This window comes from Pseudomonas sp. F007 (assembly GCF_057814275.1).
In genome coordinates, this window is record NZ_JBVATA010000003.1 from 518,793 (window position 1) to 576,345 (window position 57,553).

Consider the following 57,553-nt stretch of genomic DNA (forward strand, 5'->3'; position numbering starts at 1 on the left):
CCACCGTCAGCCGCGGAAAGATTTCCCGGCCCTGGGGCACATAGGCAATCCCCGCCTGCACGCGCTGGTGCGGCTTGAAACCGGTGATGGCCTTGCCCTCCCAGTTCACCGCGCCTTCTTTGGCCGGCAACAGGCCCATCAGGCATTTGAGCAGGGTGGTCTTGCCCACGCCATTACGCCCGAGCAGGCAGGTGACTTCGCCGACCTTCACCTCAAAGCTCAGGCCGCGCAGGATGTGGCTACCGCCGTAGTATTGGTGCAGTTTTTCGATTTGCAGCATTCTCAAAACTCTCCTCAAGTCCCTTGTGGGAGCTGGCTTGCCAGCGATGGCGGTGTGTCATTCGATAAAGATGTCAGATGTGCCGGCCTCATCGCTGGCAAGCCAGCTCCTACAGGTTTTATGTATGCAGGGCTACCGACCCAAATAAACCTCAATCACCCGCTCATCATCCTGCACCTGCGCCAGCGAGCCCTCGGCCAGCACGCTGCCCTGGTGCAACACGGTGACGTGGTCGGCAATCGAGCCGACGAAGCCCATGTCGTGCTCCACAACCATCAGCGAATGCTTGCCGGCCAGGCGTTTGAACAGTTCGGCGGTGAACTCGGTCTCGGCGTCGGTCATGCCGGCCACCGGTTCGTCGAGCAGCAGCAGTTGCGGGTCTTGCATCAGCAGCATGCCGATTTCCAGGAACTGCTTCTGGCCGTGGGACAACAGGCCTGCCTGGCGCTGAGCCGACGCCGTCAGGCGGATGGTGTCGAGCACTTCGTCGATGCGATCTTTCTGTTCGCCACTGAGCCGCGCCCGCAGGCTGGCCCACACCGACTTGTCGGTCTTTTGCGCCAACTCGAGATTCTCGAACACGCTCAGGGCTTCGAACACCGTCGGCTTCTGGAACTTGCGACCTATCCCGGCCTGCGCGATTTGCACTTCACTCATCTGGGTCAGGTCCAGGGTTTCACCGAACCAGGCCTTGCCGTGAGTGGGCCGGGTCTTGCCGGTGATCACATCCATCAAGGTGGTCTTGCCTGCGCCGTTGGGGCCGATGATGCAGCGCAACTCACCGACGCCGATGTACAGGTTGAGACTGTTCAGAGCCTTGAAACCATCGAAGCTGACGCTGATGTCCTCCAGCGTGAGAATGGTGCCGTGGCGGGTGTTCAAGCCCTTTTCGGCGCGTTGGCCGAGGCCGATGGCATCGCGGCTGCTGCCGGCATCCTTGTTCGGTTCGAGGATCGGTTCGAGCATGAACTCGGCGGTCGCGGTGACTCTCATTGCTCACCTCTTTTTTTCATCAGGCCAATCACGCCTTTGGGCAGGTACAGGGTCACCACGATGAACAGGGCGCCAAGGAAGAACAGCCAGTATTCGGGGAAGGCCACGGTGAACCAGCTCTTCATGCCGTTCACCACGCCGGCGCCCAGCAGCGGGCCGATCAGCGTGCCGCGACCGCCCAGGGCGACCCACACCGCCGCTTCGATGGAGTTGGTCGGCGACATTTCACTGGGGTTGATGATGCCCACCTGCGGCACATACAGCGCCCCGGCCAGGCCACACAACACCGCGCTCAGCACCCAGACGAACAGCTTGAAGCCGCGAGGGTCATAGCCGCAGAACATCAGGCGGTTTTCCGCATCGCGCAGCGCGGTGAGCACCCGGCCGAACTTGCTGCGGGCCAGGCGCCAACCGATGAACAGGCTGCCCACCAGCAACAGCACCGTGGCGAGAAACAGCACGGCGCGGGTGCCGGGTTCGGTGATGCCGAAACCGAGGATGCTGCGGAAGTTGGTGAAGCCGTTGTTGCCGCCAAACCCGGTCTCGTTGCGGAAGAACAGGAGCATGCCGGCGAAGGTCAGGGCCTGGGTCATGATCGAGAAATACACGCCCTTGATCCGCGAGCGGAAGGCGAAGAAGCCGAACACCAGGGCCAGCAGCCCCGGCGCCAACACCACCAGGCACAGGGCCCAGAGAAAGCTGCTGGTGCCGGTCCAGTACCAGGGCAGCTCGGTCCAGGACAGGAAGGTCATGAACGCCGGCAAGCCATCGCCGGCGGCCTGGCGCATCAGGTACATGCCCATGGCGTAGCCGCCGAGGGCGAAGAACAGGCCGTGGCCGAGGGACAGCAGACCGGCATAGCCCCAGACCAGGTCGAGGGCCAGGGCGACAATCGCGTAGCAGAGAATCTTGCCGACCAGGGTCAGGGTGTAGGCCGAGATATGCAGCGCGTTGTCGGCCGGCAACAGCGACAGCAGCGGCAGGCTCAGCAGCAGGGCGAGCACCACGATGCCCACGGCAATCGTCAGCCGCGGTCCGGCTTTTTGCGTGGCGGTAATGAGCAGGGGCTGGTTCATCAGTCGATTACCCGTCCTTTGAGTGCGAAGAGGCCTTGCGGGCGTTTCTGGATGAACAGAATGATCAGCGCCAGGATCAGGATCTTGCCCAGCACCGCACCGATCTGCGGCTCGAGGATTTTGTTGGCGATCCCCAGGCCAAAGGCGGCGAACACGCTACCGGCCAGTTGACCGACGCCACCGAGCACCACCACCAGGAACGAATCGATGATGTAGCTCTGGCCGAGGTCCGGGCCGACGTTGCCGATCTGGCTCAGCGCCACGCCACCGAGGCCGGCGATCCCCGAACCGAGGCCGAAGGCGAGCATGTCCACGCGTCCGGTGGGCACGCCGCAGCAAGCGGCCATGTTGCGGTTCTGCGTCACCGCCCGCACGTTCAGGCCGAGACGGGTCTTGTTCAGCAGCAACCAGGTCAGCACCACCACGAACAGGGCAAAGCCGATAATCACGATGCGGTTGTACGGCAACACCAGGTTGGGCAGCACCTGCACTCCACCCGACAGCCAGGCCGGGTTGGCCACCTCGACGTTCTGCGCGCCGAACAGCAGGCGCACCAGCTGGATCAGCATCAGGCTGATGCCCCAGGTGGCGAGCAGGGTTTCCAATGGTCGGCCGTAGAGATGGCGAATCACCGTGCGTTCCAGGGCCATGCCGATCCCGGCCGTCACGCAGAAGGCCACTGGCAGAGCGAGCAGGGGATAGAACTCGATGGCGTTGGGGGCGAAGCGTTGCAGCAACAACTGCACCACGTAGGTGGAGTAGGCACCGAGCATCAGCATCTCGCCGTGGGCCATGTTGATCACCCCCAGCAAGCCGAAGGTGATTGCCAGGCCGAGGGCCGCCAGCAGCAGGATCGAACCCAGGGACATGCCGCTGAAGGCCTGGCCGAGCAACTCGCCGACCAGCAGCTTGCGCTTGACCTGGCCGAGGCTGGTCTGCGCGGCGGTGAGCACCCCGGCATCGCTTTCCACACCCGGCTCCAGCAGACCTTCGAGGCGCGTGCGGGCCAGTGGGTCGCCGGTTTCACCGAGCAGGCGCACGGCAGCCAGGCGCACCGCGGGGTCAGTGTTGACCAGTTGCAGGTTGGCCAGCGCCAGGCTGAGGGCGGCGTGAACGCCTTCGTCCTGTTCGGCGGCAAGGCGTTGATCGAGGAATTTCAGCTGCGCCGGCTTGGCGCTTTTCTGCAGTTGCTGCGCAGCGCCCAGACGCCGGTGCGCGTCCGCCGCGAGCAGTTGATGACTGGCCAGGGCGGTGTCGATCAGACCCCGCAGGCGATTGTTCAGGCGCAGGGTTTTCGGCTGGCCGTCGATGTTCAGCTCGCCGCGTTGCAGGCCTTCGAGCAGTTCGATGCGCGCCGGGTCGGGCTGTGCGGCCCAGGCTTCAAGCAGCTTGGCTTGCTGCACGGGATTGGCGGCGGCGAAGTCTTCGGCGTCGCCGGCGTGGGCGGCCATCGGCAACCATAGTGCGATGGCGAGGATGAAGCGGTAGAGGGCAGTGGGCATCTCAAATGTCCTGGTCATGCGCGGACCTTGTAGGAGCCGGCTTGCCGGCGAAAGGGACCTGACATTCACCATCAAGTCGCCTGCCAGGCCCTCATCGCGAGCAGGCTCGCTCCTACAGGGTGGTATGTCGGCCTGAGGGGCCGACACCCAGTGGCTTCAGTTACTCTTCACCGCATAATCCGGCTTCTTGTCGTTGCCAGCGATGAACGGGCTCCACGGCTCGGCGCGTACCGGGCCTTCGGTCTGCCAGACCACGTTGAACTGCCCATCGGCCTGGATCTCGCCGATCATCACCGGTTTGTGCAGGTGGTGGTTGGTCTTGTCCATGGTCAGGGTGTAGCCCGACGGGGCGGCGAAGGTCTGGCCGGCGAGGGCTTCGCGAACCTTGTCGACATCGGTGGACTTGGCTTTCTCTGCAGCCTGCGCCCACATGTGGATGCCAACATAGGTCGCTTCCATCGGGTCGTTGGTCACCGCTTTATCGGCGCCCGGCAAGTTGTGTTTCTTGGCGTAGGCTTTCCAGTCGGCGACGAACTTCTGGTTCACCGGGTTATCCACCGATTCGAAGTAGTTCCACGCCGCGAGGTTGCCCACCAGCGGCTTGGTGTCGATGCCGCGCAGTTCTTCTTCGCCCACCGAGAACGCCACCACCGGCACGTCGGTGGCCTTCAGGCCCTGGTTGGCCAGCTCTTTATAGAACGGCACGTTGGAGTCGCCATTGACCGTGGAAATGACCGCGGTTTTGCCGCCGGCCGAGAACTTCTTGATGCTGGCAACGATGGTCTGGTAATCGCTGTGACCGAACGGGGTGTAGACCTCTTCGATGTCTTTGTCGGCGACCCCTTTGCTGTGCAGGAAGGCGCGCAGGATTTTGTTGGTGGTGCGCGGGTAGACGTAGTCGGTGCCCAGCAGGAAGTAGCGTTTGGCACTGCCGCCTTCCTCGCTCATCAGGTATTCCACCGCCGGAATTGCTTGCTGGTTCGGCGCGGCACCGGTGTAGAACACGTTCGGCGACATCTCTTCGCCTTCGTACTGCACCGGGTAGAACAGCAGGCCGTTGAGTTCTTCGAACACCGGCAACACCGATTTACGCGACACCGAGGTCCAGCAACCGAAGACCACGGCGACCTTGTCCTGCGTCAGCAACTGCCGGCCCTTTTCGGCGAACAGCGGCCAGTTGGAGGCCGGGTCGACCACCACCGGTTCGAGCATCTTGCCGTTGACCCCACCCTTGGCATTGATCTCGTCGATGGTCATCAAGGCCATGTCCTTGAGCGAGGTTTCGGAGATCGCCATGGTCCCGGACAACGAGTGCAGGATGCCAACCTTGATGGTCTCGGCGGCCTGGACAGTCCAGGTCATGCCCATCGCGGCAATCGATGCCGATAGTGTGAAAGCCTTGAGCAAGCTGCGACGCTTCATTGTGCGATCTCCATGAACATTTTGAATTTTTCTGGGTTGGCAGATGCGGACTACTGAAGGGGCTTTAGCAAGGGTTGTGCCCGGTCGCGAAAAGGCCGGGAAATGTCGCTTTGAAGCGAGAGGGAGGGCGCGCGGCGCACCGAGATGGGGCTTTCGCGGGGCCGAGTGCGCGGGTGTGCGCGGCATTGGTGCTTGGCGGTTGTGGCGCACGCAGAGGACCACGATCAAAGTCGCCAGCGCCTTGATCGTGGCCGGCAGGATTATTGTTTGATGCAGGTCTCCATGCCATGGCCGCCGCCTTCATACTCCGGGCCGTAATAGAACTTGCTGAAGGAAACCTTGCCGTCGGCTGCGGTTTCGATCGTGGCAATGCCCACGCCGTAGTCTTTCAGCGCGGGGTCGGTGTGAGCGAAGTACATCGCCAGGGCATTGTCCTTGCCCACGGCGAAGCCGTTGTAGAGCGAGTTGTCGGTCAGGGTCAGGGTGAATTTATAGGCGCCATGTTCGCCCGTGCTTTGTGCAGGATCGAGCTGCATATCGACGCGACCTTCGAACGGGCCGATATGACTGTCCATACCCGTGCATTGATACTGGCCCGAATAGTCCGTGCCGGTGAACGGCGGTTGGGCGGCGAGGGCGGGTAGCGAAACAAACGCGAGCGCGGCTGCGATCTTCTTTATCAAGTTGACCTCTTTATATTTCTGTAGGAAAGATGGGAGTCAATAAGTCGGAAGTTGCCATGTCCTCAGCGTTAGATTAATTAACGTCGAGTACATGGCTCGCAGAGTATGGAGTTGGACTTCAGAGGCGCGCAGAGCAAACTCGCGACAGGATTTTTCAGCGCAATACATGCTGACAAGTTGCATGGCCGGGCTTTTCCAGGCACCGGCCATTGCAGAGCTTTTCGCTGACTCAGGTCGATGAGGAAACCGACGCGATACGGCGGTTGACCCGTGCCTGTAGCAGTCGATCCAACACCCATACCACCACCAGCGAAGCCCCCACCAGCGGGAAGGCCACGGCCAGTGCGAGCATGATGAACACGCCGGTTTTCCAGGTGGGCAGGTCATGCCGCAGCGGCGGTACGCCGACCTTGCCTTGCGGGCGGCGCTTCCACCAGATCACCACGCCACTGACGGCGCTGAGCAGGATCATCAGGCAAATCAGCAACACAATGAGTTGATTGGCCAGGCCGAACATCTTGCCTTCATGCAGCATCACGCCCATTTCCGTGGCACGGGCCACCGGGCCGTAATGTTCCCAGCGCACGTCGGCGAGCACCTTGCCGCTGTATTGGTCGATGTGCAGGGTGGCGTCGTTGCGCGGATCGTCGGCGAACACGGCGATGGTGAATACGCCGCTGGCTGTGGTCGGGAAGGTGATGCTGTAACCCGGCTCGACCTGGCGCTGCACGGCAATCTCCTGCACGTCCTGCAGGCTGACGGTGGGGGCCGCCGGTGCGCTGCTGGCGCTGTTGTGGGCCATGTGCTCGGCATGATCGCCGGACATCGGCATCGGCGTGTTTTCCACCGCCCAGGGCACGGTCTGGCGAGCGGCGGTATTGAGGTCGCGGGCTTGCTCATCGGAGGTCGGCACGTTGTCCCACATCGCGGCGGGGAATTTGTTCCAGACCTCGGAATAGGTCTTGCCCCAGAAGCCGGTCCAGGTCATGCCGCTGAGCAGCATCACCAGCAACAGCGCAGCGCCCCAGAACCCGGTGACGGCATGCAGGTCACGCCACAACACTCGGCCACGACTGCTCAGGCGCGGCCACAGAATGCCCGCGCCGCCCTTGCCTCGTGGCCACCAGAGGTAGACGCCGGAAACCACCAGCACCACGCCCCAGCCAGCGGCCATCTCCACCAGCCGGTCACCGACGGTGCCAATCATCAGCTCGCCATGAATCGCCCGAGCGATGGCTTGCAGGTTGTACTTGGCATCCTGATCGCCAAGGATTTCGCCTCGGTACGGATCGACGAACACGTTGAGTTCGCTGTCGGCGGTCTTGACCACGAATTGCGCGCTGCGCTCGGCGTCGACGGCAGGCAGGTACTGGGTGACCTGACCTTTCGGGTAAGCCGCTTGCACCCGGCTGAGCAGGTCGTCGGCGCTGAGGCTGTGATGGCCGGCCGGTACATTCATCAGGTTGCCGTACATCAGTGGATCGAGTTGCGGCTTGAACAGATAGAGGGTGCCGGTCAACGCCAGCATCACCATGAAAGGGGCAACGAACAGCCCGGCATAAAAATGCCAGCGCCAGGCCAGGTTGTAGAAGGACACTTTAGGTTGGCTCATCATTAGCACTCCGCTCGGCTATGCATCTTTTATGTTGTTGTGTCGGTTCGCGAGTTACCCGGCGCCTGCGAACGGCAATGTCCGCAGGTGCCGGCGAAGCCTTTAGAAGCTCATATCCACCTTGGTCCAGAAGGTGCGCCCTGGTTCATTGATCGCTTGTGGATCGCTGGCCGGGTAGCCGAACCCGGCATTCCCGGCCAGGTTCAGATGTTCGGCGTAGTCCTTGCCGAACAGATTGTCGATACCGCTGCTGACCTTCCAATGCGGGTCGATGCGGTAAGCGCCATTGAGGGAGAACACCGCGAAGCCCGGACTCTTGTCGTAGTCCTTGCCCACCACGTTGCCCTTGTTCTGATCGATACGGTTTTGCGCCGCGACTACCCGCCACAAGGCGCCGGCACTCCAGGTGTCCTGGCTGTAGGTCAGGCCGAAGCGCGCGTCCAGCGGCGGCATCTGTGGCAGTGCGGTGTCGTGGGTGGTGTCCTTGCCCCAGGCGTAGGCCAGGGTGGCGTCGGCTTTCCAGTTGGACGTCAGGTTGTAGGCCGCGCCGAGCTCACCGCCCATGATTCGCGCATTGATGTTTTCGGCGCGCGAGCGGGTGCCCATGGCGGTCGGGGTGTAGTCGAACAGGATGTAGTCGTGCACCGTGCCGGCGTAGGCCGAGACCCAGGCTTCGAGGTCGCGGCTCTTGTATTGCAGGCCGATATCCAGTTGCGTGGTTTTCTCTGGCTTGATCGAGTCGAACGCATTCAACGAGCCCACCGGCCCGGAGTTCGGCGAGAACAGCTCCCAGTAATCCGGGAAGCGCTCGGCATGGCCGAGACCGGCGTAGAGCGTGGTCGGGCTGTCTGCCAGATCGTGCTCGTAGCGGATGAAACCGCTGGGCAGCGTGTCGGCGCGGGTGTCGTCGGCGGTCGGGTTGGGCATGCTCATCATCCCGGAGCCGATGCGTTGGCGGAAATCCTTGGCCGAGGCGCGGTCCAGGCGCGCGCCGCTGATCAGTCGATCACGCTCGGCGGCGTACCAGGTCAGTTCGCCGAATACCCCGTAGTTATGGAAGTCGGCGTCCTTGGTGTAGGGCAGGTCCTTGTAGGTGTCGATGCCCATGGCGCTGCGCTGGCGATGTTCGTTGGTCTGCGCATCGAGCCCGCTGATCAATTGCAGGTCGGCCCAGCGCCAGGTGGCCTTGATGCGGGCGCCGAGGGTGCGGCGGTCGACGTTGGAGGCCATGGGACCGGCCATCATCCCGGTGCCGGACGGTGTGCGCAGGCTGTAATTGTCCATCACGTGGTCGGCGTAGTTGTAGTAGACCTGCGCCTCGATTTGCTCGAGCACGTCGCTGATGTTCGACTGCTTGAAACGCAGGCCCAGGCTTTCGCGCTTGAACTGCGAACCGTCCATGCCGCGTCCGGCATAACGTGCTTCGCCGTCGCCCTTGCCGGCGGTCAATTCGAGCAGGGTGTCGGCGTTCGGTGTCCAGCCCAGCGCCACGTCACCGTTCCACTTGTCGTAGCGCGACGGCACGGTGTCGTTGTTGCCGTCCTTGTAGTCGTCGGCGTGTGCGGTGTTGCCGATCACCCGCACGTAGCCCTGGGGACCGCCGGCGGCGGCATCCACGACCTTGTCGAAGCGCCCGCTGGAACCGCCCAGCACGCTGGCGTTGATCCGGCTTCCGAGTTCGCCGAACTGTTCCGGTTCACGGTCGAACAGGATGGTGCCGGCCGAGGCGCCAGGGCCCCAGAGCACGGTTTGCGGGCCCTTGATCACGGTCAGGGTGTCGTAGGTTTCCGGCGAGATGTACGAGGTCGGTGCATCCATCCGCCCGGGGCAGGCGCCCAGCAGCATGCTGCCATTGGTCAGGATGTTCAGCCGCGATCCGAACATGCCGCGCAGCACTGGGTCGCCATTGGTGCCGCCATTGCGCACCAGGGCAAAGCCGGGAATGGTTTTCAGGTAGTCGCCGCCGTCGCTGGCCGGCACTGGTTGGCGCGGGTCCTTGGGGTTGGTGACGACGGTCAGTGGCGAGCTCGGGGCGATGCCGGTGATCACCGTCGGGCTCAGCTCTTCACTGTGCTGGGCATGTTCGGCCGCGGTTTCGGCGGCATGGGCCATGGGCGCCAGCAGCACGCCGCAGAACACCGCGAGGGCGTGTTTGAGGCGAATGCGTGCAGCATCCGGCTTGAGGGAAAGCTGAGCGTCGCTCAGCCGTGAGTCAGCAGAAAACCTGGACATTGAAGGTTCCATCAGTCAGTCGTAAACACACGACCCGCAGCCCGTGGCGTTGATGCGCAACAGGTGGCCGTGTCAGTGGTGGTGTGGGTGTCTACGTGACGATGGGCGGGGCGCGGGTGCGAGCGCCGGGGAATACCGTTTGCCGGGCATGGCCCTGGCGCGGCGAGAGGCTGAGGAAGGCGTGGACCAGCGGCGTGTCGAAGAGCGCCAGCGCCTGGCTGCCCGGCAGGGCGGGGCAATTGAAGAGCAGGCTGCAGTAGCCGCACTTTTCCCAGATGGCGTGGTGTTCAGCTTGCGGCGGGCAGTGTTCGGCAGCGGCTTGGGTGTCGTGTCCGGCATGGGCATCGGACGGCATGTCCATGTCCGCGTGCATGTCCATCGACATGCTCATGGACATCGGCGCGCGCTGATCCATCGGCATCGACTGAGAAATCAGCGGACCGATAAAGATCATCAGCATGGCGAACAGGCTGACCCAACTACCGCGCGCGACCGTCATCGAGGTCTGGCGTGGCGGGGTGCGCCGGTGGCCGGGTGAGCGCCGCATGTTCACGGACAGTTCAGCCTGTGGTTACTGAGCGTGCGGGTGGGCGTCGTTGCCGGCGGGCGGTTGCTTTTGCACCGCAACCTCTACGGTCACATCGCCTGAATGCTTGAAGTGTAGTGTCAGCGGGAAGCGCTTGCCATCCGTCAGCAGGCTGCGATCTTTGAGCTCCAGGAGCATCACGTGGTAGGCCATGGGGGCGAAGGTAACGCTGCCCTCGGCAGGGATTTGCACGCTTTGGACCTGCTGCATTTTCATCAGGTCCTTGGTCATCACGTGTTCGTGCAACTGGGCCAGGCCGGCAATCGGCGAGCTGACGCTTTCCAGTTGATCGGCGCTTTTACCGTTGTTGTGAATGACGAAATACGCCGCCACGGTGGGGGCATTGGGCGGCAGTTCTTGCGACCACGGGTGGGCGATCTCGAGTTCGCCGAGTTTGTACTCGTGGGCATTGGCAAAACAGGCAGGCAGCAGCAGGGCGGCGAGCAGCAGGGCTTGCTTCACCAGGGATGGTTTCAACATGGCAGTTCTCCTGAACGATTAAAACGCAGTGTGGGTGCGAATCGAATCAGGCGATGGGCGAGGCGCGGGGGTTGAGGCTGGGCCATTGCTGGCGGGGCGTCGGTGAATCGAGGGTCGGTGCCGGCAGGCTTCGGTTGGATTCGAAGTGGGCAAAGTACAGCTGCGGTGAATGGCCGGGCAACGCCACCAGCGGTGCGGAGCCGGAGCAGCACCAGCAGTGCTGCATGTTGGAGTGCTGCTCGCTCGACGGTGCTTTCTGCTCGAGGTTGCCGAGGGAAATCGCGACCATCCGCGTACCCGTGGACGAGCAGAAACTGCCCCACAACAATTGCTCGGTCGGTGACTGACTGCTGGCCTTGGCCATCGCTCCGGACATCGGCATGGCGAGCATGTTGAACAGCACTGCGAAGCAGGCGATCCAGGCAATTGCTAGCCGTTGTCGGGACATGGTCACATCCGGTTATGGGGTCATCAGGCGGCGTATTTAGCCTGATCGGGGGGGATAAGTAAAAAACCGTCGTGCGGTGTGGTGTCGCAGCACCCTTACACGGCGGTCGCGTGAAGCTTGAGGCCCAGGGCCTTCATGACCTTGATGATAGTCGCAAATTCCGGATTGCCATTACTGCCCAGCGCTTTGTACAGGCTTTCACGACCCAGGCCGGTGTCGCGGGCAATCTGCGTCATGCCCTTGGCGCGTGCGATGTCGTTGAGTGCCGCGCGGATCAAGGCGCCGTCGCCGGCGTCCTCTTCAAAACAGGCCACAAGATAAGCGGCAATCTGCTCTGGCGTGTTGAGCAGTTCGGCGACGTCGAAGCGGGAAAATCGATTGACCATGGCTCTACAGGGCACTGTTTTTCAGGGCGGTGGACTGTAGATCAAGCGGGGCGAATCTTGCCATGGGATGCGCACTCCAAGGCCTGTGGAAAAATTCCGCATTTTGACCTGCCGTCAGCGCTGATCTGCCAGCGCCTCCAACACCTCACCCACGCTGGCAAACGCCCGATCGACCTCCGGCAATACCGGACGCTTGAGAATCAGCACCGGCACCCCGCGTTCTCGGGCCACCTCCAGTTTGGGCTCGGTGGCGCTGCTGCCACTGTTCTTGCTGATCAGCACATCGATATCGCGACGCTCGAACAGGGTGCGTTCGTCTTCCAAATGGAACGGCCCGCGGGCACCTATGACTTCGCAGCGCGGGTTGCCGGGGTAAACCTCCAGCGCGCGCAGGGTCCAGAACTGCCCGGCAGGAATTTCATCGAGGTGCTGCAACGGCTCGCGACCGAGGGTGAACAGCGGGCGCTTGAACGGCTGCAAGGCCTCGGTCAGCTCGGCCCAGTCAGCGACTTCGCGCCAGTCATCTCCGGCCTCGGCTTGCCACGCCGGGCGGCGCAGCGCCCAGCATGGGATGCCACTGTGTTGCGCGGCGGTGACCGCGTTCTGGCTGATTTGCGCCGCATAGGGATGGGTGGCGTCGAGCAGCAGGTCGATGCCCTGGTCCTGAATAAACTGGGCCAGGCCTTGGGCGCCGCCATAGCCGCCAACCCGCACCTGACACTTCAGGTCGGTGGGGACTCGTCCCACGCCGGCCAGGCTGTAGATATGCGGCGCCTCCAGTGTGCGGGCAATGGCCAGGGCCTCGGTGACGCCGCCGAGCACTAGCAGGCGCTTCATTGCAGGGCTCCGGCGTGACCGACAATTCCACCCTGGCGGTCGATGGCAAACACCTCGACCTGAACCTGGGCGGGCACCACGCTGCGGGCGAAATCCAGGGCGTGTTGGCACACTGCATCACCGAGGGCGATCCCGGCGGCGCTGGCCATGGCCAGGGCCTGCTGACTGGTATTGGCCTCGCGAATCCCTTGCGCCAGGCCCTCTTCGGCCCCGCACTCCAGCGCCCATTGCGCCAGTTGCGGCAGGTCGATGCTTGAATGTCGGCTGTGCAAATCCATGTGCCCGGCGGCGAGCTTGCTGATCTTGCCGAAACCGCCGCACAGGCTGAGTTTATCCACAGGCACTTTGCGCAGATGCTTGAGTACCGCGCCGACAAAGTCGCCCATTTCGATCAGGGCGATTTCCGGCAGGTTGTAGACCCTGCGCATGGTGTCCTCGCTGGCATTGCCGGTGCACGCGGCGATATGCAGGTACCCGTTGGTCTTGGCGACGTCGATGCCCTGGTGGATCGAAGCGATGTAGGCCGCGCAGGAAAATGGCCGGACAATGCCGCTGGTGCCGAGGATCGACAGCCCGCCGAGAATGCCCAGGCGTGGGTTCATGGTTTTCAACGCCAGGGCCTCGCCATCGCGAACGTTCACCGTGACCTCGAAACCGCCGTGGTAGCCAAGCTCCAGGGCCAGCGCCGACAGGTGATCGCTGATCATCTTGCGTGGAACCGGGTTGATCGCCGGTTCGCCCACCGCCAGCACCAGCCCCGGACGGGTCACGGTGCCGACACCGGTGCCGGCCACGAAACGAATGCCGGGCCCGGCCAGCAGGCGAACCTGGCTGAAGAGCAGGGCGCCGTGGGTCACGTCCGGATCGTCCCCGGCATCCTTGAGCGTGCCGGCTTCGGCGCCCGTGGGCGTCAAGCGGCAGAACTCCAGGCGCATCGTCACCTGCTTGCCCTTGGGCAGCGTGATCTGCACCGCATCACTGCTCACGCCGCCGAGCAGCAGGCGCGCCGCGGCAAGGCTGGTGGCGGTGGCGCAGCTGCCGGTGGTCAGGCCGCTGCGCAGGGGCGCGGGTTGTTCGGCGGTTTCGTCACGCATCGAGGGGTTTGACCAGATCGAGCAGGGTGATCGGCAGCGCCTGGCGCCAGGTGTCGAACTCGCCCAGAGGCTGCGCCTGGGCGATATGAATCCGTGTCAGCTCACCGCCATGGCGCTCGCGCCAGGCCATCAGGGTCATTTCGCTTTGCAGGGTGACGGCATTGGCAACCAGGCGGCCGCCGGGCTTGAGTTGCTCCCAGCAGGTTTGCAGCACGCCATCGCGGGTCACGCCGCCGCCGATGAAAATCGCGTCCGGCCGCTCGAGCCCGGCCAACGCTGCAGGCGCGCTGCCGCGAATCAGTTGCAGGCCGGGCACGCCGAGGGTGTCGCGGTTGCGTTCGATCAGCGCTTGGCGGCCGGCATCGGCTTCGATGGCCAGGGCGCGGCAACTGGGGTGGGCGCGCATCCACTCGATTCCGATCGAACCGGAACCGGCGCCGACATCCCACAGCAGCTCGCCGGGCGTCGGCGCCAGGCGGGCCAGGGTCACGGCGCGCACATCGCGCTTGGTCAGTTGGCCGTCATGGGCGAATGCCGAGTCCGGCAGCCCGGCCAGGCGCGACAGGCGCGGTGTGCCAGGGTCGGCGAGGCACTCGATGGCGATCAGGTTCAAGTTGGCCAGCGTTGAGTTTGTCCAATCGCTGGCGATGCCGTCGATACGTCGCTCGGTTTCACCGCCCAGATGCTCCAGCACCGTCATGCGGCTCGGGCCGAAACCGCGCTCGCGCAACAGCGTCGCCACCGCTGCCGGGCTGTGCCTATCGTTGCTCAGGACCAGCAGGCGCACGCCGCAATAGAGTTGTGCATTGATTGCCGCCACAGGCCGGGCCACCAGCGATACCGTGACCGTGTCCTGCAGCGGCCAGCCCATGCGTGCCGCCGCCAGGGCGCAGGATGAAGGGGCGGGGAGGACCAGCATTTCGTCGCCGGGGATCTGCCGCGCCAGGCTGGCACCGACGCCAAAAAACATCGGGTCACCGCTGGCCAGCACACAGACCGGCTCGCCGCGCTGCGCCAACAGCGGCTCCAGGGAGAACGGGCTGGGCCAGAGCTGGCGTTCACCGCGAATGCACACCGGCAATAGATCGAGTTGGCGCTGGCCGCCAACGATCCGCGTGGCACCCAGCAGCGCGCGGCGGGCGAGCTTGCCCAGCCCCTTGAAGCCGTCTTCACCGATGCCTACGACTGTCAGCCAGGGGGTCATCTATATTCCTCGAACAGGCAGGTTCCGACAGGCAGGCTTTTCATGCTGTCGGACAAAGCAGGCATAATACCGCGCCTTCGCCTGCGAAGCGCTTCTACCTCACAGCCGGTCGCCCCCTTTGAACGAGCCTCAGCAGCACACCACCTTACGCCCCTCGGCCTGCCCGGGGTTGCTGCGTATCGTCCAGGCACTGGATGGCGGGATCTGCCGGATCAAGCTCAGCGGCGGAGCGATCACGGCGGCCCAGGCAATCGCGGTGGCCGAGGCTGCCGAGCGGTTTGCCGGCGGGGTGATCGAGGCGACCAACCGCGGCAACCTGCAGATTCGCGGGATTGGCGGCGAATCCCGAGGCTTGATCGACCGCCTGCTGGCGGCGGGCCTGGGCCCACGCTCGGCGGCCGGTGACGATGTGCGCAACCTGATGCTCAGCCCGACGGCGGGGATTGATCCGCACAGCGTGCTCGACACCCGGCCGATGGCGGCGCTCATTCTCGCCAGCCTGGAAGACAACCCGCTGTTTCACGACCTGTCGGCCAAGTTCGCCGTGCAATTGGATGGCGGCGAGGCGCTGGCGATGCTTGAGCATCCCCATGACCTCTGGTTGAGTGCTGTCGAGCGTGGGGGGGAAGGCTGGCTGGCATTCGGCCTGGCGGGTTGCCCGACGGATACTCCGCTGGCTGCCGTGCGCGTCGAAGACGGCCATGCCCTGGTGATCGCGGTACTGGAGCTGTTCCTTGAGCGCGCGCGACCGGAGCAGACCCGCATGCGCCATGTGCTGGCGGAGTGTTGCGCAGCGTCGTTGCTGCAGTCTTTAGCCGAGCGCGTCGCGTTGCATCCCATCGATCAATGGCAGCGTGCGCCGGCCGAGGCCCATCGGCACATCGGTACGCATGCGCAACGCGAGGCAGGCCGAGTGCATGTCGGCGCCGTGCCGCCGCTGGGGCGCTTGAATCCGTCAATGCTCAAGGGCGCCGCGCGCCTGAGCGAGACCTTCGGTGATGCCAGCCTGCGCCTGACCCCGTGGCAAAGCCTGCTGCTGCCGAACATCCGCGCTCAGGATGCGCCGCTGCTCAGCCAACAACTGCAAGATCTTGGATTTGTCCTCGATGCCGCGCAACCTCTGGCTCATTTGTTGGCCTGCACCGGTTCGGCGGGCTGTGCCAAGGGCCTGGCCGACACCAAGCACGACGCCATGCAGTTGGCCGCGCTGCTGCAACGCCCCGGCACCGAGCGGCACGTGCACCTGTCCGGTTGCCCGCGTTCCTGCGCCTCGGCGCACACGGCGCCCGTCACCTTGCTGGCAGTGGGCGCCGGTCATTACGACCTCTATTTTCGCGATGCACGGCAGCCGGGTTTTGGCGCCCTGCACGCACGCAACCTTACTATCGACGCGGTCGGCGCCTTGCTCGACGCCCGCTCACGGAGCCCCCTTGATGCTTGATTACATCCGCGACGGTCAGGAGATCTATCGCAACTCCTTCGCGATCATTCGCGCCGAGGCGAACCTGGACCGGATCCCGGCCGACCTGGAAAAGCTCGCGGTGCGGGTGATCCACGCCTGCGGCATGGTCGAGGCCATCGACGGCCTGCAGTTTTCCGAAGGCGCAGGCAAGGCCGGGCGCGAGGCGCTGGCCGCCGGTGCGCCGATCCTGTGCGATGCGCGCATGGTCAGCGAAGGCGTGACCCGCGCGCGCCTGCCGGCCAACAACCCGGTGATCTGCACCCTGCGTGACGACAGCGTGCCGGAACTGGCCCGGGAGCTGGGCAACACCCGCTCCGCGGCGGCGCTTGAGCTGTGGCGTCCGCACCTGGAGGGCAGCGTGGTGGTGATCGGCAATGCCCCGACCGCGTTGTTCTACCTGCTGGAAATGCTCGATGCCGGCGCGCCTAAACCGGCGTTGATCCTCGGCTTCCCGGTGGGCTTTGTCGGTGCCGCCGAATCCAAGGCCATGCTCGCGGCGGACAGCCGGGGCGTGCCATTCGTGATCATGCAAGGTCGGCTGGGCGGCAGCGCCATGGCCGCCGCAGCGGTCAATGCCCTCGCCACGGAGATTGAATGATGCAGCAACCCGGACGTTTGATCGGCCTTGGCGTGGGCCCCGGTGATCCCGAACTGATTACCGTCAAGGCCCTGCGCCTGCTGCGCGAGTCGCCGGTGGTGGCGTATTTCGTGGCCAAGGGCAAGAAGGGCAACGCTTTCGGCATCATCGAGGCTCATCTGCAGGATGCGCAGAACCTGCTGCCGTTGGTATATCCGGTGACCACCGAGACGCTGGCGCCGCCGCTGTCGTACGAGCAAGTGATCAGCGATTTCTACGATGGCGCCGCCGAGCAATTGGCTGCTCATCTGGATGCCGGGCGTGACGTGGCGGTGATCTGCGAGGGGGACCCGTTCTTCTACGGCTCCTACATGTACCTGCACGATCGCCTGGCGCAACGCTACGAAGCGCAGGTAGTGCCCGGTGTCTGCTCGATGCTCGGCGGCGCGTCGGTATTGGGGGCGCCGTTGGTGTATCGCAATCAGAGCTTGTCGGTGCTGTCCGGTGTACTGCCGCATGAGGAGCTCAAGCGGCGCCTGGCCGATGCCGATGCGGCGGTAATCATGAAGCTGGGGCGCAACCTGCCAAAAGTTCGCGAGGTGCTGGTGGAGCTGGGCCTGGCCGAACGTGCGTTGTATGTCGAACGCGCGACCATGGCCAACCAGAAGATTGTGCCGCTGGATCAGGTCGAGCCGATGTCGTCGCCGTACTTCTCGTTGATCATCGTTCCCGGTGAAAGGTGGCAAGGCTGATGACTGATTCCACGCCGGCGATTGTCATCCTTGGCCAGGGCAGCCTGGCCACCGCGCGCCGCATCCAGCAGGTCTATCCTGCTGCGCAGATCCACGGCCTCGCGGGTCGGGTTGAGGGTGCCGACTGCACCTACCTCGAATTCGGCAACACCTTGCGCGAGCTGTACCAGCACGACACGCCGATTGTTGCGCTCTGCGCGGCAGGCATCGTCATCCGCACCCTGGCCCCGCTGTTGCTGGAAAAGGGCGCCGAACCGCCGGTACTGGCAGTGGCCGAAGACGGCAGCGCGGTGGTACCGCTGCTCGGCGGCCTGGGTGGGGTGAATGATATGGCGCGAGAGATTGCCGCCGCCCTTGAAGTCGCGCCAGCCATTACCACCAGTGGCGAGTTGCGCTTTGGCACTTGCCTGCTCAATCCGCCTGCCGGTTATGCCCTGGCTGATCTGGAGCAGGGCAAGCGTTTCGTTTCCGACCTGCTGGCCGGGCACAGCGTGCGCATCGAAGGCGCCGCGCCCTGGCTGGATCAGGCGCAATTGCTTGAGGATCCGCAGGCGCAGCATTCGATTCACATCGGCAGCGCCGAGCGTGTAGCGAACCGGCATGAATTGCTGATCTACCCGCGCAGCGTGGCGGTGGCGGTGAGCGCGGGTGCCGCGTCCGAGCAGATCCGCGCTGCATTGCATCAGGCAAACGTGGCCGTGCAGGCAGTGGCTTGTCTGGTCGCGTCCGAGGACGAAATGGCCAATCCGGCCCTGCGCGAAGCAGCATCGGCGTGCGGTGTGCCGCTGCGGTTTGTCGCAGCAGCAGACAGCACTGGTGCATTGGCCCGGAGCGCCGTGCCAGGGGCGCAGATCATCGAATCGACTGAGGCTGTTGCCATCGCGATCGCTCCACAGCCATTGCAGGTCAACCAGATCGGTCGTGCCCGCGGTCGCCTGGCCGTCATTGGCCTCGGCCCCGGCGCGTCCGAGCTGATGGTGCCGGCGGTGAAGGCCGAGCTGGCACGGGCCACCGACGTCCTGGGCTATGAAACCTACGTGCGCATGGCCGGCCCGTTCCGTGCCGATCAGGTGCAGCATTGCACCGATAACCGCGAAGAAATGCAGCGTGCCCGCCATGCTTTCGAGCTGGCGGCGCAGGGACGTTCGGTGATCGTGGTGTCGTCCGGTGACCCGGGCGTGTTCGCCATGGCGGCGGCCGTGCTCGAGGCGTTGCACGAGTCCAGTGAGCCGAGCTGGCACCGTGTCGAGCTGGAAATCCTGCCCGGCGTCTCGGCCTCGCTGGCGACCGCTGCGCAAGCCGGTGCGCCACTGGGCCATGACTTCTGCGTGATGTCGCTGTCGGACAACCTCAAGCCCTGGTCGATCATCGAAAAACGCCTGGACCTGGCCGCCGAGGCCGACCTGGCGCTGGCGTTCTACAACCCGATCTCGCGCTCGCGCCCCTGGCAGTTGGGGCGCGCCCTGGAAATCGTCGCGCAACACCGCAACGCGGCGACGCCGGTGGTGCTGGGACGTGACATCGGACGTCCGGGACAGACGCTGCGCACCACCACCCTGGGCGCACTGACCCCGGACCAGGTGGACATGCGCACCATGGTCCTGATCGGCTCGTCGACAACCTGCGTGTTCCCTCGTGCCGAGGGCGGGGACTGGGTGTACACGCCGCGCTGGTACGGTGAAAAACCGCGTTCCTGAGCGCTTGGGTTGCTTGAAGGAATCAGGCCAGCGATAACCCTGTCGCTGGCCTTTTTTGTGCTTGATCCACGCGGCTCAGGGGACCAGATAGCCCCTGACCCCGGTAAAGATAATCTGCGCCGCCAGCGCGCAGACGAACAAGCCCATCAGGCGGCTGACAATCTGCAAGCCCTGGTCGCCGAGAATGCGTTCGATGCGGTTGGACAGATAGAGCACCACGCCGACCGTGAAACTGGCCAGGGCGATGCTGAGGATCGCGGTGAGCTTGTCATCCCAGTGCGGTTGTCCAACGCCCATCACCAGCAGGGCGCCGATGGTGCCAGGGCCGACCGTCAGCGGAATGGTCAGCGGCACGATGGTCACGTCCTGCTGCACGTTGTCGGTCTGCACCGCTGATTTACCCTGGGCCATGCCCAACGCCGAGATGAACAGCACGCTGCCGGCGCCGATGCGAAAGGCGTCTACGGTGATGCCGAACACATTGAAAATCACCCGCCCGAACAGATACAGCAGGACACTGGAAACCAGGGTCGCCAGGGCCACCTTCCAGGCCAGGCGTCGACGTTCCTTGTTGGAGTAGCCACGGGTCAGGCTGATGAAACAGGACAGGACGAAGAACGGGCTGTAGAGCACCAGCATCTTCAGGTAAACGCTGAACAACACGTGAAGCATGGCTGAAACCTGTCGCTGGAGAGTTGAGGGCGAGTCTAGCAGCCGATCTGTAGTTTGTGGGTGATTGTGCAGAAAAACTTGACTCGGTAGTTGTTGTTCGTGGCGGATAGCAAGTTACACTTTTCGATTGTGGTTGTTTGGCTTGTTTCTATATTGTGGCTTTGGCAAGTTCATGGAGAACTTGTTTTTATATTCTTATAAGGATTGTGATGTATGAACGAGTATGTAAGTGATGCTTATGTTTCTTCTTGCCTGAAAGCCTTGGATTCATACCATGCTGCAGGCCCCGCTATTCGTGGTTTCATGTCCCCGGAGGCGGATATCGAGGCCCCTGCGAAAGCCGCGATTATTGGCGAGGCAATTCTTTCGTTCAGTGGCAACCTCAGCAGCGAAAACAGGACGGATGCGCAGAATGCGTTCTTCCATGCGACGCTGATTGCCACCCGAGATCACCCGGGAGAAGATCAAGGCCAAGCGTGGTATTCAAAATTCTGCGAGGTAATGCGTAATACGGGTTGGCCGTCTATTTCCACCTTTTACAGCAACATGAATATTGAAGGCACCAGTGTCCGCATGGACAAGCTGGTACTGAAGATCCTGGGCTCTGCGATTACTGCGGCTGCGCTGCCAGGACCAACGACTACCCTCATGTTGAAGGTCGCAGGCGACGCAGTGGCTGCGCTCAGCGCGCGTGATACAGCGCTGACACTCTACGAGCGGAACCTGCTGGAGCATGGTGTGGGAGGCATGGCTGTCGGTGCCTGCAGCGAGGTCAATGGTGAGGCCAAAATGTCGATTGGGGTGGTGCGTTTCAAGCGCCAGAACAGGTCGGACAAGGTCTTGTTCGTGGATGTCGATGTTCGTAATGTAAAACTTTATCGTGGTGAATCGGTATTCTCCAAGAACGATGTAGTCGCCAGGGCCACTCGATCGAAAGTTGAAGAGTACATAACAACCAATGCGCTGAATAAAATTGCGGAGTATCAGATATAAGTGGCGTCGGGGAGCACTTGACGGTGCTCCCACTTTGAATAAGGAGACTTGGTATGGAAGCGAATTACTCCATTTTTGTACTTGGGCGTGCTGTTCTGGTATTGCCCGAAAAAAGCCAGGCAACAACGTACGCTGATCTGATTAACTCGGTACTGTTGGCGCAGTTGGTTGCCAACAGGAAAGTCGAGGACGATGCCGAGGCCAACTGGTACGACTGCTATGTCAGTGTGCTTGATGATTTCTGGGTGAGGCAGTCAAAAGTACGATACGACCTGCAGATCAGCGATCACGGCAGCCATTCTTTTTTCGAGTGGATCACCCAGGTGGTGATCGACAGGGCGCCGGAGGGTAGCCAATACCTGACGCCGGCATTGCAGCAGATTTCCAGCACCCGGGGCGCTGAAACCACCGCCAGTGCCAGGAGCAATCACGCGGCAGTGGCATCAACGGCTCAATCGCTGAATGGGGCAGGTGTGCTGGTCATCGTGGCGCAATCACCCACTTCGTTTACCAGTGTGTTTGCCGAGTTCACGACCCGGCAGCAGACCGAATTCAATCCATGGCAGCGTTTCCAGACAGAGCGGGTAAATGGTGCTGTCGGTCTTCGTTTTGCCCAGGCCAACCTGTCAGAGTTTCTTTACCGACCGGCACGCCGCGCAATCGCGGTGAAGGTCAAAGACAAACTGAATGCAAACCTGCGGCCGTTGGACGCACCGCTAAATGACGGTTCAGGGGAGATGACGTCATGACCCATTTCGATTCGCAGGCGGCCGTGGTGGGCGCGAGTGTCGTTGCATTTGCCGGGGACTTGACCGCGGCCCACCGGGAAGACATCTACATGATCACCGCCTACGCGCAACAGGCCACCCGTGCGGCGGTCAATGACGGACTCTCGGGAAGTTGGTTTGACTACTACCGAAAGCAGCTGCAGTTTCTCGGCTGGGATGTGCCAAAACCTCAGCGGTTATCGCCTCTGGCCGATGATGCGTTGGGCAGCCAGGGCGCCCGGCAGATCGAGCTGAATCTGGGTGAGCGCTATGCCAGCCCCATGCGCAGTGCCTTGGGTGCGATGGAGCGTGATGCGCAGGCGATCGCGTTGTTCGACGATATAGCCTACACCGCAGAGGCTGGTGTCTTTCAGATGATTCCCTGTGTCATGGACGGCCCGAACAAGGTCGTACTGGGGCTCTACCACCGAGAGTTTCGAGTGAGTCGCAGGGGCTCAGGTTTTCTGTTTGGAAAAGGCGCCGCCCAAGTGCACGACAGCACCGAGCAGATCGCCTCGGTTACCCTCAATTTGCTGCACTATGGCGATTATCGCGAGAGGGTGAAAAAGTCGGTGCTGAGTCATTCCCTGAAGTACATCAACAGCCTGCATCTCTAGTGCCTCAATTGCCCCGCCGATACTTCAGGAGGTCGATGCGCTGCGGTTGAGCTGATCGCGCTGGGCCACCCAATATTCGATCAGCTCACGCAATTGCGACAGTTCCACCGGCTTGGCCATATGACCGTCCATTCCCGCCTGGCGCGCGCGTTCCTTGTGTTCGGCGAGGATGTGCGCGGTCAGGGCCACCACCGGGGTGCGGCTGCGTTGATTGCCGACTTCCCAGGCGCGCAGCTGCTGGGTGGCGGAGAAGCCGTCGAGGATCGGCATTTCGCAATCCATCAAGACCAGGTCATAGCGCTGCGCTTTCATCGCCTTCAGCGCTTCTTCGCCGTTGCTGGCGGTGTCCGGCTGCAGGTTGAGCTTGCCGAGCATGCCGCGGATCACCTTGGTCGAGATGCTGTTGTCCTCGGCCACCAGGATGCGGAAATCGCTGGGTACGCTGACTTCCACTGGCGCCTTGCCGGGTGAGGGCGGCGCGAGCGCCGGGCCCTTGTTGCGTTGGGTCAGTTCGTCCGCGAGGGTGGTCTTGAGGGTGTAGCCGGCCACGGGTTTGGCGAGGATGCGCTTGATCCCGGCGTTACGCGCGATGATCTTGCTCGGCGCGTTGCTGATGCCGGTGAGCATGATCAGCAGGATGTCGTGGTTCAGGCTCGGGTCTTCCTTGATCTTGGCGGCCAGTTGCATGCCGGTCATGCCGGGCATGTTCTGGTCGAGCAGGACCACGTCGAAGTAGTCACGCAGGTGCGCCTTGGTCCGCAGCAGGGCCAGCGCCTCTTTGCCGGACGGCACGGCACTGACGTTCAGGCCCCAGGCCGTGCATTGCTGGACCAGCACTTTGCGGCAGGTATCGTTGTCATCCACCACCAATACCCGTGCGCCTTGCAGCGGTCCGTCGAGGTCGGAGGTCGGGTGCTCGAGGCGATCCGGGTCCAGCGGCAAGGTCAGCCACAGGGTACTGCCCTGGGTACTGCCGCACTTGATGCCAAATTCCCCGTGCATCATCAGCACCAGTCGCCGCGCGATCACCAGCCCCAGATTGCCGCCCAGGCGGGTGGCCGCGAGGAAGTTCTTGCTGTGCAACTCGGCGTGCATCAGCAGTTCGCGTTCCTCGGCGTCCATCGGCTGCCCGCTGTCCTGCACGGCGATGCGCAGGCGAGGCGTGGTGCTGCGCTCATCGAGGGCGACGACGATCAGAATTTCGCCTTCCTCGGTGTTTTTCATGGCGTTTTCCAGCAGGCTCAGCAGCGTCTGGCGCAGACGCGTCGGGTCGCCGCTGATCACTCGCGGCACTTGCGGCTGGATGAAGCTGATGAGCTCGACGTTCTGTTGTTCGGCCTTCGCCCGGAAGATGCTCAGGCAGTCTTCGACCAGCGCATTGAGGTCGAACTGCACATCGTCCAGTTCGATTTGCCCGGATTCGAGCTTCGAGATATCGAGGATTTCGTTGATCAGCGTGAGCAGTTCGTTGCCGGCGCTGTGGATGGTCTGCACGTAGTCACGCTGCTTGACCGACAGCGGCGTGCCCAGCAGCAGCTCGGTCATGCCCAGCACGCCATTCATCGGGGTGCGGATTTCGTGGCTGATTTTCGCCAGGAACTCGGCCTTGGCATTGATTTCGGCATTGCTGGCGGCCAGGTCGCGGCTGATGCTGAAACGACTCAACATGATGCTGCGCTGGCGTTCGCTCAGCGACACGCCCATCAGCAGACCGCTGAGGCAAATCAGCACGAGCAAGGTGGTGATCAGGCCCTGGGGGGCAACCAGGGTCAGGCCGAGCAGGGCTGGAAGAATGATCAGCGTGCCCGCGTTGAATACCAGCATCGCCAGCACGAAAAAACGTGCCGGGCGATAGCCTTGTTGCCAGTGGAAAGCGCTGACGAACAACATGCTCAAGCCGGCCAGGGCGACCAGGGCGTAGGTCATCAGGTTCAGCGGCAGGGTGTCGACGAACAGCATCAGCAGGCTGCACAGGACAATCAATACAATGTCGGCCAGCAGCAGCTTGTTCAGCGGGTGTGGGCCGCGCGGCGTGAAGAAGCGATAAGTGAACATCAGGCCGCAGGGGGCCGTCAGCAGCAGCGCCAGGTAGGCCGCGGGGGAGCGCAGCGTACCCCAATCGGGCAGCCACGGGCCGGCCAGGTTCAACAATTGCAACATCCCCAGCACCAACAGCGCTTCGCACGCCGCCAGCCACAGGCAGGTTTGCGAGCGGGTGTAGGCGTAGCGGGTGAAGTTGTGCAGGATCAGCATCGCGATACAGCCGAACAGCAGGCCGTAGATCAGCGTCTGGGTCTGGTTGGCGGCGGTCATCACCGCCGACTGCAGGGTGATGTAGGGCCGCAACTGATGTTCGGACACCAGGCGCAGGTAGACATCCAGCGGTTCCTGGCTCTGTGGCAGCGGGACCATGAAGTCGGTGCTGGGCAGCGGACGGGTGCTCAGCGGCTGGTCACTGCCGCTGTGGGTCTGCTCAACCAGTGTTTCACCTTCCAGCACATAGAGGTCAAGCTGCGCCAGGTCGGGGGCGAAGACGCGCAGCAGTTGTTCGTGTTTGCCGGGATTGAGTCGAAAGCGCAGCCACAGTGCGCCACCGGAGTCGGCAGCGGTGATCCGGTCGAGTTCAATCGGGCTGAATTGGTTGGTGTAGCGGGGCGAGCGAATGTCGCTCAACTGCAGGGTGCCTTGATCGTCGAGCAATACCGCCCAGCCACTGCCTTGCGCACCAGCCTGGGCCGGGAGCATGCAGAGCAGGGTCAGCAGAGTGACGCAAAAGCCTATGGCGTTCCTGAGCCGGCGCACGGCGAAATCCCTTCGTAGATTGATGCCAGATTACAACTATGCGCAGGCCGCGAACAGGACGGCAAGGACCGTGGGTCCTTGCCTGGCCGAATGGCTGGTTTATTCCTGACTTTCGCCACGCTCGCGGGCAATGGCACGGTAGCCAATGTCCTTGCGATAGAAGCAGCCTTCCCAGTCGATCGCCGCCGCCAGCTTGTAGGCTTGCTGCTGGGCCGCGCCGACGCTAGCGCCCATGGCAGTGGCACAGAGCACGCGACCACCGGCAGTGACGACGTCGCCGTCCTTGAGCGCAGTACCGGCGTGGAACACCTTGCCTTCCAGCGCGGCGGCGGCATCCAGGCCTTTAATGGTCGCGCCCTTGGCGTAATCGCCCGGGTAGCCGCCGGCAGCCAGCACGATGCCAACGCTCGGGCGTGGATCCCATTGCGCTTCGACCTTGTCCAGGGCCTGGGCCAGTGCGGCTTCGACCAGCAACACCAGGCTCGACTGCAGGCGCAGCATCACCGGTTGGGTTTCTGGATCGCCGAAGCGGCAGTTGAACTCGATGACTTTCGGGTTGCCGGCCTTGTCGATCATCAGCCCGGCATACAGGAAGCCGGTGTAGACATTGCCTTCCTCGGCCATGCCGTTGACGGTCGGCCAGATCACCAGGTCCATGACGCGCTGGTGAACTTCGGCGGTGACCACGGGCGCAGGGGAGTAGGCACCCATGCCGCCGGTGTTCGGACCGGTGTCGGCATCGCCAACACGCTTGTGATCCTGACTGGTGGCCATCGGCAGGACGTTCTTGCCGTCGACCATGACGATGAAGCTGGCTTCTTCGCCGTCGAGGAATTCTTCGATGACCACGCGCGAACCGGCGTCGCCAAAGGCATTGCCGGCGAGCATGTCACGCACGGCGTCTTCGGCTTCAGCCAGGGTCATGGCGACGATCACGCCTTTGCCGGCGGCCAGGCCATCGGCCTTGATCACGATCGGTGCGCCTTTTTCACGCAGATAAGCCAGGGCCGGCTCGATCTCGGTGAAGTTCTGGTAGTCGGCGGTCGGAATCTTGTGGCGTGCCAGGAAGTCCTTGGTGAAAGCCTTCGAACCTTCCAGCTGGGCAGCGCCGGCGGTTGGACCGAAGCAGTCCAGGCCGCGGGAGCGGAACAGGTCGACCACGCCGGCAACCAGCGGGACTTCCGGGCCGACGATGGTCAGGGAAACGTTTTTCTCGGCAAAGTCGGCCAGTTGCTCAAGGGCCAGCACGTCGATCGCGACGTTTTCGCACTTGGCTTCGATGGCGGTACCGGCGTTGCCCGGGGCCACGAAAACTTTCTCTACACGCGGATCCTGAGCCACTTTCCAGGCCAGGGCGTGTTCACGGCCACCGCTGCCAATGATCAAAACATTCATTTCAAAAACCTCGGATGACGCTGATTCTGTTCGGAACCTACAGCGCTTCACGCTGTAGGAGGTCGCAATGAAGCCGGTAGATGCAAGGCGGAGTCGGCCTCGATGAGCGGAGTTGCCTTTTGGCAATGAGCATCATCGAGGCCGGCTCCAACGCAGCAGATGCCGGGTTCAGTGCGGCCGCTGTCTGATTAGTGGCGGAAGTGGCGCATGCCGGTGAATACCATCGCGATGCCGGCTTCATCAGCCGCAGCAATCACTTCGGCATCACGCATCGAGCCGCCTGGCTGGATCACCGCAGTCACACCGGCCTTGGCCGCATTGTCCAGGCCATCACGGAACGGGAAGAATGCGTCGGAGGCCATTACCGAGCCCGCCACCTGCAGGCCAGCATGCTCGGCTTTGATTGCAGCAATACGTGCCGAGTTGACGCGGCTCATCTGGCCAGCGCCGACGCCGATGGTCTGGCGGTTCTTGGCGTAGACAATGGCGTTGGATTTAACGTACTTGGCCACTTTCCAGGCGAAGATCAGGTCGTTGATCTCTTGCTCGGTTGGCGCGCGCTTGGTCACCACTTTCAGGTCGTCGGCGCCGATCATGCCGATGTCGCGGCTCTGCACCAGCAGGCCACCGTTGACGCGCTTGTAGTCCCAGGCCGCAGCGCGGTCAGCCGACCACTCGCCGCAGGCCAGCAGGCGTACGTTGGCCTTGGCGGCAACGATGGCGCGGGCTTCTTCGCTGACGCTTGGGGCGATGATCACTTCGACGAACTGACGCTCGACGATGGCCTTGGCGGTTTCAGCGTCCAGCTCACGGTTGAAGGCGATGATGCCGCCGAATGCCGATTCGGTGTCGGTGGCGTAGGCCAGGTCGTAGGCCTTGCGGATGCCGCCTTCGGCGTCCGGGCTGACGGCCACGCCGCACGGGTTGGCGTGCTTGACGATCACGCAGGCCGGCTTGACGAAGCTCTTCACGCATTCCAGCGCGGCGTCGGTGTCGGCCACGTTGTTGTACGACAGTTCCTTGCCTTGCAGTTGGGTCGCGGTGGCGATCCCGACTTCGGCCGGCTTGGCCTCCACGTAGAACGCCGCGCTCTGGTGCGGGTTCTCGCCGTAGCGCATTTCCTGGGCCTTGATGAACTGGCTGTTGAAGGTGCGCGGGAATTCGCTGCGGCCGGAAGTCGACAGGACGTCGGCAGCCTGGTTCACGGTGCCCATGTAGTTGGCGATCATGCCGTCGTAGGCGGCAGTGTGCTCGAACGCCTTGAGCATCAGGTCGAAACGCTGGGCGTAGGTCAGGCCACCGGCCTTGAGGTTTTCCAGGACGTTGGCGTAGTCGCTGGCATTCACCACGATGGCCACGTCTTTATGGTTTTTCGCCGCCGAACGGACCATGGTCGGGCCGCCAATGTCGATGTTCTCGATGGCGGTCGGCAGGTCGCAGCCTGGCTTGTTGATGGTGGCTTCGAACGGGTACAGGTTGACCGCGACCAGGTCGATCGGCTTGATGCCGTGCTCGCTCATGATGGCGTCGTCGATACCGCGACGACCGAGGATCCCGCCGTGGATTTTCGGGTGCAGGGTCTTCACCCGACCGTCCATCATTTCAGCAAAACCGGTGTAATCCGCGACTTCCACAGCGGCAACACCGTTGTCCTGCAACAGCTTGAACGTCCCGCCGGTGGAGAGGATCTCAACGCCTAGGGCTTCGAGTTCCTTGGCAAATTCGAGGATCCCGGTCTTGTCGGAAACGCTGATCAAGGCGCGGCGAATCGGCAGGCGGGTGGTCTGGTCGGTCATTTCAATTTCCATTAAAGCAAGGGAAGTCAGCAAAAAAGGCGACCGGTTTTTACGCGGGCGCCTTTCTGGTTTGATTGAATGCTTACAGCAAATCGTACTGTTTGAGTTTCTTGCGCAGCGTGCCGCGGTTCAGTCCGAGCATCTCGCTGGCCTTGGTCTGGTTACCCTTGACGTAGTTCATCACGCTTTCGAGCAGGGGAGCCTCGACTTCGGAGAGCACCAGGTTGTACACATCCGTGACGGCAGCGCCCTCAAGGTGGGCGAAATAATTGTGCAGCGCCTTCTCGACACTCCCGCGAAGGGTCTGGCCTTCTTCGCTGGGGGTATTGAGGTGCTGTTTCAAATTCACGTTGTCGCTCACGGGTGTTGTTCCACTCACTAAAGTCTCGGTCATCATCGTCATGCGGCCACCCCTTTTCCGTCCCCTGTCAGGCTCTTATAACGTTCGGCAAAAAACTCCCGGACGTTGGCGCATTGTGTTTCCGTACCATCCAAACGATTGAAGTGGGCGCGAAACTCCCTGGCGCCCGGCAGGGTTGCGAGATACCAGCCGACATGCTTGCGTGCAATACGTACGCCCATGACATCACCATAGAAGGCATGGAGTGCGGCCAGATGCTCAAGCAGAATACGTTCCACTTCGATCAGTTCCGGCGCCGGCAGGTGTTCGCCGGTGCGCAGGAAGTGCTCGATCTCACGAAAAATCCATGGCCGCCCCTGGGCAGCCCGGCCGATTAACAGGCCGTCGGCACCGGTGGCATCCAGCACATGCCGGGCCTTCTCGGGCGAGTCGATGTCGCCATTGGCAAAGACCGGAATCGACACCGCCTGCTTGATCGCGGCAATGGTGTCGTACTCGGCTTCACCGGTGTACAGGTCGGCACGGGTGCGGCCATGCACCGCCAGCGCCGTGATCCCCGACTGTTCGGCAATCTTCGCCACCGTCAGGCCGTTCTTGTTCGCCCGGTCCCAGCCGGTGCGAATCTTCAGGGTCACCGGCACATCCACCGCAGCCACTACGGCCTGCAGGATCTCGGTGACCAGCGCTTCATCTTTCAGCAACGCGGAGCCGGCGGCCTTGTTGCAGACCTTTTTCGCCGGACAGCCCATGTTGATATCAATAATCTGTGCGCCCAGTTCGACGTTGGCCCGGGCCGCATCCGCCAGCATCTGCGCATCACCGCCGGCGATCTGCACCGAGCGCGGCTCGGGATCACCTTCGTGGACCATGCGCAGACGCGATTTGCGGGTGTTCCACAAACTCATGTCGCTGGTGACCATTTCCGAGACAACCAACCCTGCACCCAGGCGTTTGCACAACTGACGAAAGGGCTGGTCGGTGACCCCCGCCATCGGGGCGAGAATCAAGCCGTTGTGCAATGTGTATGGGCCGATGCGTACCGCCGACATAGGACTTCCCTGTTGTGGGGTCGGATCATGAGAGTTCGAAAAAGGGTTGGCATGATACCCGCTCTCGATGACTGGATAAAGGCTGAATTGGATAAAATCTGAACAGTTATTTTGTTATCGCCAGCAGTTTGGTGCGCCCGGGCGGGCGTCAGAAAGTCGCCGCATAAGGCGCACGACTGAACCGATTCACTCGGGCGAGTGAAAACTGAGGCTGTAATTCACCGCCTTCGAGCCCGGGTCGAGGATGTCCAGGGCAATGTGGATGGGGGTTTGCGGGGGCATTTCCGCGAGGCCGGCGAGGTCGCCGTTGAGGTATTCGCCAGGTTTGAAGCGGCGGCTGGCGATCAGATGGCCATTGAGGTCGGCGAAGCGCAACTCCAGCAGCGGGAAGGGTTGGGAGAAGGGCGCTCGGTTGTAGATGATCGCGTCGACCACCAGCGCGCCGCTGAAGTCCGGGTGGCTGCGCACCACCAGATTGCTGCTCTTGATTTTCGCGATGTCGACCTTGGACGGCACTTCACAGCCAAGCTGCGGGCACAGTTGCTGGAACCAGGGGCGGTATTGATCCTGGCGTGCCAGTTCGTCGAAATGATAGGCGATGTACTGGCCGGCCAACGCCGCTGCGCCGAGCAACACCAGCAAGCCCCAGAACAGCCGCCGGCCCCAGGGCGAGCGGCGCTTTTGCCAATCGAGTTGCAGCGGGTCGTCGACCAGGTCCTGCAGCACTTCCTCGTGCGCAGCCGGTTCGTGGCGTGCACGCTTTTTGCGCACCGGCTCGACGACTTCGGGTTGCTCATCGAAGTCGTCGTCGGCGCTCGCCGACAGGCGCTCGGACGGCAGGTCTTCGTCGACCGCGTCCAGGCGCAGTTGCGGTGCGTCGGGCTCGTCGTCGAGATCGACCAGCGACAGCGAAGGTTCGGTGCGTGAAGTGGGTTCCAGGTCGTCGATGTTGCCCAGCAGGGGAGTGTCCGGCTTTTGCGGTGTTTCGTCGGGGAGGACGCGCTCATCGGCCGGCTGGCTGAACAGACTGTCGGACCAGGGTTCATCGCTTTCGCCGTTGTCGCGGCGGGCACTCAGCGATTCTTCCCGTGGCTTGCGTGGTTGGCCGAACGCCTGGGTCGGCTGGATCTCGCGCTGCTCGAGCCGGGCGAGTTCCTGGTCGAGGTCGAGGTGGTCGAGGTCCAGTTCGGCGGCGGTCCATTGTTTCTGGCTGATGGCGCGCTGTTCAGGCTCCGGGATGACCGCGGGCGGCGGGGTTAGCGCCTGTGCTTCCTCGCCCATGCGCTGTTCGAGCAGCTGTCGTGCGGCATTGAACACTTGCAGGCACGAGCCGCAGCGAACCACTCCGCGGGCCACGCTCAATTGGGCGTGGTTGACGCGAAAGCGGGTCTGGCAGTGTGGGCATTGGGTGACGAAGCTGTCGGTCATGCGGCCATCCGGAGTCTGCAAGCGCTCATCTTAGCGCCGACGGCCGGTAATGCGCACCCAGCCATCGCGATTGGCGATCGGGTCGAGGTCGAAGTCCTTGGTGTAGGCGGCCGCCACTTCTTCGCCCTGCTCGGCGAGAATGCCGGACAGTGCCAGGCGACCGCCCGACTTGACCAGGCGGGTCAGTTGCGGCGCCAAGGCCACCAGCGGGCCGGCGAGGATGTTGGCCACCAGTACGTCGGCCGGTTCCTGTGGCAGGTCTTCAGGCAGGTACAGCGGGAACAGTGCTTCGGCAATGTTGTTGCGCCCGGCATTGTCGCGCGACGCTTCCAGCGCCTGCACGTCGATATCGGTGCCGACCGCCTGTTTGGCCCCCAGCAGCAATGCGGCGATGGCGAGGATCCCCGAGCCACAGCCGAAGTCGAGGACGTTGCAGTCCTTCAGGTCCTGGCCGTCGAGCCATTCCAGGCACAGGGCGGTGGTCGGGTGGGTGCCGGTGCCGAACGCCAGGCCCGGGTCCAGCAGCAGGTTGACCGCTTCCGGCTCCGGAGCGGCGTGCCAGCTCGGCACGATCCACAGGCGCTGGCCGAAACGCATCGGCTGGAAGTTATCCATCCAGCTGCGTTCCCAGTCCTGGTCTTCGATGACTTCGCTGTGATGCTCGGGCAGCGGGCTGCCGGTCAGCAGCTCGAGGTGCGCGAGTACCGGCGCGGCCTCGGTGCCACCTTCGAACAGGGCGAGCAGGTGGGTGTGCGACCAGAGTGGGGTGGTGTTCAGTTCCGGCTCGAAGATCGGCTGGTCTTCGGCGTCCATGAAGGTCACCGAGACGGCGCCCACTTCAAGGAAAGCGTCTTCGTAGGTTTCGGCTTGTTCTGGGCTGATGGCGAGACGGACTTGCAGCCAAGGCATGGCGGGCACCTTTGAAAAATATTGATGGCAGCCTGGCGGGCTGCGAGAAGGGCGCAAGTTTACGCCAGAGTGTGGGTTTTTTGTAGGAGCGAGCTTGCTCGCGAAAAACCTCCAGGCGCCGCTAGCATTCAGGATGTCCGCGTCAACGTTGACGTTTTTCGCGAGCAAGCTCGCTCCTACAGGGGCGGGGCGGCAGAAACAACAAAGCCGCCCGAAGGCGGCCTTGTCTGGTGCAGGCTGAAGCTTAGTGCTTCTCGCCAGCCAGTTTGTGCTCGAGGTAGTGAATGTTCACGCCCCCTTTGCAGAAACCTTCGTCGCGAACCAGGTCGCGGTGCAGCGGGATGTTGGTCTTGATGCCGTCGACCACGATCTCGTCCAGCGCATTGCGCATGCGCGCCATGGCTTCGTCACGGGTTGCCCCGTAAGTGATCAGCTTGCCGATCAGCGAGTCGTAGTTAGGCGGCACCGCGTAACCACTGTACAGGTGCGAGTCGACGCGAACGCCGTTGCCGCCTGGTGCGTGGAAATGCTTGACCGTGCCTGGGCTCGGCATGAAGGTCTTCGGGTCTTCGGCGTTGATCCGGCACTCCAGCGAGTGACCGCGAATCACCACGTCATCCTGGGTGAACGACAGCTTGTTGCCAGCGGCGATGCTGAGCATCTCCTTGACGATGTCGATGCCGGTGACCATTTCCGAAACCGGGTGCTCTACCTGGACACGAGTGTTCATCTCGATGAAGTAGAAACGACCGTTTTCATACAGGAACTCGAAAGTGCCTGCGCCGCGGTAGCCGATGTCGATGCACGCCTGGACGCAACGGGCCAGGACTTCCTTGCGGGCCTGCTCGTCGATGCCCGGTGCCGGCGCTTCTTCGAGAACCTTCTGGTGACGACGTTGCAGCGAGCAATCGCGGTCGCCCAGGTGGATGGCGTGGCCCTGGCCGTCGGACAGTACCTGCACTTCGACGTGGCGTGGGTTGGTGAGGAATTTTTCCAGATACACCATCGGGTTGCCGAACGCTGCACCGGCTTCGGTGCGGGTCAGTTTGGCGAAGGCGATCAGGTCTTCTTCCTTGTGCACCACGCGCATGCCGCGACCACCGCCGCCGCCAGCGGCCTTGATGATCACCGGATAGCCGACTTCACGGCCAATGCGCAGAGCGGTTTCTTCGTCTTCCGGCAGCGGGCCGTCGGAGCCTGGAACGGTCGGTACGCCGGCTTCGATCATCGCGTGCTTGGCCGATACCTTGTCGCCCATCAGGCGAATGGTGTCGGCTTTCGGGCCGATGAAGGCGAAGCCGGAGTTCTCGACCTGCTCGGCAAAGTCGGCGTTTTCCGCGAGGAAACCGTAGCCTGGGTGAATGGCGGTGGCGCCAGTCACTTCAGCGGCCGCAATGATTGCCGGGATGTGCAGGTAGGAGTGCGCGGCAGAAGCCGGGCCGATGCAGACGGACTCGTCCGCCAGGCCCAGGTGCATCAGCTCTTTGTCGGCCTTGGAGTAAACGGCGACGGTCTTGATGCCCATCTCTTTGCAGGCACGCAGAATCCGCAGGGCGATCTCACCGCGGTTAGCGATCAGAACTTTTTCCAACTTCGCAGTCATCAAAGGCTCTCCGCAGTTCAAACGATGGTGAACAGCGGTTGGTCGTACTCAACCGGCTGGCCGTCTTCAACGAGGATGGATTCGATCACACCGCTGGTTTCAGCTTCGATGTGGTTCATCATCTTCATGGCTTCGACGATGCACAGGGTGTCGCCTTTCTTCACGGTCTGGCCGACTTCAACGAAGGACGGCGAGGTTGGCGAAGACTTGCGGTAGAAAGTACCTACCATCGGCGAACGGGCAACGGTGCCGTTCAGCGCTGGGGCAGCCGCAGCAGCAGGGGCGGCAGCGGCAGCCGGAGCGGCAGCAACCGGGGCAGCGGCAGGTGCGGCCATCGGAGCTGGTGCGTAGTACTGCTGGGCCGGAGTCTTGCTGTGACGGCTGATGCGTACGGACTCTTCGCCTTCCTTGATCTCCAGCTCGTCGATGCCGGACTCTTCCAGCAGTTCGATCAGTTTCTTGACTTTACGGATATCCATGAATCATCAACTCCCAAGGGTCGGTCAGGGGGCGTTCAACGCTTGTGGTTCAAGCCGTTGCCTGTATTTCAAGCTGTTCCAGGGCGGCCTCCAGGGCCAGTCGGTAACCGCTGGCGCCAAGGCCGCAGATCACTCCCACCGCTACGTCGGAGAAGTAAGAGTGATGGCGGAAAGGTTCGCGTTTGTGCACGTTGGACAAATGCACTTCGATGAATGGGATGCTCACCGCCAGCAGCGCGTCACGTAATGCGACACTTGTATGCGTAAAAGCTGCTGGATTGATCAGGATGAAGTCCACGCTTTCAGCGCGGGCAGCGTGGATCCGGTCGATCAATTCGTACTCGGCGTTGCTTTGCAGGTAGAGCAAATGGTGGCCGGCATCACGCGCCCGGCGTTCCAGGTCCTGATTGATCTGGGCCAGGGTCACGGCCCCATAGACGCCCGGTTCACGGGTGCCGAGCAGGTTCAGGTTGGGTCCGTGCAGAACCAGTAAGGTCGCCATCTGCTGTTCCTTGTTGTCTATGCGCAGTTGTCAGAACCCGGCGACTATGCCGCAAAGCCTTTGTGACTGTCCAGTTCCCTGCAATAGCCGGCACGATGACCGATGATTGCGCGAGATAAATGACCAACGGCTTGAGTTTGGTCATCAGCACGCGCGTTCGGCGCCGAGTATCAGACGCGGAACGCCTGCACCGCGGTATGCAGCCTGCCGCCCAATACCAGCAAGTTCTCGCCTTGCTCGCGGCCTTCGCCAATGCGCAGCAGATTGTCGCCGCCCAATTGATGAATCCGCTCGCTGTGATCGCGAATCTCGCTGACTGCGCCGCTTTGCTGGGCGGTGACATCGGCGATGCGTTCGGCAGTGTCGGCAATGGTCTGGATCGCCTCGACGATTTTATCCAGCGCGCCATCCGCCGCCTGGGCCTGGCTGGCGGTGGCTTCGGCGTGTTCGACCTGGGCGCGCATGCCCTCCACCGAGGCCCGGGCAGCCTGCTGCAGGCCGGCGATCAGGCCCTGGATTTCGGCGGTGGCGCCCGCCGTGCGTTGCGCCAACGAGCGCACTTCTTCGGCCACCACGGCGAACCCACGGCCCATTTCACCGGCACGGGCGGCTTCGATCGCGGCGTTCAGGGCCAGCAGGTTGGTCTGGTCGGCAATGGAGCGAATCACCGTCAGCACGCCGCCAATGGTCGCCGACTCCTCGGCCAGGTGTTCGATCATCTGTGCGTTGCCCTGGACTTCGCCGACCAGCGCATGCAGCCCGGTCAGGCTCTGGCCGATGACCTTCTGGCCCTGCTCCACCGCCAACCCGGCATGACGACTGGCGTCCGCCGCCTGGCTGGCATCGCCGGCGACCTGGACGATGGTCGCTTCGAGTTCGCCGAGGGAGTCGCGAATCAGCGCGGTATCGCCGGCCTGGTGCTCGGCGCCGCTGTGCATGTCGTTGCTCAACTCGGCCAGCACCCGACTGCTGCCGGCCACCTGCTCGGCGTTCTGGCGAATGGTGCCCACCAGGTCCGCGAGGTAGGCGCGCAGGCGATTGAGCGATTCCTCGATGTCATGCAGTTCGCGATTGGTGGCGCCGAGCTGGATGTCCCGGCTGAAGTCGCCTTCGGCCCAGGTCGAGAGGGCCGGCGCCAGGTTGGTCAGGACTCGGGCGAGACGTCGTTGCAGCGTGTCGATGAGCAGGGCGATCAGCAGGATCAAGCCGATCATCACACCCTGCAGCAGTCGGACTTCGCCTTGAATTTGCGCGTGTTGCCCACGCACCACTGGTTCCAGGCCGGCAATCGCCTGCTGCACGGCGTCGATTTTCAGGTGAGTGGCAGCGCTCAAGTCGGTCCGTTGCTGGATCTGCTCGCGGGTGCGGGCCAGTTCGGCGGGGTAGCGCGCCAGCAGGCTCGACAGTTCGCGCTTGTAGCTGCCGCCGGCGTCCTCGGCGACCGTTTGCTCATTGCCTTGCAGCCCCATCATGGCGGCGAAGTCGTCGCTGTTGGAGGCCTGGGTACTGGCGACGCCGAGCAGGGGCAGGGCATCGAGCGCTTCAGCCTGGCGGCGGATGTTGTTCACTTCACGTTCGACATCAGCGGCCAGTTCACTGCGCCCGCTACTGACCAGCTTGTCGCGGGCCAGCGATAACTTGCCCAGGTGCTGGGACGCTGCCAGCAGCGCCGGCAAGTACTGTGCAGCGGCAGGCGCTGGACTGCTGCTGGCATATTGGCTGAGTTGTTCGAGGCTGGCGCCCAGTTCGCGCTCGGCCTGCAGCAACAGGGCCTGTGGATCGCCGGCCAGTTTGCCGGCGGCGAGCAGCTCGGTCTTGCTGAACTGGTCCAGTGCGGCCAGGCTCGGGCGCAGGCTCTGGACCAGCTCATCCGGCATCTCGCGCAGTTGCTGTTGCAGGGTGTCGAGGCTCTGGTTGGCGCTGCTCAGGCGCAAGGCATCCCCGCTGGCGAGGTACTCGTCGATGTTGCGCGCGACCTGGTTCTGGAAGTGCTGCGACAAACCCAGGTACCGCTCCATCAACAGATAGGGGCGCTCCAGGGCTGTTTGCGACCACCACAGCGTGGCGCCGAGTGCGAGGCACACGGCAACCAAGAGCAGGGTGTTGAGATTGGTCAGCAACTTCAGGCGCATCGATTTCTACCAACGACAAAATGGCGAAGGCCTGAAGTTATTGCGCTTGTATTACAGGGTTATGACCGAATCGGTGCTTTCAGGTGAAAAGGTGGCACTTTGCCCCGTGGTGCGGGCTGCCTGCACTCGATTGCGCCCTGCGGCCTTGGCGCTGTACAGGGCGGCGTCCGCCTGGCTGGCCATCATCAGGCTGTCGCAGTCGTCGTGCAGATCGACCACGCCGGCGCTGAAGGTGCACCACAGGTCCTGCGGCTGGGCGGGGTAGTGGATTTCGGCGAAGCGTCGACGGATTTCATCCAGCACCTTGCAGGCCGCTTCGCTGTCGGTGTCGGGCATGACGATGGCGAACTCTTCACCGCCGTAGCGGCCAATGAAGTCGGTCTTGCGCAGGCGCTGCTTGAGGAACAGCGCCAGGCTCTTGATCACGCGGTCGCCCATGGGGTGGCCGTGACTGTCGTTGACCCGCTTGAAGTGGTCGATGTCGAGCATCGCGAAACTCAGCGGCTTGTTCTCGCGGCGGGCGCGGAAGCTGCAGTCTTCGAGCAGTTGCAGGATGTGGGTGTGGTTGTACAGGCCGGTCAGGCTGTCACGGATCATCCGCGCCTTGAGGTTGCGCGCCCGGGCGGCGCGATTGCGCACGGTGGTGATCAAGTGGCGCGGCTTGATCGGCTTGGTCAGGAAGTCGTCGCCACCTTCGCTCATCGCATCCAGTTGCTTGTCGAGGTCGTCCTCGGCCGACAGATAGATGATCGGCACGCTGACGTAACGGTCATTGTGGCGAATCACCTTGGCCAGTTCGGTGCCGGTGCAGGCCGGCATATACATGTCGAGAATGATCAGGTCGGGCTGGAAGTCCGCCAGTTCGGCCATGGCCTGGATCGGCTCGATCAGGGTCCGGGTGACAATCCCGGCACTGTTGAGCAGACGCTCGGTGTGCATCGCCTGGGCGCGCGAGTCATCGATGATCAGCACTTTGTAAGGCTCGTACTGGGCGACGCAGGTCAGGACCTCGATCTTCTCCAGCAGGCTCGAGGCTTCCAGCGCCCCGGTCAGAAACTCCTGGCCGCCAGCGCGGACCGCGGCCAGGCGAGTCGGCGTATCGGTTTCCAACAGGCTGAAAAACAACAGCGGCAGTTTCTGCTCCAGCCCTTGCTGGGCTTCGGCGGCCAGTTGCAGGCCCTGGCCCGGGCCGTTGAAGTCGACGTCCATGACAATCGCGGAGGGCAGGCGCTCGACCATCGAGGAGCGAAACGCCGCGACGCTGTCGAGCGATTGCGCGCTGAGGCCAAAGAACTCCAGCTGGCGGGCCAGGCGTTCGGCGCGCTCGTGATCCTGCAGCAGGATGTACACCGGCTTGCGCAGTGGCGGCAGGAAGGTCTGTTCGAGTTGGTCGCCCTGGCGCAGGCCGGTGCGTGACAAGCGCTGCATCAGGCGATTGAGATCGGTGATCAGGGCGCTGCTCAGGCGTCCGCGATTGGCCTCGACCGCCTCCAGCGCCTGGCTGATGCCGTGGGCCAGGCGGGTGTGTTCGGGTTGCTCGAAGCGTTCGGCGAAACGCAGCAGGCGCAGATTGGCCTCGCCGAGTTCGCCCAGATCGGTGCTTGACCACTCGCTGCCTTGCAAGCGCTGCCATATCTCAAGAATCTGACGTGCCTGATGAATTACCCGCTGGGCAAAGTGCTGTTTGAGGCGCTCACGGCTGGGATCTTCTGACTCGGTCATATCCTGACTACTAGTAAGGGTGCATGCTGAGGTCGACTGGTGGCTCTATGCTAGCACCCCTTTTCGATTGCATGAGTGCCATAAGTCAATAATGTGCAAAGCGACCTTATTCAGTTTGTGACCGACTGGTCTCGTAGGCTCGCGGCGCGCCTTCATTTATAGTGCTCGCTCGACCGCCGCTTGCAGGCGTCCTGCCGAGGCCGGATTAATCCGCGCGAAGCGAGGCACGATGGCGCCGGGTTGTGGTCGAAATCGATGAACTCAAGTGATTGAAAGGATATCGCCATGCTGGACTGGAAGAACCGCGCAGGCAGCGCGCCTGAACGTGCCGCCGAACCCAAGTCGGCCACCCGCAGCTACTTTGGCGGTCTGCTGTTCAGCCGTGCGCTGGCGACGCTGATCGGGCTGTATCTGCTGGTGACCGCCGCCCTGGGTTGGTACTGGAGCGAGGAACCGGCGCTGTTTCCGGTCCAGCAGACGGCGCAAGTCGCCGCCGAAAAAGACGGCAAGCAGATGGTCGTCGGCTACACCACGGTCGAAACCCTGAAAACCGTCGCCGGCACGTTGCTGAACAAGCCCGGTGGCTATATTTCCAACGACCGCTTCCCGCCAGGCCTGTGGATGGACAACATGCCGAGCTGGGAATACGGCGTGCTGGTGCAGGTGCGTGACCTGACCCGCGCCCTGCGCAAGGACTTCGCCCGCTCGCAATCACAGTCGGCGGAAGATGCCGACCTGGCCAAGGCCGAGCCGCGTTTCAACTTCGACAACAAGAGCTGGGTGCTGCCGTCCAGTGAGTCGGAGTACCAGGAAGGCATCAACTCCCTGAGCCGTTACCAGGCCCGCCTGTCGGATCCGTCGCAGAAAAACGCGCTGTTCTATGCCCGTGCCGACAACCTCAACAACTGGCTGGGCGATGTCGGCACGCGCCTGGGCTCGCTGTCGCAACGGCTGTCGGCCAGCGTTGGCCGGGTCAAGCTCAACACCGCGCTGAAAACCGAAGTCATCGCGCCGGGCCAGGTGCCGCAGGTCGATGAAGAGGTGGTGGAAACCCCGTGGATGCAGATCGACAACGTGTTCTACGAAGCCCGTGGCCAGGCCTGGGCGCTGTCCCACCTGTTGCGCGCCATCGAAGTCGACTTCGCCGATGTGCTGGCCAAGAAAAATGCCACGGTCAGCGTGCGCCAGATCATCCGTGAGCTGGAAGCCTCGCAGGAGCCGGTCTGGAGCCCGATGATCCTCAACGGCAGCGGCTTTGGTCCGCTGGCCAATCACTCGCTGGTCATGGCCAACTACATCTCGCGGGCCAACGCAGCGGTGATCGACCTGCGCCAACTGCTCAACCAGGGCTGAATAATGGTCGAGCAGAACCGGGAGGCCGCCCATCGCGCGGCCTCCGATGCCGAGCAGATCGCCTGGGTCGACGAGCAGGACAACCTGCTGGGTGCACTGCGCCGCTCGGAACTGCGCGAGCGCGGGCTGATCGGCCGGGGCACCTACATCATGCTGTTCAATTCGGCGGGCGAGCTGTGCGTGCACCAGCGCACCTACAGCAAGGCGATCTACCCGGGTTTCTGGGATGTGGCGGCAGGCGGCATGGTTGGCGCCGACGAAAGCTACGCCGAGTCGGCGGCCCGGGAGTTGGCGGAGGAGTTGGGCGTGAGCGGGGTCGAACTGACTGCCCATAGCCACTTCTATTTCGAAGACACCGGCAACCGCCTGTGGTGCTCGGCCTTTTCCGCGGTCTGGGACGGCCCCCTGCAACTGCAGCCAGAGGAAGTGTTGCAGGCGCGCTTTATTCCGATCGAACAAGTGCTGGTGGAGATCGAGCAAAAGCCTTACTGCCCGGACTCTTTGGCGGCCTTGAAGCGCTATCTGCACTCGCGTGGGCTCGACGTCGCAAAAGAGGCATAAATTGGCGCCGATTGGCTCTTAGCAATCAGGCTTTTTGCCGTTACACTGCGCGACCTTTTAAAGCTGGACCGGATTGCCCGTCTTTTTTTGTAGGAGCGAGCTTGCTCGCGAAAAACGTCAACGATGACGCGTACATTCCGATGGTACGCGTCGACCATGAGTTCTTCGCGAGCAAGCTCGCTCCTACAGGGGGAGGGAATCCGGTCCAGTAGCGCTGCCCCTGCCTGAGTGGGGCTTCGCGGTCGATAGCACGTGCCAACGTTGCTGCGACCAGTCTTTGTCCTCCCAAGAGGATTGCCGGTGGCCAAAAAAGCCGCATCCTTCGCCGCCCTAGGTGGCCTGGTATTTTCCACCGACGCAGGTCGACATTGCCCGGACTGTAGCCAGCCGGTAGCAGCCTGTATCTGCAAACAAACCGTCATCCCGGCCGGCGACGGCATCGCGCGCGTGCGCCGCGAAAGCAAGGGCCGTGGCGGCAAGACCGTGACCACCATCAGCGGCGTGCCGCTGGCGGAAGACGCGCTCAAGGAGTTGGCGACGACGCTGAAGAAGCGCTGTGGCACCGGAGGCGCGTTGAAGGACGGCGTCATCGAGATCCAGGGCGACCATGTCGAGCTACTCTTGGCGGAACTGCTCAAGCACGGTTTCAAGGCAAAGAAATCCGGCGGCTAGCAGCCTCTGTGAAAACCACCCCGACTTGATGTTCACCTGCTCCATGCCAGGTTCAATGTCGTCCCCATGGTTTTCACAGAGCCTGTTCTGACCGGTTTCTAAACTCAGCGCTGCTTGTGCGGTCTATGGACCTTGCATGCAGCCCAATCGTCATTTTCATTCCTTAGAATGCGCCAGCCCTCAACCCGGATGGCGCTCTTCGACTTCATTTATAGGGGACTTCAATGTCCGTACGACGCACACGCAAAGACGATGGCAGCCAATGGACAGTTGCGGACAGCCGCAGTGTTTACGGGATTCGCCATTGGGGGGCCGGGTATTTCGCGATCAATGATGCCGGTCGCGTCGAAGTTCGTCCGAACGGTCCGAGCAGCTCGCCTATCGACCTGTTCGAGCAAGTCGACCAGCTGCGCAAGAGCGGCCTGTCCTTGCCATTGCTGGTTCGCTTCCCGGACATCCTGCAAGACCGCGTGCGTCAGCTGACGGGCGCGTTCGACGCCAACATCGAACGTCTCGAGTACCAGAGCAAATACACCGCGCTGTACCCGATCAAGGTCAACCAGCAGGAAGCGGTGATCGAGAACATCATCGCCACGCAGAACGTCTCCATTGGCCTGGAAGCCGGCTCCAAGCCGGAGCTGCTGGCGGTCCTGGCCCTGGCGCCGAAGGGCGGCACCATCGTCTGCAACGGTTACAAGGACCGCGAGTTCATCCGCCTGGCGCTGATGGGCCAGAAGCTGGGTCACAACGTGTTCATCGTGATCGAGAAAGAATCCGAAGTCGGCCTGGTGATCGAAGAAGCCGCTTCGCTGAAGGTCAAGCCCCAGGTGGGCCTGCGGGTGCGCCTGTCGTCCCTGGCGTCGAGCAAGTGGGCCGACACCGGTGGCGAGAAGTCCAAGTTCGGTTTGTCCGCCGCGCAACTGCTGTCGGTGGTCGAGCGCTTCCGCGCGGCGGGCCTCGACCAGGGCATCCGCCTGCTGCACTTCCACATGGGCTCGCAGATCGCCAACCTGGCGGACTACCAGCACGGCTTCAAGGAAGCGATCCGCTACTACGGCGAACTGCGCAACCTCGGCCTGCCGGTCGATCACATCGACGTCGGCGGCGGCCTGGGTGTGGACTACGATGGCACGCACTCGCGCAACGCCAGCTCGATCAACTACGACATGGATGACTACGCCGGTGTCGTGGTCGGGATGCTCAAGGAGTTCTGCGACGCACAGAGCCTGCCGCACCCGAACATCTTCTCGGAAAGTGGCCGTTCCCTGACCGCACACCACGCCATGCTGGTGGTGCAGGTCACCGACGTCGAGAAACACAACGACGACGTGCCGCAGATCGAGAACAAGGAAGCCCTGCCGGAAACCGTGCAATGGCTAGTGGACCTGCTGGGTCCGACCGACATTGAAATGGTCACCGAAACCTACTGGCGCGCCACTCACTACATGAGCGATGTTGCCGCGCAGTACGCCGATGGCAAGCTGACCCTGGCGGAAAAAGCCCTGGCCGAACAGTGCTACTTCGCCGTCTGCCGCCGCCTGCATAACTCGCTCAAAGCCCGTCAGCGCTCGCACCGCCAGGTGCTGGACGAGCTCAACGACAAGCTGGCCGACAAGTACATCTGCAACTTCTCGGTATTCCAGAGCCTGCCGGACACCTGGGCCATCGGCCAGGTCCTGCCGATCCTGCCGCTGCACCGTCTCGACGAAGAGCCGCTGCGCCGCGCCGTGCTGCAAGACCTGACCTGCGACTCCGACGGCAAGATCAAGCAGTACGTCGACGAGCAGAGCATCGAGACCAGCCTGCCGGTGCATGCCCTGAAGGATGGCGAGGACTACCTGCTGGGGATCTTCCTGGTTGGCGCCTACCAGGAAATTCTCGGCGACATGCACAACCTGTTTGGTGACACCGACTCGGTGAACATCTACCAGAATGCCGATGGCAGTGTGTATCACGCCGGTATCGAAACCCACGACACCATCGAAGACATGCTGCGCTACGTGCACTTGTCGCCGGAAGAGCTGATGACTCACTACCGCGACAAGGTGGCCAGTGCGCGGATCAGTGCCACGGAACGTACCCAGTACCTCGACGCCTTGCGCCTGGGTCTGACCCGTTCGTCTTACCTGTCGTCTTGAGGTAACGAACGGCTGCTGCCGGGCTGTCTGAATATATTCCGTGTCTTACGGAAAATTCGGATAGCTCGGTGCGGTAATTCCGGTTTTTAGCAGCGAATTTCAAAGGTGCAGCACTTTCAACGCTGCTGCATCTTTATTTCGTGTAGTCCTTTTCCCAAGTTGTATTTCGGCACTCTACTCGGCCATGCCTCTCGGCGAGAATCCCCGGCCCGCCCCTCCTGTAGAGAAAAGCCGATGTTCGACCCCCTTCACGAGCCGTCATTTCATCTGGAGTTGACGGGCCAACCCACCCCCCTGGAAGTCCTGGCCTTTAGCGGCCGCGAAGCCATCAGCCAGCCCTTCGAATTCCTGCTCGACCTGCCACTGGATCAGTGCCAGGTGGATTTGCGCAGCCTGGTGTTTCGCAGCGCCTGGTTCGGGATAGGCAAGGCGGGGGGCGGTGTCCATGGGGTCATTCTCGACCTGGTGCCGCTGCACGACGCCGCGACTCCCGGGCTCTGGCGCGCGACCCTGGGGCCGAAGCTGGGGTGCCTGGCGCGGCGCCGCAATCAACGGCTGTTCAGTGGCCTGTCGCTGCCGCAGATCCTCAAGCAGGTCCTCAAGGAGCACGGCATTGGCGCAGGCGCCCGGCGTTTCGAGCTGCAGGGTGATTATCCGGCGCTGGACCTGTGCACCCAATACCGTGAGACGGACCTGCAGTTTTTCCAGCGCCTCTGCCAGCAATGGGGGATTCGTTATCACTTCGAGCATCGGCGCGAGGGCCATTGCCTGGTCCTGGTCGATCGCTGGCCCGAGGAATGTGCACCCGACAGCCTGTGGATCGACGGTGAGGCCGGCCACGCCAACAGTCGCTTCGAGCTGCATGCCGATGGGCAGGGCGGTTGGGCACAGGTACGGACCGAGCTGGCCGATGTGCGGGCCGGAGCGCATTTGCTGGTATCGGGATACCCGCAAGCGGCGAGCAATGGTCAATGGTTGATCAGCCACATCGAGCATGGGGGTAGCCGGTTGTCGCCGCGGCCCTATCACAACTGCCTGAGCGTGCATCCCTGGAATGCGCCGCTGGCACCTGCCGAACGCCTGCCCAAGCCACGCATGAGTAGCGTCCAGCGTGGCTGGGTGGTGAATGTGGACGGCGCGCACCGCGATTCGCGGGACTGGGTCGCGGTGCAATTGGAGTGCCTGTACCAGGGCGAGGGCGGCAGGCCCAGTCACTGCTGGATGCCACTGTCCTCGCGGTTGAGCGAGCAGGCGGATGCCGCGTTGGTGGTGGGTGCGCAGGTGTGCGTCAGTTTCATCGAGGGAGATCCGGACCGGCCGCTGATCAGCGCCGTTTTCCACTCGAGCAGCCATTCCCAGGACAACCCGGCGGCGCAGGGCGAGGTGCTGCTGCAGCTGCAGATCAGCCGTGACGCGTTCATGGGCGATGCGCCACAGGTCGACGTGCTGGGCGCGGGCCCGAGCGATCAGCCGCAGTTCAGGGTCGGCAGCAGCGAGGTGCGTTTTGACCCGACCCACGTGCACTTGTCCAGCCCGAGCATTCAACTGCAGGCCATGCCAGGCGAGGAGCCTGACGATGACCCGGCGCAGGCGCACGGACATCAGGACTGGCTACGACAGATCCAGGGCAGTCAGCCGTTGACCCTGTTGTGCCTGATACCCGGTGGCGGCAGTTTCAGTCAGTGTCGGCAGACCGTTTGCGCCTGCCGCATGGCGCTGGGACCTGGCGTGCGTGGTGCGGCATGAGTGTGGCCCGTACGGCTCAATGGATCGTGTTGGATGTACCGGGAACACCGGGGATAGAGGACAGGCTGCAGGCGTTTGCGCCGGTCTCGGCCCATGCGCTGTTTGCCGACACCGACTTGCATGCGTTGCGTGCGCACGGCCCGCGCGTGGTTGAACTGGCGGCTCAGGGGGCGTTGGCTGAAGGTGTGCACGAACAGCCGCAGGAGTGGCCGGGTCTGCTGTTGCAGGCAACGGTTTCGACAGCGTGTCTGCTCGAGCATCTGCGCCGCATGCTGACCGTCACCTTCGGTCTGCACTACAAGGGCCTGCTGAGCTACTACAACCCCTGTACCGCCAGCTACTTTTTCGATGCCTGCGATGCCCGTGAATTGAGCCGCTGGATGGGCCCGATCGAGAAACTGTACTGGTACGGCGGGACCTGGGCCGACCACGCGACGGGCAGCCTGGGCTGGCAGCAACTGGTCAATCCACGCCTGGAGGTCGAGCCGCTGGCCATCGAAGACTGCCTCAGCCTGCAGCAGCAAGGGCGCTTGCAGGCGGGCATGCTCGAACAGCATGCCTGGCGCTGGAGTCGTTCCACCGGACGTGACTATGAAGTGATCTGGAACAGCCTGGCGCAAGGCATTGAGCTGGGCTTCAGCCAGCGCGCCGTACTGGACGGCTGGCTGCGCCTGCGTCTGCAATACCCCTCTGCCGAGCCCGAGGAACTGCTGCCGGGGCGCACCCAGCAAGAACGCCTCGACAGCCTGCGCCAACGCTGGCGCAACGGTCAGCCCTGAGGGCTGAACCACCGATCCTTGCTGCGCAACTGCCAGGCGATCACCCCGAGAGTCAGGCTGCGCAGCACCATGAACAGCAGGAACGTCAGCCACAGACCGTGATTGCCCAGGCCGTGGAGGATCCAGGCAAAGGGCAGGGCGATTAGCACGCTCAGCAGCATGCCATTGCGCATTTCCCGCGCCCGGGTAGCGCCGATGAACAGGCCGTCGAGCAGGTAGCTCCAGACCGCGATCAACGGCAGCAGCGCCAGGTACGGCAAATAGTGGTAAGCGGTCTCGCGCACGTTCTGGATGTCGGTCTGCATCTCGATGAACAGGTGCCCGGCGCACAGAAACAGCAGGGCAAAGCCCGCACTGGCAAGCAACGACCAACCGCACGCCACCACCAGTGAACGGCGCAGCGCCTGGCGGTCACCGGCACCAATGGCATGACCACACAGCGCCTCGACCGCATGGGCCAGGCCGTCCAGGGCATGCGCGGTGAGCAGCAGGCCATTGAGCAGCAGGGCATTGGCGGCCACGGTGGCATCGCCGAGCCGTGCGCCTTGCACGGTAATCATGAAGAACACCGATTGCAGGGCCAGGCTGCGAATGAAGATGTCGCGATTGACTGCCAGCAACGGCCGCCAGCTCTGCCACAGCGCCAGCGCGGCCCAGGCGATGTGGCCGGGGTAGGCGCGCAGGGCGCCGCGGGTCAGTGCCAGGCCGAGCAGCGCGCCGGTCCATTCGGCGATCACCGAGGCGCGGGCCGAGCCCACCACGCCCCAGTCCAGGCCGATCACGAACCACAGGTTGAGCGCGATGTTCACCAGGTTGGTGGTCAGCAGGATGGCCAGGGGGGCGCGGGCGTTCTGGGTGCCGAGGAACCAGCCGACCAGGGCATAACTGGCCAGCGCCGCCGGCAGGCCAAAGAGCCGGGTGTGGAAAAACTCGCGGGTCAGTTGTTCGAGTTCGGCCGACGGCTGCATGAAGTGCAGGGCCACGCCGCTCAGGGGGACGCCAACGGCGCCCAGGACCAGCGCCAGGCCCAGCGCCAGCAGCAGGCCTTGCAGGAGGATCTGCCGCAGGGCCGCGCCGTCACCGCGCCCGGCGGCCTGGGCGGCGAACCCGGTAGAGCCCATGCGCAGGAAGCCCATGGCCCAGGCCAGGAAGGTGTAGAGGCTGGCGCCCACGGCAACGGCGCCCAGTTGATGGGCGTGGGGCAGGTGGCCGATCACGGTGCTGTCGACCAGCGCCACCAGCGGCACGGAAATATTCGAGAGAATCATGGGTGCGGCGAGCGCCCAGACCCGGCGATGGGTCGGGCGGTCGCGCCAGTCGGTGATCAGCGTGGACATGCAGGCTCCTTGAGAGCGGCCATTGTAGCGGCAGAACCCGCACCGAGAACCCATCGGCCAAACGTCGGTCAATCAGACCAGCCCGACAGGTGCTTGGGCTATAGTTCAACCCTTCGATACTTCTGCCATCGAGTGCCCCATGCTTAACAAAGGATTGTTCCTGGCCTGTGCGCTGGCCTTGCTTAGCGCCTGCGATTCGTCGACCTCCGAAAAAACCTCGGCCAGCGCGACCGCGCCGGCAGCCGCCAGCGTGCCCAAGGCACCTGTCGTGCAGGACGTCGCGACCTTGAAACAGCGCTACGCTGGCCGCGAGCTGAGCGTGGTGGATGTCTCGGAGATCCAGGTCGACGGTGCCAGCACCCTGTCGGTGAGTTTCTCGGTGCCGCTGGATCCGCAGCAGAAGTTCGCCGACAAACTGCACCTGGTGGACAGTAAAAGCGGCAAGGTCGACGGCGCCTGGGAACTCTCCGACAACCTCATGGAACTGCACCTGCGCCACCTCGAGCCGCAGCGCAAACTGGTGCTGACCGTGGACGCCGGGCTGCTCGCGGTCAATGACAGCAAGCTCGCCGCCGAATACGTCAGCCGCCTGGAAACCCGCGACCTGCAACCGACCGTGGGCTTCGCCAGTCGCGGTACTTTGCTGCCGACTCGCCTCGCCGAAGGTTTGCCGGTGATCGCGTTGAACGTCGACAAGATCGATGTCGAATTCTTCCGCATCAAGTCCGAAGCGCTGCCGGCGTTCCTTGCCCAATGGGGGCGCAGCAACAGCCTGCATAGCTATGAGTCCCGGGAACTGCTGCCAATGGCCGAACTGGTCTACGGCGGCCGCTTCGACCTGAATCCGGCGCGCAACACCCGCGAAACCCTGCTGCTGTCGATTGCCGGCCTCAAGCCGCTGCAGCAACCGGGGGTGTACCTGGCGGTCATGCGCGCGTCCGGCACCTACAACTACTCGCAGCCGGCGACCTTGTTCACCCTCAGCGACATCGGCCTGTCGGTGCATCGCTACCAGAACCGCCTCGACGTATTCACCCAGGCGCTGGAAGGCGGCAAGGCGCTCGACGGCATCAGCCTCGAACTGCTCGACGCCGAGGGCCGGGTGGTCGGCCAGGGCAAGACCGAAAGTGGCGGTCACGCGCAGTTGCCGCTGCCGAAAAAAGCCGAAGTGTTGCTGGCCCATCAAGGTGAGCAGACCAGCCTGCTGCGCCTGAACAGCGCGGCGCTGGACCTGGCCGAGTTCAACATCGCCGGCCCCCAGGCGCATCCCTTGCAGTTCTTTGTGTTCGGTCCGCGCGATCTGTATCGCCCCGGCGAAACCGTGCTGCTCAACGCATTGCTGCGCGACGCCGACGGCAACGCGGTGAAGCCGCAGCCGGTGAGTGTCGAGGTCCGGCGTCCGGATGAGCAGGTCAGTCGCAAATTCGTCTGGGACGCCGATGCGTCCGGGCTCTATCAATACCCGCTGCAACTGGCCGCCGAAGCGCCGACCGGGCGTTGGCAGTTGCTGTTCGACCTCGGTGACGGCAAGCCCCAGCTCTACGAATTCCTGGTCGAGGACTTCCTGCCCGAGCGCCTGGCCCTTGAACTCAAGGGCAATGATGCGCCGATCAAGCCGGCCGACACCGCCGAAATCAGCGTCAACGGCCGCTACCTGTATGGCGCTCCGGCCGCCGGCAATCGCCTGAGCGGCCAGGTCTACGTGCGGCCCCTGCGTGAAGCGCTGAAAAGCCTGCCGGGCTACCAGTTCGGCTCGGTCACCGAAGAAGAACTGAGCCAGGACCTGGAGCTGGAAGAAACCGCGCTGGATGAAGACGGCGAAGTGCTGATCTCCCTGGAAAGCAAATGGGCCGAAGCCAAATCGCCGCTGCAACTGATCGTCCAGGCCAGCTTGCAGGAGTCCGGTGGCCGTCCAATCACCCGCCGCGTGGTGCAGCCGGTGTGGCCGGCCGAGCGCATGCCGGGGCTGCGTGGATTGTTCGAGGGCGAGGAAACCGATGGCGACGGCCCGGTCGAATTCGAACTGCTGGTGGCTGATAAAGAGGGCCACAAACTGGCCGCCGACAACCTCAAGGTGCGGCTGGTGCGCGAGCGCCGCGACTACTACTGGAACTACTCGGACAACGATGGCTGGAGCTACCACTTCAACGAGAAGTTCCTCAATCAGGCTGAGGAAACCCTGAGCATCAAGGCCGGCGAAACCGCCAAGGTCAGTTTCCCGGTGGAGTGGGGCCCTTATCGGGTGGAAGTCGAAGACCCACAGACCGGCGTGATCAGCAGCGTGCGTTTCTGGGCCGGCTACCGTGCCCAGGACAACGCCGAAGGCGGCGCCGTGCGCCCGGACCAGGTCAAGCTGGCGCTGGATAAACCGGCTTATGGCGATGGTGATACCGCCAGCGTCACGGTGACGCCACCGGCTGCCGGCAAGGGTTACCTGCTGCTGGAGTCGGCCGACGGCCCGCTGTGGTGGCAGGAAATCGACGTGCCGGCCGAGGGCAAGAGCTTCGCGATCAAGCTCGATCCGAAGTGGGCGCGGCATGACCTGTATGTCAGCGCGCTGGTGATTCGTCCGGGTGAACGCAAGGCCAATGTCACGCCCAAGCGCGCCGTGGGCGTGCTGCATTTACCGCTCGAGCGCAGTCAGCGCAAGCTCGCCCTGAGCCTGACGGCGCCGGAAAAAATGCGTCCCAAGCAGCCGTTGAAGGTGCAGATCCAGGCGAAGAACGCCGACGGCAGCGTGCCGAAACAGGTGCACGTGCTGCTGGCGGCGGTGGATGTCGGCATCCTCAATATCACCGAATACCCGACGCCCGATCCGTACTCCAGCCTGTTCGGACGCAAGGCCTACGGCGCCGACCAACTGGACGTCTACGGGCAGTTGATCGAAGCCGGCCAAGGACGCCTGGCGAGCCTGGCATTCGGCGGCGACGCGGCACTGGCCAAGGGCGGCAAGCGCCCGGACACCAGCGTGACCATCGTCGCCCTGCAGAGCGCGCCGGTGACCTTGAATGAGCAGGGGGAGGGCGAGGTCAGCGTCGACATTCCGGACTTCAATGGCGAGTTGCGGCTGATGGCACAGGCCTGGACCGACGAGCGCTACGGCATGGCCGAAGGCAAGACGGTGGTCGCCGCGCCGCTGATCGCCGAACTCTCGGCCCCGCGTTTCCTCGCCGGTGGCGACCAGACCACCCTGGCGCTGGACCTGTCCAACCTGTCGGGCAAGGCGCAGCAGCTAACGGTGCAACTGAGTGCTGAAGGTCAGTTGGCATTGCTCAACGAGGCCGCGCAAAGCGTGCAACTGAGCCAGGGCCAACGCACCACGCTGCGGATCCCGGTGCGCGCGCTCGGCGGCTTCGGCCAGGGCAAGGTCAAGGTGCTGGTCAACGGCCTCGACCTGCCGGGCGAAAGCCTGCCGCCTTTCAGCCGTGAATGGACCCTCGGTGTTCGCCCGGCGTATCCGGCCTTGCTCAAGCATTACCGCGCAGTGCTCAAGGATCAGCCGTGGAGCTTGCCGGAAGGTGAACTGGCGCAGTTCGAACCGGCCGGGCGCGAAGCCTTGCTCAGCCTTTCCAGCCGACCACCGTTGAACCTCGGTGAGCAGATCCGCGCGCTCAAGGCCTACCCCTACGGATGTGCGGAACAAACCACCAGCGGCCTGTATCCGTCGCTCTATGCCGATGCCGCGAGCCTCAAGCGCCTGGGCCTGGAAGGCGAGCCGGACGCGACGCGCAAGCGCAAGATCGAGCTGGGCATCGAGCGCCTGCTGGGCATGCAGCGCTACAACGGCAGCTTTGGCCTGTGGGGTGCCGACGGTGAAGAAGAATATTGGCTGACGGCTTACGTCACCGATTTCCTGCTGCGCGCCCGCGACCAGGGTTATGCCGTGCCGCCCGAGGCGCTGAAAAAGGCCAGCGAGCGCCTGTTGCGCTACTTGCAGGAACGCAACCTGATCGAGGTCGACTACAGCGAAAACGCCGAACACACGCGCTTTGCCGTGCAGGCTTATGCCGGCCTGGTTCTGGCGCGCAGTCAGCAGGCGCCGCTGGGAGCGTTGCGCAGTCTGTTCGAACGGCGCAGCGATGCCCGCTCCGGGCTGCCGTTGGTGCAGTTGTCGATCGCCCTGCAGAAAATGGGCGATCAGCCGCGCGCCGACCAGGCCTTGCTCGCTGGACTTTCCAGCACTCGCCAGGGCAACGACTGGCTGGCCGATTACGGCAGCCCGCTGCGCGACCAGGCGATGATCCTGGCCTTGCTGGAAGAGAACGACCTGGCCAAGGGCAAGCGTGAGGAGCGGCTGTTCGAGCTGTCGGATCTGCTGGCCAGCAACCAGTGGTTGTCGACCCAGGAGCGCAACGCGCTGTTCCTCGCCGGTCGCAGCCTGCTGGGCAAACCTGAAGCGCCGTGGAAGGTGCTGCTGGACGGTTTCGCCGGCGAGCAGGAACTGAGCAACGGCCAGCCGGCGCTGATGCTGGAAGGGCAGCAATTGTCAGCCAACCTGAGCTTGCGCAACGTTGGCAGCGAGCCGGTCTATCAACAGCTGACAATCTCCGGCTACCCGGCGCAGGCGCCGCAGCCCGGCGGTGAAAACCTGAGTATTCGTCGCGAGTATCTGGGGATGAATGGCCAGCCTCTGGACCTCAAGGCGCTGAACAGCGGCGACCTGGTGCTGGTGCACATCGCCGTGAATGCCAAGCAACGGGTGCCGGATGCGCTGGTGGTGGACCTGCTGCCGGCCGGCCTGGAGCTGGAAAACCAGAACCTGGCGCAAAGCGCTGCCAGCCTGGAAAACGCCAGCAGCAAGGTCAAGGAATGGCGCGAGTCGATGCAGAACGCCAGTCTCAAGCACCAGGAGTTCCGCGATGATCGGTATGTCGCGGCGCTCAACCTGGACGGCTACGGCACCACGCACCTGCTGTACCTGGCGCGGGCGGTGACGCCTGGGACCTACCGGGTGCCGCCGCCGCAAGTCGAGTCGATGTACCGGCCGAACTGGCAGGCGCTGGGTGAAACCGCGCCGCAGATGGTCATCAAGGGCCGCTGAAAGGAAGCTGGGTGATCAATGGATCACCCAGCTCAACACCCACAAGCCCAGCACCAGCCAGATCACCCCGGCGATAATCGAGGCCCGCATGAAGGCGCGGATGGCCGAATACAACAGCAGCAGGCCGATCACCAGGCTGATGATGCTGATCACCGAGGTGTCCATGCCCAATGCCTGCGACAGCCCTTCGACAAAGTTGCCGCCGGCGTGGGTCAGGGTATTGAACAAGCCACTGAGAATCTCGACGATGAAGCGGATGACCGATCCCAGCGCCTGGCCGAGCCATTCGAAAAAGCTTTCTACCTGCATGTGTGCGTCCTGATCAAAGAGTGGGTGTTGCATCGCAGCCGAGGCTTTGGCTGTGGTGTGTGCGGCCGAGTTCCCTGAAGCATAGAGGTTTGCGCGTTTGAATTTTGCAAAAGCGGCGCGGCGTTTGTCTGCCAGCCGATTCCTGCGGCGGTTGATCGCTGGCGTGCTCCTGCTGCTGGCGCTGCTGTGGCTGGCCGATCGACTCTGGCCGCTGCCCTTGCCCAAGGACGACCTGGCGCGGGTGGTGTTGGCCGAAGACGGCACGCCGCTGTGGCGCTTTGCCGATGCCAACGGGGTGTGGCGCTACCCGGTGCGCACCGACGAAGTCTCGCCGTATTACCTCGACGCACTGCTGACCTACGAGGACCGCTGGTTCTACCAGCACCCCGGCATCAACCCGCTGGCGCTGGGGCGGGCGGCGTGGCAGAACCTCAGTGGCGGGCGCGTGTTGTCCGGCGGCAGCACCCTGTCGATGCAGGTTGCGCGCTTGCTCGATCCGCATTCGCGCACGCTGCCGGGCAAGCTGCGGCAACTGTGGCGCACTGGGCAACTGGAGTGGCACCTGTCCAAGGAACAGATTCTCAACCTGTACCTCAACCGCGCGCCCTTTGGTGGCACCTTGCAAGGGGTGGCGGCCGCCAGTTGGGCCTACCTGGGCAAGTCGCCGCAGCACCTGACCCACGCCGAGGCGGCGATGCTCGCGGTACTGCCCCAGGCCCCCAGCCGCCTGCGTCCGGACCGTCACCCGGCGCGCGCGCAGATCGCCCGGGACAAGGTCCTGCGCCGGCTCGCCGAGTTCAACCTGTGGCCGCAGGCGGCAGTCGACGAAGCGCTTGAGGAACCCTTGCTCCTCGCGCCCCGCCTGGAACCGAGCCTGGCACCGCTGCTGGCACGACGGCTGAATCGTCCGGACAGCCCGCCGCTGATTCGCACCACCCTCGACGCCACCCTGCAACGGCGCCTCGAGGACTTGCTGCTGGGCTGGCGCGCGCGGTTGCCGGAGCGCACTTCGGCGGCGATCCTGGTGGTCGAGGAGCAGACCATGGCCGTGCGCGCCTACCTCGGTTCGGTGGACATCAACGATGCCCGCCGCTTTGGTCATGTCGACATGATCAGCGCCCTGCGTTCGCCCGGCTCGACCCTCAAGCCGTTCCTCTATGGCATGGCTTTGGACGCCGGGCTGATCCATTCCGAATCGTTGCTGCAGGACGTGCCCAGGCGCTACGGCGATTACCGTCCGGGCAATTTCTCCATGGGCTTCAGCGGCCCGGTGCCGGCCAGCAGCGCGTTATCGACCTCGCTCAACCTGCCCGCCGTGCAATTGCTCGAAGCCTATGGCCCGAAACGCTTTGCCGCCGAGATGCGCATCGGCGGCATGCCGCTGGCCTTGCCGGCGCTGGCCGAACCCAACCTGTCGTTGATCCTCGGCGGTGCCGGCAGTCGCCTGGAGGACCTGGTCAGCGGCTACAGCGCCTTCGCCCGTGGCGGCAAGAGCGCCAACATCCGTTTGCAGCCCGACGATCAATTGCGCGAGCGGCCATTGCTGTCGCCCGGCTCGGCGTGGATCGTGCGGCGGATTCTCAGCGGCCAGGCACGCCCGGACCGCGACCCGCGCGCCGAACTGGTTCAGCGCCCGGTGCTGGCCTGGAAGACCGGCACCAGCTACGGCTTTCGCGACGCCTGGGCAATTGGCGTGGGGCCGCGCTACCTGATCGGTATCTGGATCGGCCGTCCGGACGGTACGCCGGTGCCGGGGCAGTTTGGCCTGGCCTCGGCAGCGCCGCTGATGCTGCAGGTGCATGACGTGCTGACCAACCGTGACAGCCAGCGCGGTATCAGTGCTGCGGTAGAACCGGTGCCGGCGAATGTCTCGGTGGCCGCGATCTGCTGGCCCCTCGGCCAACCCATGAGCCGCAGCGATCCGAACTGTCGCCGCCAGCGCTTCGCCTGGACCCTGGACGGCACCACGCCGCCGACCCTGCAGGCCATGGACCAGCCGCTGGGCACCGGGCTGGTGGAAAACATCTGGGTCAACGCCAAGGGCCTGCGGGTCGACGCCAAGTGCCCGGGTGCACAGCCGCGCGCGATTGCCCTGTGGCCGGCGCCGCTGGAGCCCTGGCTGCCACGGGTTGAACGGCGCGAGGCGCGCTTGCCGGCCAATGATCCGGACTGCCCTGGGCCGATGCTGGCAGCGTCCTCACCGCTGTCGATCGTCGGCGTGCGCGACGGCGATCAACTGCGCCGTCCGGCTGCCAGCCAGGAGCTGCTACGCCTGAAACTCTCGGCCTTGGGCGGCAACGGCCGGCGCTGGTGGTTCGTCAATGGCGCACCGCTGGGTGACAGTGCCCATCAGGACAGTATCAACGCGACGTTCGAGCAGCTCGGTCGGGTCGAGTTGAGCGTGCTCGATGAAGGCGGACAGACGGCGCGGGTCGAGTTCAACGTGGTTGATTGAATGCCTTGCTTGATTGGCCAAACCGCCCGAAGCTATACGCCTTCTGGAGAACCCGATGAACCTTGTTGAACTGACCGAACGCCTGCACAGCATCCGCGACCGCAATGACTGGCGGCAATTTCACAGCCCGAAGAACCTGGCCATGGCCGCCAGCGTCGAAATGGCCGAACTGGTGGAAATCTTCCAATGGCTGAGTGAAGACCAGTCACGCCAGTTACCCGCCGACAAACTCGCCCACGCCGGCCAGGAAGTGGGGGACATCGTGCTCTATCTGTTACTGCTGTGCAGTGAATTGGGATTGGATATGGATCAAGTAGTCCGCGCCAAGCTGGCCGACAGCGAACGGCGGTTCAGCTGATGAGCGACCGTCATTTCGATCAGTTGGCGACCCGTTTCGCCGAGAAAATCTACGGCGGCGCCAAGGGCGCGATCCGCCTCGCGGTGCTCCAGGCCGACCTCGCGGAAACCCTGCCGGATCGTCCGCTGCGGGTGCTGGACATAGGTGCGGGCCTCGGCCACATGTCGTTGTGGCTGGCCGAGCGCGGGCATCAGGTGACCCTGGCCGAGCCGGCCGAACCGATGCTCGAAGGCGCCCGGCAGCGATTCGCCGAGGCCGGTCAAAGCGCGACCTTCATCCAGGCGCCGTGGCAGGACCTGCTCGGACAGCTCACCGAACCCTACGACCTGGTGCTGTGCCACGCGGTGCTGGAGTGGTTGGCCGAGCCCCATGCGATCCTGCCGGTGCTGCATCAATTGACCGCCGCTCAGGGTTGGTTGTCCCTGGCCTTTTATAACCGCGATGCGTTGATCTACCGCAACTTGCTCAAGGGCCATTTCCGCAAGATGCGCAAGAACGACATGGCCGGCGAGAAGCAGAGCCTGACCCCGCAGATGCCCCTCGATCCGCGCGAACTGGCGACGCAACTGCAAGGCCTGTGGACGGTCCAAAGCCAGAGTGGCGTGCGGGTTTTCCATGACTACATGCCGGTGGAGTTCCAGGCCCGCGCCGAACTGCTCGACCTGCTGGAAATGGAACTGGCCCACCGGCGTCACCCGTCTTTTGCCGGGCTCGGTCGTTACCTGCACTGGATCTGTCGTCCGGCCTGATCCCCGGGACCTCTGGAGAGCATCATGAAACGCCGCTTGGGATTGATCCTGCTGTGCCTCGGTCTTGGCGCCTGCCAGGGCAGCAATCCGTATGTCGCCAGCTCCAACCCATTGCCGCCGGCACCGCCAGAAGCGGCCAAGACCTTCGACCGCAGCGCCTATCCCGCTGCCCCGCGGGACTATGGCAAATACCGCAGTTGGACCTGGCTCGACGGCCGGGCGCCCAGCGGCTCGGCCTGGGCGGACTCGGCGCAGATCGCCGAAGTGGTGAGCAACGCCCTCGACCAACGCGGCTTGCGCCCGTTGCACGCCAACCAGAAGGCCGACCTGCTGGTCAGCGCCAACCTGCATCAGGAAACCCGGTTGCAACAGGTGCAGGACGATTACGGTTATGGCGCCTATGGCGGGTACAACCGCTATAACAATGGTTACGGCAGCGGTGTCGGCATGTACAACAGCGTGCCCATCGTGCGTACGTATCAGGTCCAGGTACTGGTGGTGCAGGTCGAACTGTACGACGCCGTCAGCGGGCAACCGGTGTGGAGCGCCAGTGCCGAGACCAGCGTCAACGGCAATGAACGCGAGCGCGGTGATGCATTAAGAACAGCTGTGGAAAAGGCGGTAGCGGCGTATCCTCCTTCTTGATGACTCGCATTCGTATGCGGGTTTGAACCGGAGAATCATCATGTTCCGCCGACTCGCCTTGCTGGCCTGCGCTGTGTTGCTCAGCGCCTGCCAGTCCAACCAGATCAACAGTGATTTCGACGCCAGCCGCGACTTTGCCGCGTACCGCAGCTGGGCCTGGAAAGAGCCCGCCCTGCAGTACCGCCCGGATGATCCGCGGATCAAGAGCGACCTCACCGAACAGCGCATTCGCCAGTCCGTGGCCGATCAACTCGATCAGCGCGGCTTGCGCCCGGCAGCGGGCAGCAACCATGGCGATCTGCAAGTGCAAACCTATCTGATCATCGAAGAGCGCCAGCAACAGGTCACCACCAACTATGGCGGCGCCTGGGGCAACCCGTGGAACGGTTACTGGGGCGCGCCGATGTACAACGAAACCCGCAACATCAGCTACAAGGTCGCGACCATCCAGATCGACCTGCTCGACGGCAAGGACGGCAAGCTGGTCTGGCGCGGCAGCGACGAGCAGATGCTCAGCAGCTCACCGGACCCCAGCAGCCGCAGCAACGCGATTCGCGAGACGGTCAACCGCATTCTCAGCAACTACCCGCCCAAGCATTGAGACCGCAATCGCTGGCAAGCCAGCTCCTACAGGGATTTTGCGGTGGATGCCGATCTTGTGATCGGCCGCAGGACCTGTAGGAGCTGGCTTGCCAGCGAAAGTCGCCAACGATAACGCGCACATCCTGAATACCCACTCACCCTTGCACCTTCACCAAAAGCGCTGGCAACTAGCCAGCGCTGCCGCCACACCTTGACTACACTGCGATGACGATTGGAGGAAGCAAGGAGTGCTCGATGTCTCCCCGCTCGCAGTTTCG

The 57,553-nt window shown here is 63.4% G+C and carries 50 protein-coding genes (2 of these 50 only partly in view); 20 read left to right on the forward strand and 30 right to left on the reverse strand.

The window, feature by feature from the left end; genetic code table 11:
- The 15 genes from urtE to cbiE all read right to left on the reverse strand — a co-directional run.
- Positions 1–280: the 5' end (the start) of an urea ABC transporter ATP-binding subunit UrtE gene (urtE, locus tag ACZYR5_RS09765; RefSeq protein ID WP_489089430.1), read on the reverse strand. Its footprint begins 419 nt before the window's first position; the window shows 280 of its 699 coding nt (coding positions 1–280); its start codon is at positions 278–280; the stop codon falls past the left edge of the window.
- 132 nt (positions 281–412) lie between these two features.
- Positions 413–1,273: an urea ABC transporter ATP-binding protein UrtD gene (gene urtD, locus ACZYR5_RS09770; protein ID WP_489089431.1), complete on the reverse strand. Its 861-nt coding sequence runs from the start codon at positions 1,271–1,273 to the stop codon at positions 413–415.
- Positions 1,270–2,349 (reverse strand): urea ABC transporter permease subunit UrtC, encoded by a 1,080-nt coding sequence (gene urtC, locus ACZYR5_RS09775; RefSeq protein ID WP_489089432.1) that lies wholly within the window; start codon positions 2,347–2,349, stop codon positions 1,270–1,272. Before urtC ends, urtD begins: the two co-directional genes overlap by 4 nt.
- Positions 2,349–3,851 (reverse strand): urea ABC transporter permease subunit UrtB, encoded by a 1,503-nt coding sequence (gene urtB / locus ACZYR5_RS09780; RefSeq protein WP_489089433.1) that lies wholly within the window; start codon positions 3,849–3,851, stop codon positions 2,349–2,351. Before urtB ends, urtC begins: the two co-directional genes overlap by 1 nt.
- 156 nt (positions 3,852–4,007) lie before the next feature.
- A complete protein-coding gene (gene urtA, locus ACZYR5_RS09785) occupies positions 4,008–5,273 on the reverse strand; it encodes an urea ABC transporter substrate-binding protein (RefSeq protein WP_027617592.1) in 1,266 nt (421 codons plus the stop codon).
- 260 nt (positions 5,274–5,533) lie between these two features.
- Positions 5,534–5,956 carry a hypothetical protein gene (locus ACZYR5_RS09790; RefSeq protein WP_489089434.1) on the reverse strand — a complete coding sequence of 141 codons (423 nt, stop codon included), beginning with the start codon at positions 5,954–5,956 and terminating at the stop codon, positions 5,534–5,536.
- A gap of 229 nt (positions 5,957–6,185) precedes the next feature.
- Positions 6,186–7,568 (reverse strand): PepSY-associated TM helix domain-containing protein, encoded by a 1,383-nt coding sequence (locus ACZYR5_RS09795; protein ID WP_489089435.1) that lies wholly within the window; start codon positions 7,566–7,568, stop codon positions 6,186–6,188.
- A gap of 102 nt (positions 7,569–7,670) precedes the next feature.
- The gene (locus tag ACZYR5_RS09800) at positions 7,671–9,800 is read right to left on the reverse strand and encodes a TonB-dependent copper receptor (RefSeq protein ID WP_489089436.1); all 2,130 of its coding nucleotides are present in this window, start codon (positions 9,798–9,800) and stop codon (positions 7,671–7,673) included.
- 91 nt (positions 9,801–9,891) lie between these two features.
- Entirely contained in the window at positions 9,892–10,347 is a 456-nt protein-coding gene (locus ACZYR5_RS09805; RefSeq protein ID WP_489089437.1) for a DUF2946 domain-containing protein, read from the reverse strand.
- A 24-nt stretch (positions 10,348–10,371) separates the two neighbouring features.
- Positions 10,372–10,866, reverse strand: a complete 495-nt coding sequence (locus ACZYR5_RS09810) for a copper chaperone PCu(A)C (protein WP_489089438.1) — start codon at positions 10,864–10,866, stop codon at positions 10,372–10,374.
- 46 nt (positions 10,867–10,912) lie between these two features.
- A complete protein-coding gene (locus tag ACZYR5_RS09815; RefSeq protein WP_489089439.1) occupies positions 10,913–11,314 on the reverse strand; it encodes a DUF2946 domain-containing protein in 402 nt (133 codons plus the stop codon).
- A gap of 95 nt (positions 11,315–11,409) precedes the next feature.
- A complete protein-coding gene (locus tag ACZYR5_RS09820; RefSeq protein WP_489089440.1) occupies positions 11,410–11,700 on the reverse strand; it encodes an addiction module antidote protein in 291 nt (96 codons plus the stop codon).
- 114 nt (positions 11,701–11,814) lie between these two features.
- Positions 11,815–12,537, reverse strand: coding sequence for a cobalt-precorrin-6A reductase (locus ACZYR5_RS09825; protein ID WP_489089441.1), 723 nt, complete (start codon positions 12,535–12,537; stop codon positions 11,815–11,817).
- A complete protein-coding gene (locus ACZYR5_RS09830) occupies positions 12,534–13,631 on the reverse strand; it encodes a cobalt-precorrin-5B (C(1))-methyltransferase (RefSeq protein ID WP_489089442.1) in 1,098 nt (365 codons plus the stop codon). The genes ACZYR5_RS09825 and ACZYR5_RS09830 overlap by 4 nt, the downstream gene beginning before the upstream one ends.
- Entirely contained in the window at positions 13,624–14,835 is a 1,212-nt protein-coding gene (gene cbiE / locus ACZYR5_RS09835) for a precorrin-6y C5,15-methyltransferase (decarboxylating) subunit CbiE (protein WP_489089443.1), read from the reverse strand. Before cbiE ends, ACZYR5_RS09830 begins: the two co-directional genes overlap by 8 nt.
- Before the next feature lie 118 nt (positions 14,836–14,953).
- Here cbiE and cobG point away from each other — a divergent pair, with 118 nt between their 5' ends.
- The 4 genes from cobG to cobJ are packed head-to-tail and all read left to right on the forward strand — an operon-like array spanning position 14,954 to position 19,323.
- Entirely contained in the window at positions 14,954–16,276 is a 1,323-nt protein-coding gene (gene cobG / locus ACZYR5_RS09840) for a precorrin-3B synthase (protein WP_489089444.1), read from the forward strand.
- On the forward strand, positions 16,269–16,895 hold the full coding sequence (locus ACZYR5_RS09845; protein WP_489089445.1) for a precorrin-8X methylmutase: 627 nt from the start codon (positions 16,269–16,271) through the stop codon (positions 16,893–16,895). Before cobG ends, ACZYR5_RS09845 begins: the two co-directional genes overlap by 8 nt.
- Entirely contained in the window at positions 16,895–17,626 is a 732-nt protein-coding gene (locus ACZYR5_RS09850) for a precorrin-2 C(20)-methyltransferase (RefSeq protein WP_489089533.1), read from the forward strand. Before ACZYR5_RS09845 ends, ACZYR5_RS09850 begins: the two co-directional genes overlap by 1 nt.
- Entirely contained in the window at positions 17,626–19,323 is a 1,698-nt protein-coding gene (gene cobJ, locus ACZYR5_RS09855; RefSeq protein ID WP_489089446.1) for a precorrin-3B C(17)-methyltransferase, read from the forward strand. The genes ACZYR5_RS09850 and cobJ overlap by 1 nt, the downstream gene beginning before the upstream one ends.
- Positions 19,324–19,398: 75 nt before the next feature.
- Here the strand turns inward: cobJ and ACZYR5_RS09860 are convergent, their stop codons facing one another.
- Positions 19,399–19,995, reverse strand: a complete 597-nt coding sequence (locus ACZYR5_RS09860) for a MarC family protein (RefSeq protein WP_027617608.1) — start codon at positions 19,993–19,995, stop codon at positions 19,399–19,401.
- Between the two features lie 213 nt (positions 19,996–20,208).
- On the opposite strand from ACZYR5_RS09860, the gene ACZYR5_RS09865 reads away from it, so the two are divergent.
- From ACZYR5_RS09865 to ACZYR5_RS09875, 3 genes are read left to right on the forward strand one after another with little or no spacing between them, the layout of a single operon-like run.
- Positions 20,209–20,988 carry a hypothetical protein gene (locus ACZYR5_RS09865; RefSeq protein ID WP_489089447.1) on the forward strand — a complete coding sequence of 260 codons (780 nt, stop codon included), beginning with the start codon at positions 20,209–20,211 and terminating at the stop codon, positions 20,986–20,988.
- Between the two features lie 53 nt (positions 20,989–21,041).
- Positions 21,042–21,737 (forward strand): hypothetical protein, encoded by a 696-nt coding sequence (locus tag ACZYR5_RS09870; protein WP_489089448.1) that lies wholly within the window; start codon positions 21,042–21,044, stop codon positions 21,735–21,737.
- Complete coding sequence (locus ACZYR5_RS09875; RefSeq protein WP_489089449.1) at positions 21,734–22,372, forward strand: hypothetical protein; 639 nt, start codon at positions 21,734–21,736, stop codon at positions 22,370–22,372. Before ACZYR5_RS09870 ends, ACZYR5_RS09875 begins: the two co-directional genes overlap by 4 nt.
- Positions 22,373–22,396: 24 nt before the next feature.
- On the opposite strand, the gene ACZYR5_RS09880 is transcribed toward ACZYR5_RS09875, so the two are convergent.
- From ACZYR5_RS09880 to ACZYR5_RS09935, 12 genes are all read right to left on the reverse strand, one after another.
- Positions 22,397–25,174, reverse strand: a complete 2,778-nt coding sequence (locus ACZYR5_RS09880) for a hybrid sensor histidine kinase/response regulator (RefSeq protein WP_489089450.1) — start codon at positions 25,172–25,174, stop codon at positions 22,397–22,399.
- 99 nt (positions 25,175–25,273) lie between these two features.
- Positions 25,274–26,569, reverse strand: coding sequence for a phosphoribosylamine--glycine ligase (gene purD / locus ACZYR5_RS09885; RefSeq protein WP_489089451.1), 1,296 nt, complete (start codon positions 26,567–26,569; stop codon positions 25,274–25,276).
- Positions 26,570–26,757: 188 nt separating this feature from the next.
- Positions 26,758–28,365 (reverse strand): bifunctional phosphoribosylaminoimidazolecarboxamide formyltransferase/IMP cyclohydrolase, encoded by a 1,608-nt coding sequence (purH, locus tag ACZYR5_RS09890; protein ID WP_489089452.1) that lies wholly within the window; start codon positions 28,363–28,365, stop codon positions 26,758–26,760.
- An 82-nt stretch (positions 28,366–28,447) separates the two neighbouring features.
- Positions 28,448–28,768: a DNA-binding transcriptional regulator Fis gene (fis, locus tag ACZYR5_RS09895; RefSeq protein ID WP_008368706.1), complete on the reverse strand. Its 321-nt coding sequence runs from the start codon at positions 28,766–28,768 to the stop codon at positions 28,448–28,450.
- Entirely contained in the window at positions 28,765–29,775 is a 1,011-nt protein-coding gene (dusB, locus tag ACZYR5_RS09900; protein ID WP_489089453.1) for a tRNA dihydrouridine synthase DusB, read from the reverse strand. The genes fis and dusB overlap by 4 nt, the downstream gene beginning before the upstream one ends.
- Positions 29,776–29,961: 186 nt before the next feature.
- Positions 29,962–31,203 (reverse strand): DUF3426 domain-containing protein, encoded by a 1,242-nt coding sequence (locus ACZYR5_RS09905; protein ID WP_489089454.1) that lies wholly within the window; start codon positions 31,201–31,203, stop codon positions 29,962–29,964.
- Positions 31,204–31,233: 30 nt separating this feature from the next.
- A complete protein-coding gene (gene prmA, locus ACZYR5_RS09910) occupies positions 31,234–32,112 on the reverse strand; it encodes a 50S ribosomal protein L11 methyltransferase (protein ID WP_489089455.1) in 879 nt (292 codons plus the stop codon).
- A 244-nt stretch (positions 32,113–32,356) separates the two neighbouring features.
- A complete protein-coding gene (gene accC / locus ACZYR5_RS09915) occupies positions 32,357–33,715 on the reverse strand; it encodes an acetyl-CoA carboxylase biotin carboxylase subunit (protein WP_489089456.1) in 1,359 nt (452 codons plus the stop codon).
- Between the two features lie 17 nt (positions 33,716–33,732).
- Positions 33,733–34,194 (reverse strand): acetyl-CoA carboxylase biotin carboxyl carrier protein, encoded by a 462-nt coding sequence (gene accB, locus ACZYR5_RS09920; RefSeq protein WP_489089457.1) that lies wholly within the window; start codon positions 34,192–34,194, stop codon positions 33,733–33,735.
- A gap of 49 nt (positions 34,195–34,243) precedes the next feature.
- Entirely contained in the window at positions 34,244–34,696 is a 453-nt protein-coding gene (gene aroQ, locus ACZYR5_RS09925; protein WP_489089458.1) for a type II 3-dehydroquinate dehydratase, read from the reverse strand.
- Positions 34,697–34,866: 170 nt separating this feature from the next.
- On the reverse strand, positions 34,867–36,828 hold the full coding sequence (locus tag ACZYR5_RS09930; protein ID WP_489089459.1) for a methyl-accepting chemotaxis protein: 1,962 nt from the start codon (positions 36,826–36,828) through the stop codon (positions 34,867–34,869).
- Between the two features lie 51 nt (positions 36,829–36,879).
- The gene (locus ACZYR5_RS09935) at positions 36,880–38,550 is read right to left on the reverse strand and encodes a diguanylate cyclase (RefSeq protein ID WP_489089460.1); all 1,671 of its coding nucleotides are present in this window, start codon (positions 38,548–38,550) and stop codon (positions 36,880–36,882) included.
- Between the two features lie 285 nt (positions 38,551–38,835).
- Between ACZYR5_RS09935 and ACZYR5_RS09940 the strand changes: the two genes are divergently transcribed.
- The 6 genes from ACZYR5_RS09940 (at position 38,836) to ACZYR5_RS09965 (ending at position 45,799) form a co-directional block, all read left to right on the forward strand.
- Positions 38,836–39,903: a DUF2333 family protein gene (locus ACZYR5_RS09940; protein WP_489089461.1), complete on the forward strand. Its 1,068-nt coding sequence runs from the start codon at positions 38,836–38,838 to the stop codon at positions 39,901–39,903.
- A 3-nt stretch (positions 39,904–39,906) separates the two neighbouring features.
- A complete protein-coding gene (locus ACZYR5_RS09945; RefSeq protein ID WP_489089462.1) occupies positions 39,907–40,464 on the forward strand; it encodes an NUDIX hydrolase in 558 nt (185 codons plus the stop codon).
- A gap of 300 nt (positions 40,465–40,764) precedes the next feature.
- Complete coding sequence (locus tag ACZYR5_RS09950) at positions 40,765–41,136, forward strand: translation initiation factor Sui1 (RefSeq protein WP_489089463.1); 372 nt, start codon at positions 40,765–40,767, stop codon at positions 41,134–41,136.
- Between the two features lie 224 nt (positions 41,137–41,360).
- On the forward strand, positions 41,361–43,274 hold the full coding sequence (speA, locus tag ACZYR5_RS09955) for an arginine decarboxylase (RefSeq protein WP_489089464.1): 1,914 nt from the start codon (positions 41,361–41,363) through the stop codon (positions 43,272–43,274).
- 234 nt (positions 43,275–43,508) lie between these two features.
- Positions 43,509–45,020: a type VI secretion system Vgr family protein gene (locus ACZYR5_RS09960; protein WP_489089465.1), complete on the forward strand. Its 1,512-nt coding sequence runs from the start codon at positions 43,509–43,511 to the stop codon at positions 45,018–45,020.
- Positions 45,017–45,799: a DUF4123 domain-containing protein gene (locus ACZYR5_RS09965; RefSeq protein ID WP_489089466.1), complete on the forward strand. Its 783-nt coding sequence runs from the start codon at positions 45,017–45,019 to the stop codon at positions 45,797–45,799. The genes ACZYR5_RS09960 and ACZYR5_RS09965 overlap by 4 nt, the downstream gene beginning before the upstream one ends.
- Here the strand turns inward: ACZYR5_RS09965 and ACZYR5_RS09970 are convergent.
- On the reverse strand, positions 45,790–47,136 hold the full coding sequence (locus ACZYR5_RS09970; protein WP_489089467.1) for an MATE family efflux transporter: 1,347 nt from the start codon (positions 47,134–47,136) through the stop codon (positions 45,790–45,792). The genes ACZYR5_RS09965 and ACZYR5_RS09970 overlap by 10 nt on opposite strands.
- Before the next feature lie 139 nt (positions 47,137–47,275).
- On the opposite strand from ACZYR5_RS09970, the gene ACZYR5_RS09975 reads away from it, so the two are divergent.
- Entirely contained in the window at positions 47,276–52,177 is a 4,902-nt protein-coding gene (locus tag ACZYR5_RS09975) for an alpha-2-macroglobulin family protein (protein ID WP_489089468.1), read from the forward strand.
- Between the two features lie 15 nt (positions 52,178–52,192).
- On the opposite strand, the gene ACZYR5_RS09980 is transcribed toward ACZYR5_RS09975, so the two are convergent.
- On the reverse strand, positions 52,193–52,486 hold the full coding sequence (locus ACZYR5_RS09980; RefSeq protein ID WP_489089469.1) for a hypothetical protein: 294 nt from the start codon (positions 52,484–52,486) through the stop codon (positions 52,193–52,195).
- Positions 52,487–52,628: 142 nt separating this feature from the next.
- Between ACZYR5_RS09980 and pbpC the strand changes: the two genes are divergently transcribed.
- From pbpC to ACZYR5_RS10010, 6 genes are all read left to right on the forward strand, one after another.
- Positions 52,629–54,941, forward strand: a complete 2,313-nt coding sequence (gene pbpC, locus ACZYR5_RS09985) for a peptidoglycan glycosyltransferase PbpC (RefSeq protein ID WP_489089534.1) — start codon at positions 52,629–52,631, stop codon at positions 54,939–54,941.
- Between the two features lie 55 nt (positions 54,942–54,996).
- Positions 54,997–55,299 (forward strand): MazG-like family protein, encoded by a 303-nt coding sequence (locus ACZYR5_RS09990; RefSeq protein ID WP_489089470.1) that lies wholly within the window; start codon positions 54,997–54,999, stop codon positions 55,297–55,299.
- Entirely contained in the window at positions 55,299–56,048 is a 750-nt protein-coding gene (locus tag ACZYR5_RS09995; RefSeq protein WP_489089471.1) for a methyltransferase, read from the forward strand. The genes ACZYR5_RS09990 and ACZYR5_RS09995 overlap by 1 nt, the downstream gene beginning before the upstream one ends.
- Before the next feature lie 24 nt (positions 56,049–56,072).
- Positions 56,073–56,693, forward strand: coding sequence for a DUF4136 domain-containing protein (locus tag ACZYR5_RS10000; RefSeq protein WP_489089472.1), 621 nt, complete (start codon positions 56,073–56,075; stop codon positions 56,691–56,693).
- Positions 56,694–56,733: 40 nt separating this feature from the next.
- Entirely contained in the window at positions 56,734–57,294 is a 561-nt protein-coding gene (locus ACZYR5_RS10005; RefSeq protein ID WP_489089473.1) for a DUF4136 domain-containing protein, read from the forward strand.
- 236 nt (positions 57,295–57,530) lie between these two features.
- Positions 57,531–57,553, forward strand: the start of a protein-coding gene (locus tag ACZYR5_RS10010; RefSeq protein ID WP_489089474.1) for a pilus assembly protein TadG-related protein. The gene runs 1,909 nt beyond the window's last position; only the first 23 of its 1,932 coding nucleotides appear in the window; its start codon is at positions 57,531–57,533; its stop codon lies off the right edge, out of view.

Coding starts and splice junctions, on each gene's coding strand:
- accB (WP_489089457.1), bottom strand. CDS start 34,194: ATGGATATCCGTAAAGTCAAGAAACTGATCGAACTGCTGGAAGAGTCC.
- urtC (WP_489089432.1), bottom strand. CDS start 2,349: ATGAACCAGCCCCTGCTCATTACCGCCACGCAAAAAGCCGGACCGCGG.
- ACZYR5_RS09965 (WP_489089466.1), top strand. CDS start 45,017: ATGAGTGTGGCCCGTACGGCTCAATGGATCGTGTTGGATGTACCGGGA.
- ACZYR5_RS09805 (WP_489089437.1), bottom strand. CDS start 10,347: ATGCGGCGCTCACCCGGCCACCGGCGCACCCCGCCACGCCAGACCTCG.
- ACZYR5_RS09930 (WP_489089459.1), bottom strand. CDS start 36,828: ATGCGCCTGAAGTTGCTGACCAATCTCAACACCCTGCTCTTGGTTGCC.
- ACZYR5_RS09800 (WP_489089436.1), bottom strand. CDS start 9,800: ATGTCCAGGTTTTCTGCTGACTCACGGCTGAGCGACGCTCAGCTTTCC.
- ACZYR5_RS09990 (WP_489089470.1), top strand. CDS start 54,997: ATGAACCTTGTTGAACTGACCGAACGCCTGCACAGCATCCGCGACCGC.
- ACZYR5_RS09940 (WP_489089461.1), top strand. CDS start 38,836: ATGCTGGACTGGAAGAACCGCGCAGGCAGCGCGCCTGAACGTGCCGCC.
- aroQ (WP_489089458.1), bottom strand. CDS start 34,696: ATGGCGACCTTACTGGTTCTGCACGGACCCAACCTGAACCTGCTCGGC.
- accC (WP_489089456.1), bottom strand. CDS start 33,715: ATGACTGCGAAGTTGGAAAAAGTTCTGATCGCTAACCGCGGTGAGATC.
- urtA (WP_027617592.1), bottom strand. CDS start 5,273: ATGAAGCGTCGCAGCTTGCTCAAGGCTTTCACACTATCGGCATCGATT.
- ACZYR5_RS09875 (WP_489089449.1), top strand. CDS start 21,734: ATGACCCATTTCGATTCGCAGGCGGCCGTGGTGGGCGCGAGTGTCGTT.
- ACZYR5_RS09905 (WP_489089454.1), bottom strand. CDS start 31,203: ATGACCGACAGCTTCGTCACCCAATGCCCACACTGCCAGACCCGCTTT.
- ACZYR5_RS09960 (WP_489089465.1), top strand. CDS start 43,509: ATGTTCGACCCCCTTCACGAGCCGTCATTTCATCTGGAGTTGACGGGC.
- ACZYR5_RS09820 (WP_489089440.1), bottom strand. CDS start 11,700: ATGGTCAATCGATTTTCCCGCTTCGACGTCGCCGAACTGCTCAACACG.
- ACZYR5_RS09810 (WP_489089438.1), bottom strand. CDS start 10,866: ATGTTGAAACCATCCCTGGTGAAGCAAGCCCTGCTGCTCGCCGCCCTG.
- ACZYR5_RS09995 (WP_489089471.1), top strand. CDS start 55,299: ATGAGCGACCGTCATTTCGATCAGTTGGCGACCCGTTTCGCCGAGAAA.
- ACZYR5_RS10000 (WP_489089472.1), top strand. CDS start 56,073: ATGAAACGCCGCTTGGGATTGATCCTGCTGTGCCTCGGTCTTGGCGCC.
- purD (WP_489089451.1), bottom strand. CDS start 26,569: ATGAATGTTTTGATCATTGGCAGCGGTGGCCGTGAACACGCCCTGGCC.
- ACZYR5_RS09815 (WP_489089439.1), bottom strand. CDS start 11,314: ATGTCCCGACAACGGCTAGCAATTGCCTGGATCGCCTGCTTCGCAGTG.
- speA (WP_489089464.1), top strand. CDS start 41,361: ATGTCCGTACGACGCACACGCAAAGACGATGGCAGCCAATGGACAGTT.
- ACZYR5_RS09845 (WP_489089445.1), top strand. CDS start 16,269: ATGCTTGATTACATCCGCGACGGTCAGGAGATCTATCGCAACTCCTTC.
- ACZYR5_RS09850 (WP_489089533.1), top strand. CDS start 16,895: ATGCAGCAACCCGGACGTTTGATCGGCCTTGGCGTGGGCCCCGGTGAT.
- ACZYR5_RS09830 (WP_489089442.1), bottom strand. CDS start 13,631: ATGCGTGACGAAACCGCCGAACAACCCGCGCCCCTGCGCAGCGGCCTG.
- prmA (WP_489089455.1), bottom strand. CDS start 32,112: ATGCCTTGGCTGCAAGTCCGTCTCGCCATCAGCCCAGAACAAGCCGAA.
- urtD (WP_489089431.1), bottom strand. CDS start 1,273: ATGAGAGTCACCGCGACCGCCGAGTTCATGCTCGAACCGATCCTCGAA.
- cbiE (WP_489089443.1), bottom strand. CDS start 14,835: ATGACCCCCTGGCTGACAGTCGTAGGCATCGGTGAAGACGGCTTCAAG.
- ACZYR5_RS09865 (WP_489089447.1), top strand. CDS start 20,209: ATGAACGAGTATGTAAGTGATGCTTATGTTTCTTCTTGCCTGAAAGCC.
- ACZYR5_RS09860 (WP_027617608.1), bottom strand. CDS start 19,995: ATGCTTCACGTGTTGTTCAGCGTTTACCTGAAGATGCTGGTGCTCTAC.
- ACZYR5_RS09980 (WP_489089469.1), bottom strand. CDS start 52,486: ATGCAGGTAGAAAGCTTTTTCGAATGGCTCGGCCAGGCGCTGGGATCG.
- ACZYR5_RS09870 (WP_489089448.1), top strand. CDS start 21,042: ATGGAAGCGAATTACTCCATTTTTGTACTTGGGCGTGCTGTTCTGGTA.
- purH (WP_489089452.1), bottom strand. CDS start 28,365: ATGACCGACCAGACCACCCGCCTGCCGATTCGCCGCGCCTTGATCAGC.
- dusB (WP_489089453.1), bottom strand. CDS start 29,775: ATGTCGGCGGTACGCATCGGCCCATACACATTGCACAACGGCTTGATT.
- urtB (WP_489089433.1), bottom strand. CDS start 3,851: ATGCCCACTGCCCTCTACCGCTTCATCCTCGCCATCGCACTATGGTTG.
- ACZYR5_RS09825 (WP_489089441.1), bottom strand. CDS start 12,537: ATGAAGCGCCTGCTAGTGCTCGGCGGCGTCACCGAGGCCCTGGCCATT.
- ACZYR5_RS09975 (WP_489089468.1), top strand. CDS start 47,276: ATGCTTAACAAAGGATTGTTCCTGGCCTGTGCGCTGGCCTTGCTTAGC.
- ACZYR5_RS09935 (WP_489089460.1), bottom strand. CDS start 38,550: ATGACCGAGTCAGAAGATCCCAGCCGTGAGCGCCTCAAACAGCACTTT.
- ACZYR5_RS09795 (WP_489089435.1), bottom strand. CDS start 7,568: ATGAGCCAACCTAAAGTGTCCTTCTACAACCTGGCCTGGCGCTGGCAT.
- ACZYR5_RS10005 (WP_489089473.1), top strand. CDS start 56,734: ATGTTCCGCCGACTCGCCTTGCTGGCCTGCGCTGTGTTGCTCAGCGCC.
- ACZYR5_RS09970 (WP_489089467.1), bottom strand. CDS start 47,136: ATGTCCACGCTGATCACCGACTGGCGCGACCGCCCGACCCATCGCCGG.
- cobJ (WP_489089446.1), top strand. CDS start 17,626: ATGACTGATTCCACGCCGGCGATTGTCATCCTTGGCCAGGGCAGCCTG.
- fis (WP_008368706.1), bottom strand. CDS start 28,768: ATGACGATGATGACCGAGACTTTAGTGAGTGGAACAACACCCGTGAGC.
- ACZYR5_RS09945 (WP_489089462.1), top strand. CDS start 39,907: ATGGTCGAGCAGAACCGGGAGGCCGCCCATCGCGCGGCCTCCGATGCC.